This is a genomic window from Copranaerobaculum intestinale, assembly GCF_009831105.1.
GTDB lineage: Bacteria > Bacillota_I > Bacilli_A > Erysipelotrichales > Erysipelotrichaceae > Copranaerobaculum > Copranaerobaculum intestinale.
Window position 1 is genome coordinate 1 of record NZ_WUUQ01000002.1, and the last position, 57,671, is coordinate 57,671.

The 57,671-nt window shown below is 41.6% G+C and carries 53 protein-coding genes, 2 tRNA genes, 1 pseudogene and 1 riboswitch (1 of these 57 running past the window's edge); of the genes and pseudogenes, 45 read left to right on the forward strand and 11 right to left on the reverse strand.

Going from position 1 to position 57,671, the window contains the following annotated elements; all coding sequences use genetic code 11:
• The first annotated feature begins 340 nt into the window (after window positions 1-340).
• From GSF08_RS04790 to GSF08_RS04925, 28 genes are all read left to right on the forward strand, one after another.
• Window positions 341-1,093 carry a peptidoglycan bridge formation glycyltransferase FemA/FemB family protein gene (locus tag GSF08_RS04790; protein ID WP_160624715.1) on the forward strand — a complete coding sequence of 251 codons (753 nt, stop codon included), beginning with the start codon at window positions 341-343 and terminating at the stop codon, window positions 1,091-1,093.
• Entirely contained in the window at window positions 1,044-1,571 is a 528-nt protein-coding gene (locus tag GSF08_RS04795; RefSeq protein WP_160624716.1) for a peptidoglycan bridge formation glycyltransferase FemA/FemB family protein, read from the forward strand. Before GSF08_RS04790 ends, GSF08_RS04795 begins: the two co-directional genes overlap by 50 nt.
• Window positions 1,572-1,718: 147 nt before the next feature.
• Window positions 1,719-2,927 carry a peptidoglycan bridge formation glycyltransferase FemA/FemB family protein gene (locus tag GSF08_RS04800; RefSeq protein WP_160624717.1) on the forward strand — a complete coding sequence of 403 codons (1,209 nt, stop codon included), beginning with the start codon at window positions 1,719-1,721 and terminating at the stop codon, window positions 2,925-2,927.
• A 20-nt stretch (window positions 2,928-2,947) separates the two neighbouring features.
• Window positions 2,948-3,400 carry a tRNA (adenosine(37)-N6)-threonylcarbamoyltransferase complex ATPase subunit type 1 TsaE gene (gene tsaE / locus GSF08_RS04805; protein WP_160624718.1) on the forward strand — a complete coding sequence of 151 codons (453 nt, stop codon included), beginning with the start codon at window positions 2,948-2,950 and terminating at the stop codon, window positions 3,398-3,400.
• Window positions 3,397-3,993: a tRNA (adenosine(37)-N6)-threonylcarbamoyltransferase complex dimerization subunit type 1 TsaB gene (tsaB, locus tag GSF08_RS04810; RefSeq protein WP_160624719.1), complete on the forward strand. Its 597-nt coding sequence runs from the start codon at window positions 3,397-3,399 to the stop codon at window positions 3,991-3,993. The genes tsaE and tsaB overlap by 4 nt, the downstream gene beginning before the upstream one ends.
• Window position 3,994: 1 nt before the next feature.
• Window positions 3,995-4,441: a ribosomal protein S18-alanine N-acetyltransferase gene (gene rimI, locus GSF08_RS04815; protein ID WP_160624720.1), complete on the forward strand. Its 447-nt coding sequence runs from the start codon at window positions 3,995-3,997 to the stop codon at window positions 4,439-4,441.
• Window positions 4,441-5,448 carry a tRNA (adenosine(37)-N6)-threonylcarbamoyltransferase complex transferase subunit TsaD gene (gene tsaD / locus GSF08_RS04820; RefSeq protein WP_160624721.1) on the forward strand — a complete coding sequence of 336 codons (1,008 nt, stop codon included), beginning with the start codon at window positions 4,441-4,443 and terminating at the stop codon, window positions 5,446-5,448. The genes rimI and tsaD overlap by 1 nt, the downstream gene beginning before the upstream one ends.
• A gap of 64 nt (window positions 5,449-5,512) precedes the next feature.
• Window positions 5,513-6,136, forward strand: coding sequence for a redox-sensing transcriptional repressor Rex (locus GSF08_RS04825; RefSeq protein ID WP_160624722.1), 624 nt, complete (start codon window positions 5,513-5,515; stop codon window positions 6,134-6,136).
• Window positions 6,137-6,875: 739 nt separating this feature from the next.
• Window positions 6,876-7,646, forward strand: coding sequence for a class I SAM-dependent methyltransferase (locus tag GSF08_RS04830; protein WP_160624723.1), 771 nt, complete (start codon window positions 6,876-6,878; stop codon window positions 7,644-7,646).
• Window position 7,647: 1 nt separating this feature from the next.
• Entirely contained in the window at window positions 7,648-9,030 is a 1,383-nt protein-coding gene (gene asnS / locus GSF08_RS04835) for an asparagine--tRNA ligase (RefSeq protein WP_160624724.1), read from the forward strand.
• Window positions 9,031-9,105: 75 nt separating this feature from the next.
• Window positions 9,106-9,399, forward strand: coding sequence for a hypothetical protein (locus tag GSF08_RS04840; RefSeq protein WP_160624725.1), 294 nt, complete (start codon window positions 9,106-9,108; stop codon window positions 9,397-9,399).
• A gap of 195 nt (window positions 9,400-9,594) precedes the next feature.
• Window positions 9,595-10,419: a LicD family protein gene (locus GSF08_RS04845; RefSeq protein WP_347337983.1), complete on the forward strand. Its 825-nt coding sequence runs from the start codon at window positions 9,595-9,597 to the stop codon at window positions 10,417-10,419.
• Between the two features lie 15 nt (window positions 10,420-10,434).
• Window positions 10,435-11,757: an N-acetylmuramoyl-L-alanine amidase gene (locus tag GSF08_RS04850; protein ID WP_160624727.1), complete on the forward strand. Its 1,323-nt coding sequence runs from the start codon at window positions 10,435-10,437 to the stop codon at window positions 11,755-11,757.
• Between the two features lie 18 nt (window positions 11,758-11,775).
• Window positions 11,776-13,632, forward strand: coding sequence for a ribosomal protection-like ABC-F family protein (abc-f, locus tag GSF08_RS04855; protein WP_160624728.1), 1,857 nt, complete (start codon window positions 11,776-11,778; stop codon window positions 13,630-13,632).
• A gap of 9 nt (window positions 13,633-13,641) precedes the next feature.
• The gene (locus tag GSF08_RS04860) at window positions 13,642-14,643 is read left to right on the forward strand and encodes an oxidoreductase (RefSeq protein ID WP_160624729.1); all 1,002 of its coding nucleotides are present in this window, start codon (window positions 13,642-13,644) and stop codon (window positions 14,641-14,643) included.
• 69 nt (window positions 14,644-14,712) lie between these two features.
• Window positions 14,713-16,149: a spore germination protein gene (locus GSF08_RS04865; protein WP_160624730.1), complete on the forward strand. Its 1,437-nt coding sequence runs from the start codon at window positions 14,713-14,715 to the stop codon at window positions 16,147-16,149.
• A gap of 36 nt (window positions 16,150-16,185) precedes the next feature.
• A complete protein-coding gene (locus GSF08_RS04870) occupies window positions 16,186-16,554 on the forward strand; it encodes a hypothetical protein (protein WP_160624731.1) in 369 nt (122 codons plus the stop codon).
• A gap of 66 nt (window positions 16,555-16,620) precedes the next feature.
• Window positions 16,621-17,823: a diphosphate--fructose-6-phosphate 1-phosphotransferase gene (locus GSF08_RS04875; protein WP_160624732.1), complete on the forward strand. Its 1,203-nt coding sequence runs from the start codon at window positions 16,621-16,623 to the stop codon at window positions 17,821-17,823.
• A gap of 336 nt (window positions 17,824-18,159) precedes the next feature.
• A complete protein-coding gene (locus GSF08_RS04880) occupies window positions 18,160-20,223 on the forward strand; it encodes an ABC transporter substrate-binding protein (RefSeq protein WP_160624733.1) in 2,064 nt (687 codons plus the stop codon).
• An 85-nt stretch (window positions 20,224-20,308) separates the two neighbouring features.
• The gene (locus tag GSF08_RS04885) at window positions 20,309-21,265 is read left to right on the forward strand and encodes an ABC transporter permease (RefSeq protein ID WP_160624734.1); all 957 of its coding nucleotides are present in this window, start codon (window positions 20,309-20,311) and stop codon (window positions 21,263-21,265) included.
• An 11-nt stretch (window positions 21,266-21,276) separates the two neighbouring features.
• A complete protein-coding gene (locus GSF08_RS04890; protein WP_160624735.1) occupies window positions 21,277-23,127 on the forward strand; it encodes an ABC transporter permease subunit in 1,851 nt (616 codons plus the stop codon).
• A gap of 10 nt (window positions 23,128-23,137) precedes the next feature.
• The gene (locus GSF08_RS04895; RefSeq protein WP_160624736.1) at window positions 23,138-24,121 is read left to right on the forward strand and encodes an ABC transporter ATP-binding protein; all 984 of its coding nucleotides are present in this window, start codon (window positions 23,138-23,140) and stop codon (window positions 24,119-24,121) included.
• On the forward strand, window positions 24,121-25,527 hold the full coding sequence (locus GSF08_RS04900) for an ABC transporter ATP-binding protein (protein WP_160624737.1): 1,407 nt from the start codon (window positions 24,121-24,123) through the stop codon (window positions 25,525-25,527). Before GSF08_RS04895 ends, GSF08_RS04900 begins: the two co-directional genes overlap by 1 nt.
• A 3-nt stretch (window positions 25,528-25,530) precedes the next feature.
• The gene (locus GSF08_RS04905) at window positions 25,531-25,728 is read left to right on the forward strand and encodes a hypothetical protein (protein ID WP_160624738.1); all 198 of its coding nucleotides are present in this window, start codon (window positions 25,531-25,533) and stop codon (window positions 25,726-25,728) included.
• 76 nt (window positions 25,729-25,804) lie between these two features.
• Complete coding sequence (locus GSF08_RS04910; protein WP_160624739.1) at window positions 25,805-26,128, forward strand: MG284/MPN403 family protein; 324 nt, start codon at window positions 25,805-25,807, stop codon at window positions 26,126-26,128.
• 135 nt (window positions 26,129-26,263) lie between these two features.
• Entirely contained in the window at window positions 26,264-27,967 is a 1,704-nt protein-coding gene (ptsP, locus tag GSF08_RS04915) for a phosphoenolpyruvate--protein phosphotransferase (RefSeq protein ID WP_160624740.1), read from the forward strand.
• 200 nt (window positions 27,968-28,167) lie between these two features.
• A complete protein-coding gene (locus GSF08_RS04920) occupies window positions 28,168-29,013 on the forward strand; it encodes a MerR family transcriptional regulator (protein WP_160624741.1) in 846 nt (281 codons plus the stop codon).
• Window positions 29,014-29,060: 47 nt separating this feature from the next.
• The gene (locus GSF08_RS04925) at window positions 29,061-30,050 is read left to right on the forward strand and encodes a serine hydrolase domain-containing protein (protein ID WP_160624742.1); all 990 of its coding nucleotides are present in this window, start codon (window positions 29,061-29,063) and stop codon (window positions 30,048-30,050) included.
• Window positions 30,051-30,134: 84 nt separating this feature from the next.
• On the opposite strand, the gene GSF08_RS04930 is transcribed toward GSF08_RS04925, so the two are convergent.
• The 7 genes from GSF08_RS04930 to GSF08_RS04960 all read right to left on the reverse strand — a co-directional run bounded on the left by GSF08_RS04930 (window position 30,135) and on the right by GSF08_RS04960 (window position 40,257).
• Entirely contained in the window at window positions 30,135-31,889 is a 1,755-nt protein-coding gene (locus tag GSF08_RS04930; RefSeq protein WP_160624743.1) for a M3 family oligoendopeptidase, read from the reverse strand.
• 74 nt (window positions 31,890-31,963) lie between these two features.
• Entirely contained in the window at window positions 31,964-32,599 is a 636-nt protein-coding gene (locus tag GSF08_RS04935) for a TMEM165/GDT1 family protein (RefSeq protein ID WP_249805922.1), read from the reverse strand.
• A 177-nt stretch (window positions 32,600-32,776) separates the two neighbouring features.
• On the reverse strand, window positions 32,777-33,808 hold the full coding sequence (locus GSF08_RS04940; RefSeq protein ID WP_160624745.1) for a M42 family metallopeptidase: 1,032 nt from the start codon (window positions 33,806-33,808) through the stop codon (window positions 32,777-32,779).
• An 11-nt stretch (window positions 33,809-33,819) separates the two neighbouring features.
• The gene (gene pyrR / locus GSF08_RS04945) at window positions 33,820-34,335 is read right to left on the reverse strand and encodes a bifunctional pyr operon transcriptional regulator/uracil phosphoribosyltransferase PyrR (protein ID WP_160624746.1); all 516 of its coding nucleotides are present in this window, start codon (window positions 34,333-34,335) and stop codon (window positions 33,820-33,822) included.
• Between the two features lie 60 nt (window positions 34,336-34,395).
• Entirely contained in the window at window positions 34,396-35,901 is a 1,506-nt protein-coding gene (locus GSF08_RS04950; protein ID WP_160624747.1) for a hypothetical protein, read from the reverse strand.
• Window positions 35,898-36,971, reverse strand: a complete 1,074-nt coding sequence (locus tag GSF08_RS04955) for a pyridoxal-phosphate-dependent aminotransferase family protein (protein WP_160624748.1) — start codon at window positions 36,969-36,971, stop codon at window positions 35,898-35,900. Before GSF08_RS04955 ends, GSF08_RS04950 begins: the two co-directional genes overlap by 4 nt.
• Before the next feature lie 82 nt (window positions 36,972-37,053).
• Window positions 37,054-40,257, reverse strand: a complete 3,204-nt coding sequence (locus GSF08_RS04960; protein WP_160624749.1) for an SNF2-related protein — start codon at window positions 40,255-40,257, stop codon at window positions 37,054-37,056.
• A 173-nt stretch (window positions 40,258-40,430) separates the two neighbouring features.
• Here GSF08_RS04960 and pflA point away from each other — a divergent pair, with 173 nt between their 5' ends.
• The 4 genes and pseudogenes from pflA (at window position 40,431) to GSF08_RS04985 (ending at window position 45,065) form a co-directional block, all read left to right on the forward strand.
• Window positions 40,431-41,168: a pyruvate formate-lyase-activating protein gene (gene pflA, locus GSF08_RS04965; RefSeq protein WP_160624750.1), complete on the forward strand. Its 738-nt coding sequence runs from the start codon at window positions 40,431-40,433 to the stop codon at window positions 41,166-41,168.
• Window positions 41,158-41,436 (forward strand): thioredoxin family protein, encoded by a 279-nt coding sequence (locus GSF08_RS04970; protein WP_160624751.1) that lies wholly within the window; start codon window positions 41,158-41,160, stop codon window positions 41,434-41,436. The genes pflA and GSF08_RS04970 overlap by 11 nt, the downstream gene beginning before the upstream one ends.
• A gap of 63 nt (window positions 41,437-41,499) precedes the next feature.
• Window positions 41,500-41,578, forward strand: a riboswitch (ZMP/ZTP riboswitch).
• Between the two features lie 48 nt (window positions 41,579-41,626).
• Window positions 41,627-43,870: pseudogene (pflB, locus tag GSF08_RS04975) on the forward strand (formate C-acetyltransferase).
• Window positions 43,871-43,928: 58 nt separating this feature from the next.
• On the forward strand, window positions 43,929-45,065 hold the full coding sequence (locus GSF08_RS04985) for a hypothetical protein (RefSeq protein WP_160624754.1): 1,137 nt from the start codon (window positions 43,929-43,931) through the stop codon (window positions 45,063-45,065).
• 142 nt (window positions 45,066-45,207) lie between these two features.
• Here GSF08_RS04985 and GSF08_RS04990 read toward each other — a convergent pair.
• Window positions 45,208-45,281 (reverse strand) — tRNA-Trp (locus GSF08_RS04990).
• Window positions 45,282-45,401: 120 nt separating this feature from the next.
• Here GSF08_RS04990 and GSF08_RS04995 point away from each other — a divergent pair.
• Window positions 45,402-45,767: a hypothetical protein gene (locus tag GSF08_RS04995; protein WP_160624755.1), complete on the forward strand. Its 366-nt coding sequence runs from the start codon at window positions 45,402-45,404 to the stop codon at window positions 45,765-45,767.
• 19 nt (window positions 45,768-45,786) lie between these two features.
• Here the strand turns inward: GSF08_RS04995 and GSF08_RS05000 are convergent, their stop codons facing one another.
• Window positions 45,787-45,996, reverse strand: coding sequence for a zinc ribbon domain-containing protein (locus GSF08_RS05000; protein WP_160624756.1), 210 nt, complete (start codon window positions 45,994-45,996; stop codon window positions 45,787-45,789).
• Window positions 45,997-46,101: 105 nt separating this feature from the next.
• On the opposite strand from GSF08_RS05000, the gene GSF08_RS05005 reads away from it, so the two are divergent.
• From GSF08_RS05005 to GSF08_RS05040, 9 genes are all read left to right on the forward strand, one after another.
• Window positions 46,102-46,635 (forward strand): DJ-1/PfpI family protein, encoded by a 534-nt coding sequence (locus GSF08_RS05005; RefSeq protein ID WP_160624757.1) that lies wholly within the window; start codon window positions 46,102-46,104, stop codon window positions 46,633-46,635.
• A gap of 10 nt (window positions 46,636-46,645) precedes the next feature.
• Window positions 46,646-47,095 carry a nucleoside 2-deoxyribosyltransferase gene (locus tag GSF08_RS05010; protein ID WP_249805923.1) on the forward strand — a complete coding sequence of 150 codons (450 nt, stop codon included), beginning with the start codon at window positions 46,646-46,648 and terminating at the stop codon, window positions 47,093-47,095.
• Between the two features lie 77 nt (window positions 47,096-47,172).
• Window positions 47,173-48,162, forward strand: a complete 990-nt coding sequence (locus GSF08_RS05015) for a protein NO VEIN domain-containing protein (RefSeq protein ID WP_160624758.1) — start codon at window positions 47,173-47,175, stop codon at window positions 48,160-48,162.
• 54 nt (window positions 48,163-48,216) lie between these two features.
• Window positions 48,217-48,291 (forward strand) — tRNA-Glu (locus GSF08_RS05020).
• 96 nt (window positions 48,292-48,387) lie between these two features.
• Complete coding sequence (locus GSF08_RS05025; protein ID WP_160624759.1) at window positions 48,388-49,203, forward strand: polysaccharide deacetylase family protein; 816 nt, start codon at window positions 48,388-48,390, stop codon at window positions 49,201-49,203.
• Window positions 49,204-49,322: 119 nt separating this feature from the next.
• Entirely contained in the window at window positions 49,323-49,886 is a 564-nt protein-coding gene (locus GSF08_RS05030; protein WP_160624760.1) for a chromate transporter, read from the forward strand.
• Window positions 49,883-50,449, forward strand: coding sequence for a chromate transporter (locus tag GSF08_RS05035; RefSeq protein WP_160624761.1), 567 nt, complete (start codon window positions 49,883-49,885; stop codon window positions 50,447-50,449). Before GSF08_RS05030 ends, GSF08_RS05035 begins: the two co-directional genes overlap by 4 nt.
• 187 nt (window positions 50,450-50,636) lie before the next feature.
• Entirely contained in the window at window positions 50,637-51,203 is a 567-nt protein-coding gene (locus tag GSF08_RS11520) for a hypothetical protein (protein ID WP_249805924.1), read from the forward strand.
• Between the two features lie 746 nt (window positions 51,204-51,949).
• Window positions 51,950-53,131: a MalY/PatB family protein gene (locus GSF08_RS05040; RefSeq protein ID WP_160624762.1), complete on the forward strand. Its 1,182-nt coding sequence runs from the start codon at window positions 51,950-51,952 to the stop codon at window positions 53,129-53,131.
• Window positions 53,132-53,194: 63 nt separating this feature from the next.
• Here GSF08_RS05040 and GSF08_RS05045 read toward each other — a convergent pair whose 3' ends face one another.
• Both GSF08_RS05045 and GSF08_RS05050 read right to left on the reverse strand, forming a co-directional pair.
• Entirely contained in the window at window positions 53,195-54,352 is a 1,158-nt protein-coding gene (locus GSF08_RS05045) for a MalY/PatB family protein (RefSeq protein ID WP_160624763.1), read from the reverse strand.
• Between the two features lie 38 nt (window positions 54,353-54,390).
• Window positions 54,391-55,101, reverse strand: a complete 711-nt coding sequence (locus tag GSF08_RS05050; RefSeq protein ID WP_160624764.1) for an N-acetylmannosamine-6-phosphate 2-epimerase — start codon at window positions 55,099-55,101, stop codon at window positions 54,391-54,393.
• A gap of 220 nt (window positions 55,102-55,321) precedes the next feature.
• Between GSF08_RS05050 and GSF08_RS05055 the strand changes: the two genes are divergently transcribed.
• From GSF08_RS05055 to GSF08_RS05065, 3 genes are all read left to right on the forward strand, one after another.
• Window positions 55,322-56,044: a GntR family transcriptional regulator gene (locus GSF08_RS05055; RefSeq protein ID WP_160624765.1), complete on the forward strand. Its 723-nt coding sequence runs from the start codon at window positions 55,322-55,324 to the stop codon at window positions 56,042-56,044.
• A gap of 259 nt (window positions 56,045-56,303) precedes the next feature.
• A complete protein-coding gene (locus tag GSF08_RS05060) occupies window positions 56,304-57,068 on the forward strand; it encodes a PTS mannose/fructose/sorbose/N-acetylgalactosamine transporter subunit IIC (RefSeq protein ID WP_160624766.1) in 765 nt (254 codons plus the stop codon).
• Window positions 57,069-57,082: 14 nt separating this feature from the next.
• Window positions 57,083-57,671, forward strand: the 5' portion of a protein-coding gene (locus GSF08_RS05065) for a PTS system mannose/fructose/sorbose family transporter subunit IID (RefSeq protein WP_160624767.1). It continues 293 nt past the right edge of the window; only the first 589 of its 882 coding nucleotides appear in the window; the start codon lies at window positions 57,083-57,085; the stop codon falls past the right edge of the window.

The following is a 57,671-nucleotide window of genomic DNA, read 5'->3' on the forward strand; positions in this document are numbered from 1 at the left end:
AGTTAAGCACTCCAGCGGCGACAATAACCGGGCCTGCCCCGTGTGAAGATAGCTCATTGCCAGGTGATCGACTCTCTTCTCTTTGTTGAGAGTCTTTTTTTATTCCTTTCCTGCTTCGGTTCTTGTAATATTGTAAGATTACATTTGACAATTATTTGCAAGAGGTTTATCTTATAAGAGGATTTAATGAACAGATAGTCTATAAATGTACACGTTTATAGATAATTGCTTATGTACAAGATATTTTGTATTTTCACAACAAAATATCTTTTTTTCATTCATTTCATTTTGAATATTCTTAACTATATAACTGTACTTTTACGGATAGGGAGGAATATTTATGACAAAATATCAATTTCAAGTTAACATATCAGAACAAGAGCATGATGCCTTTGTGACGGTGCATCCGCTGTGCAATCTCTTACAGTCTTCCAATTGGGCAAAGATAAAGAGCTCCTGGAATCATAAGCTGGTTGGAGTAAGAAACGAACAAGGTAATCTGGTTGCTTCCTCACTCGTTTTGATTAAGCCGCTTCCATTATCATTTACTATGTTTTACCTGCCAAGGGGACCAATTCTGGACTTTTTGGATAAGGAGCTTGTTTCGTTCTTTTTTACAGAACTAAAAAAACTGGCTGAATCTGAACATTGTGTCTTTATTAAATTTGACGCGGGAATTTTAAAGAACAGTTACCGATTAGAGAATCGAACTGATGTAACTTTATCATCATCGCTTACGATATTAAATAATTTGAAAGCGAGCGGTTGTATTCACCAAGGATTCTCAAAAGAAATGAGCGATACCATCCAGCCGCGCTTTCAGGCTCCGGTATTTTATGATCGGCTGTTTGAAGATCATTTACCGCGGCACACGAAGCGTCATATACGTACTGCACGGAAAAAACATGTTACCGTACAGACATACGGAGCTGAAATGCTGTCAGCCTTCACCCGATTGATGAAGCTGACGGAACAGCGAAAACATATTGCACTGCGGGATCAGAATTATTTTCAGAGCTTATTAGAAACATACGGATCACAGGATGCGAAGATTTATCTGGCTCAGGATCAATTTACCTGCTTTGCTTGCTGATTGTAATGACCGTTTAACAAAGCTTGGGCAGGAACTGAAACGGATTCAAAGGGATGAAGATAAACAAGAATCTTTACAGTACTCGATCATGACCGTAAGGAAGGAGCTTACGGATATCCAACGTTGTATCAGGGAAGATGGCGAAAATCCTTATATAGCAGGAGCCTTGATCGTTTATTATGGAGATACGGCGGAAATGCTGTATATGGGAATGGATGGGAAATACCGTAAGTATATGGCTCCCTATCTGACTCATTTGACTCCGATACTGGATGCTTTTCATCGCGAATGTCGCTTATGCAATATGGGGGGACTTGAGGGGACGCTGGACGGCGGTCTTACTAAATTTAAGACAAATTTTAATCCGTTGATTCAGGAGTATCTCGGAGAATTTGATTTACCAGTTCATAAGCTCCTATATACGGTCGCTCATCATGCATATATGATGCGAAAGCGTAAACGTAAGCGTCATGGATAGTAGTCTTTTTATACGATAAGCTTTACATTCCATGATTTCAAAATTCATCTTGGAACCTTTTAACGGCCTTGAAGATAAGCAGGGCCTTTTTTCGGTTATCCCGTTTAATCTGTGGTATAATAACGTATGGTTGTAAGGAGGAATTTTATGCCATATCAATTTACAACGCAGGTGGATGCGGACATATATGATGAATTTGTAAAGAATCATCCGCAATGCTCCCTCCTGCAGTCAGCGCGTTGGGCTTCGATTAAGCATAATTGGAAATCAATGCGTGTCGGTGTTATGGAGAATCAACAACTGGTGGGGGCTGCATTGCTTTTAATGAAGCCGCTGCCATTAGGATATACGATGATTTATATACCGCGCGGTCCATTACTGGATTATCAAAATCAATCGTTGGTTACATATTTCATCAAGCAGCTAAAAGCACTTGGAAAGCAGCACAAGGCACTCTTTATCAAAATGGATCCCAATATTCATTTAAACGATTATCATTCGCATGAACGAAATGATGATGTACATAAGGAAGCATTGACAGCTAAAAAGAATATTGAAGCTGCCGGTGGAATTCATCAAGGATTCTCGATGGATATGCATGCTACGATTCAGCCGCGGTTTCAGTCAAATGTTTACTATGTCGATAATTTTATGGAAAATCTGCCCAGACATACAAAGAAGCTTTTGAAAGTCGCGATGAAACGGCATGTGTTAATTGAAAGACACGGTATTGAAATGGTGGATGTTTTTGCCGAATTAACGAAAAAAACCGAAGCGCGTCAGGGCGTGAGCTTACGCAATCGCGATTATTTTCGGCTGTTGATGGAAACATATGGCAAGGATGCTTATATCATTTTGGCAAAGCTGCCAATCAAGCAGGCGCTGGAAGATGCGGCTGCAGCATTGTCAAAAGTCCAAAAGGAGATTGCTGAATGTCCGGAAAATGCGGTCAAGAAGCTTCGTACTTTAAAAGAGCTGGAAGATTCACGAAGCAAGGAAGTTCAGGATTTGACCGCCTTTCAGCAACGCGATGGTGATGTGGCATATATTGCGGGTACCCTATCGGTGATCTGCGGGCCTACCTGTGAAATATTGTATGCCGGTACTGATGAGTGGTATAAGAAATGCATGGCACAATACTATGTCTGGCCAAAGACCATGGAATGGGCCTTTGAGAATGGTTGTCATAGTGTTAATATGGGGGGAGTTGCCAATACGCTTGATGACGGCTTGACCAAATTCAAGGATAATTTTAATCCTCTGATCAATGAATTCCTTGGGGAATTTGATATCCCGGTTAATCGGATCTTATATAGACCGGCAGTTTGGGCGCTGCATCAGCGTCAGAAACATTAAAAAGCAAGGGAGGTTTTAAAATGGAAAAACAAATCAAGGTGCATTCACTGAAAGAAACCGATGATTTGGCAAAACAATTATCGGCTTTGATTACTCCGCACACCCTGATTACGTTAAGCGGTGATCTGGGAGCAGGGAAAACAACCTTTACAAAATCATTGGGAACGTATCTGGGAGTAAAACGCAATATTAATTCTCCAACCTTTACGATCCTGAAAATATACCAAGGGGATATGCCGTTTTATCATATTGATGCCTATCGTCTGGAGGGCATCGAGCAGGAACTTGGTTTTGAGGAAGTGTTTGAAGATGACGGTATCTGTATGGTGGAATGGCCCCATTATATTGAAAAACAGCTTCCGTCAGAGCGCTTGGAAGTTTCTATCAGCCGCTGCGAAGGGGAAGAAGAACGAATGTTTACATTCGTTTCGCATGGCCGTAAGTACGATGACATGCTGGAGGAACTTGTATGAAAACATTATGTATGGATACTGCACATCGCTATCTGGTAATTGGTTTATATGAGAATGACTGTTTGATCAATGCGGTTTCACGTCCTTCCTGGAAGCGGCAGTCGGAAACTATTTTTCCCGAGCTGATTCGTTTAATGGATGAAGCGGGTTGGGTGAGTGAAGATATTGATGAAATCGTGATTACCGATGGTCCGGGCAGCTATACCGGGGTGCGGATCGCGATGAGTATTGCTAAGGTCTTTTGTACGACCAAAGAGGTACCGCTCTACACGATCAGCACGTTACAGCTGTATGCAGGCCTTAAGCATGCTTATGTGATGCTCGATGCCCGCAGCAGCCGCGCGTATTTTGGAGAACTGAAAGACGGTACTTTTCTAGATGGTCCATGTATCATGACATTGGATGAGATTCAAGCGATGAATTCTGATCCTGCACTGTTGATAGGTGATACCTCACTGATTGATGTGGAATCAAAAGAACCGGATTTTGTATCGAACTTTATTGCGCTTCGTCCGGTATGGAATAGTGTTGAAAATGTGCATATTCTTGTTCCGGAATATTTGAAGGAACAGAGTGCATATAAGGTTGGATAATATGATCAGGGAAATGCAGGATCGAGATCTGGAAGCTGTACTGGCAATCGAAGCGCAGGCGTTTTCCAGTCATTGGACGCATCAGCAGATGGTTTATGAACTGCATGAAAATACCTTTGCATATCTTTACGTATATGAAGAGGATGGGATCGTACTCGGCTATATCGACTATTGGATTACCTTTGATACCTGTCAGCTCGCATCAATTGCGGTAAGCAAAGAGGCGCGAAGAAGGGGGATTGCGAAGGTATTGATGGATGAAATGATCAAAGCAGCCGAAGCAAAATACTGTAGCGTGATCTCATTGGAGGTTCGGATGTCCAATGAACCGGCAAAGTCATTGTATCAGCGTTACGGCTTTGTCGAAGCAAGTATCCGTAAAAACTATTATAGTGACAATCATGAGGATGCGATCCTCATGGTAAAGGGTCTGGGAGGTGAATGGTAATGGAGCAGACATGTATACTGGCCATTGAATCAAGCTGTGATGAAACAGCGGTGGCGATCGTTGAAAATACCAATCAGGTGCTGGCGAATGTAGTTGCTACCCAGATTGATGTGCATAAAGAATTCGGCGGCGTGATACCCGAAGTGGCGAGCCGCATTCACGTTGAGAATATTTCCATGGTAATTGCTGAGGCATTGAAAAAGGCGAATAAGCAAGTTTCTGATATGGATGCGATTGCAGTTACCAAGGGGCCGGGATTAATCGGTTCTTTGCATGTGGGAGTACAGGCTGCGAAAACACTGGCCTGGTCTTTTCATAAGCCATTGGTTCCGGTGCATCACATCTGCGGTCACATTTATGCGAATGCGCTGGTAAAAAATTTGAAATATCCGATGTTGGCGCTGGTGGTTTCAGGTGGTCATACCGAACTTGTCTATCTGAAAGCAGAATATGAATTCGAAATATTAGGTACTACACAGGATGATGCGGTAGGTGAGGCATATGATAAAGTTGCCCGCGTGATGGGACTTCCATATCCGGGCGGCCCGCAGATCGATCGTCTGGCGAAAGAAGGGAAACCGGTTTATAAGCTTCCGCATCCAAAAACGGCCGGGGAAATGGATTATTCTTTCAGTGGTCTGAAATCGGGAGTTCTCCAGTTTATCGATCGCTGTAAGCGAAAAGGCGAAACGTATGTGGCAGCCGATTTGGCGGCTTCATTTCAGGAAACGGCTTTGGATGAGCTGCTGGATAAACTGAAAATCGCCATTGATCAAAAGCATCCGGCGCAGGTAGTATTGGCTGGTGGGGTCGCCGCAAATTCGCGGCTGCGGGAGCGTTTGACCAAGCTGATGGAGGAAGCGTATCCGGATATCGATTATATCATTCCGCCGTTATCCTGCTGTACTGATAATGCGGCAATGATCGGTGTAGCCGGTACGATTGCCTATCAGCACGGAGTGCGCGGTGATTTTGATTTAACGGCAGACTGCAGTATGGAAATGTAAGTTCAAGTTTCCAAAATATTCACAAAGTCCTACTTTTATGCTATACTTTGACGAGGTGATGAAAATGGCTAATAAAAATGTACCGAAGGCGACCCTGCAGCGATATCCGGTCTATCTGAAAGCATTACGTAAATTACAGAACAGCGGAATCGATCGGGTGATGTCAAAAGAGCTCGCTAGTGTTGTGAATATTGAACCGACAACAATCCGCCGTGATTTCTCATTTTTGGGCAATCTAGGCAAACAGGGCTATGGGTATGATGTTGAGAGATTAATTGAAATTTTCAATCAGGAACTCGGCATGGGCTTTGATGAAAAGATTATTCTGGTCGGAGCAGGCAACCTAGGACGTGCGTTGATGAAATATAATAAATGGGATTATGTAGTTGGTGAAATAGCTTGTGCGTTTGATATCAATCCAGATCGACAAGGGGTTCGTTTCGGGATTCCGGTCTATGATCTGGCCGACTTGGAAAAGCGCATACCGGAAGGTTGCCGCATTGCGATTTTAGCGATTTCCAATGATATTCAGCAAACCGTTGACCGCTTGGTTGATTGTGGAATCATCGGTCTGGTTGACTTTACGCATGAACATATTCAGGTTCCCAAGAGCGTAATTCTCAAAGCTGTTGATGTGGTATCGTCCATTCAGGAATTGGTGTTTGAAACCAATGCATTAAATCAATAAGAGTGTGGAAACACACTTTTTTATGATTGTAAGCAAATTGATAAAATCTGAAAATAAATTATCAATTAGAGCTTCGTCAAATATGAGATCAAGAAAGAAAAGAAAAACTATGTGCCGAGTATAGCAGCACTCCAAATGCGATTTTTATCCATGTCAAAAATAAGCAATTTGGTTTTTCTTTTTCAACTGTTAAAATCATTTTAATTGTCTGGAATAAAGCACCAACGAAAATTGATATTGCGGAAAAGAACGACGATGGACCTATGTGTGTATATGATGTTAAAAGTCATATATGGTTAAGTAACAGCAGTGTATCGGAAAAGGAGTTATTTTATTTAGACTGCTATAATGCATTTTTGAAATTTCAGATAAAGAATGAGATCTGCTTATATTAAAGGGATCAGTTCCTTTTTTTAAGCGGTGTAATCGATGATAGAAATATTTCAATCTGCTCTTGCTTTTCCTCTTAATAATGTAGTATTATCAATATAACTCAATATTACGATGATATGAGAGCCTTTATCGAATGATCCCAAGCGAGTGAAGATGGTGTGAGTTCATGATCAAAACATAAAGCAGCAACACTCATGGAGTAAAACCGGAGAAATCAAGTAGACGGTTTCGGATTTGCACGTTAAGCAAAAATCAAGATGGCTGTTGGCAAAACGGCAATCAGGATGGCACCGCGTTTATCAAACGTTCCTGTACAGGAGCGTTTTTTTATGGGGAGGCGCAGGCGATGGATCTTACACAATTTTATCAGCAAATCAATGAAGATGAACGTTTTCAAACTCCGGCTACTCAGGTGGAATTTCAAACGACGCTTCATTTTATCAATCAGTATGTGAAAGCGGACGATCGTATTTTGGATATTGGGTGTGGCTATGGGGCTTACAGTCTGGAATATGCAAAACGCGGTTATGCGGTTGAGGCGGTAGATTTAATGACGCATCATATTGATGGATTAAAGCAGAAAGCGAAACCGGGTATGCGTATACGAGCAAGGGAAGCTGATGCCAGGGATTTATCGATGTATGAGGATGAATCCTTTGATATTGTGCTGTGTCTTGGGCCCTTGTATCATCTTCACGAAATGCATGATAAGGCTGCCTGTATTGAAGAAGCGAAGCGGGTATGCAAGGCTGACGGGGTGATGATCTTCGCGTTTTTATCGAATGATATGTGTATGATCACTGAGCAGTTTGCGAATAATCCGCACCACTTCTCTAACGGTGAATATGATCGTACCACGTTTCATTTAACTGACAATGTTTTCAGCTTTATGACGATTGATGAGGCGCATGTACTCATGAAGCAGTGCGGGTTAAAGAAAATAACCGAGGCAGGAGCTGATGGACTTAGTGAATTGCTGCGGGATAAAGTGAATAACCTAAGTGAATCGGATTATCAAACCTGGCTGAATTTCCACCTTCACATATGTGAAAAGCCGGAAATGCTGGGAATCAGCAATCATGTCTTATTTATAGCGAAAAAAGCAGGAGGAAGATAGTATGTTTGAATTTATGACAGTAAGGGAATTGTACGAAATGGTGATGAGCGGCTCCCATGTGGAGCTGGATACAATGGAGTATGTACAGCTTCAGGGGTGGATTCGCACCAACCGCTCCAGCGGTAAACTGGGGTTCATTGAATTGAATGACGGTACATATTTCCGCAATGTGCAGCTGGTTTATGTACATGAATTGAAAAACTTCGGCGAGGTGGAAAAATATCCGACCGGAGCGGCGGTAACGGTAACCGGCCGTTTCAAGCTCACTCCGGAAGGGAAACAACCATTTGAAATCGCGGTGACAGAAATGGTTTTGGAAGGGGATTGTGACCGAGATTATCCCCTGCAGAAGAAGCGTCACAGCTTTGAGTACCTGCGTGAGATCGCGCATCTGCGTCCGCGTGCAAATACCTTTTATGCGATATTCCGTCTGCGTTCTGTTTTGTCGATGGCGATACACGAGTTCTTTCAGGATCAGGGCTTCGTCTACGTGCATACCCCGATTATCACTGGCAATGACGGTGAGGGAGCGGGTGAAATGTTTAAAGCAACGATTCGTGACGATGCGAATTACGAGGAGGATTTCTTCGGCAAAGAAGCATTTCTGACGGTAACCGGACAACTTCATGTAGAAGCCTTCGCAATGGCTTTCCGCGATGTTTATACCTTTGGTCCGGCATTCCGCGCTGAAAATTCCAATACATCTCGGCATGCATCAGAGTTTTGGATGATTGAGCCGGAAATTGCTTTTGCGGATCTGGACGATAATATGAATCTGATTGAGGATATGGTGAAATACTGTATTACCTATGTATTAGAGAATGCTCCGGAAGAGATGAAATTTTTCAATTCCATGATTGATAAGGGCTGTATCGAACGCATCACAAAGGTACGGGACAGTGAATTTAAACGTATGACCTATACTGAGGCGGTTGAGCTTCTGGAAAAGGCTGATGTGAAATTTGAAAACAAGGTGTTCTGGGGCATGGATTTAAACTCCGAGCATGAACGTTATATCTGCGAACAGGTCGTGAATGGTCCAGTTTTCCTGATTGATTATCCAAAAGAAATCAAGGCTTTCTATATGCGTGTGAATGATGATAACAAGACGGTGGCGGCCTGCGATCTGTTGGTGCCCGGCGTCGGTGAACTGGTTGGCGGTTCCCAGCGTGAGGAGCGCTATGATGTTTTGGATCAGCGCATGAGTGAGTTGAACATGGGGAAGGAAAACCTACAATGGTACATGGATCTTCGCCGATACGGCGGCTGTAAGCACGCTGGTTTTGGCTTAGGTTTTGATCGCCTGCTGATGTATATGACCGGCATGCAAAATATCCGTGATGTAGAACCATTTCCACGCACACCAAGAAATTTAGAATTTTGATCAAATACCGCGTCTTATATAGATGCTTTACATGGGTATCTTTCTGGGTTATGATGAATTAAAGAAGGTGATCTTATGAAAAAGGAAACAAAGAGATTGCTTGTTATTATCTATATTGCTTTTGTGGCAGGTTTAACCTTGTTGGACTTATTCCGTATTATGAAGATACAAATGTATTTTGGTATTGCCATAGCGATTCTGACATTGGCAGCGAGTGCGGCTTATATTCCTTCAATTTTCGGCAGAGTGCCTTGGTATGATCAAAAACAAGCTGAGGAACAATTCAAGCGTCCATTTTTGAACTACAAAACGTTTCTTGTTTTATCATTGCCATTGATCGTTGGCTTCATTATTTTAATCTATAAATAAACAGAGCATTAGGAAGCGTTATCGTCAATGAAATAGAAGTAACATGATATGTTTAAATAATCATTTAATATCATCTAAAAATGACCTGGTTATGTACCTGGTCGTTTTTATGATAAAGAGCTTTATCATCGTGTTTTCGACATTTTTTACGATAGGGATAGCACTTGTGGTTAATTTCTTCTATAATAACATTAGGTGATTATTTTGGAAGAATATATATTAAAGACAAACAGTGACGGTAGTACGATTACTGTACGCGATGTACAGCAGGTGCTGCTGCAGATGCTGAAAGATATTGATGCGGTTTGCCGTAAACATGACATACCCTATTATTTAAGCGGCGGATCATGTCTTGGTGCGGTACGCCATCAGGGCTTTATTCCTTGGGATGATGATGCGGATATCTGTATGATGTATGATGACTATAAGCGCTTTTTAAAAGCGGTGAATGATCTGCCGGATTGCTATTACGTGCAGTGCTTTGATACTCATAAGGAATATAATGTGCTGATTCCGGCGATGAAAATTCGTCTGAAGGGCACTTATGTGGAAGAATATAATTTTCTTTTGAAAAATCGATGCAAAGATGGAGATGGTTTATTCATTGATGTATTCATTGCTGATTATGTCAGCGAAAAACGCTGGAAGGATGTTCTTTGGCGAATCGTACAGCTGGTGCTTCTGCCGTTTATCGTGCTGTTCGAGAATTTACATCTGAATCCGCTGCCGCTGAAAAAGCTCTTTGTTTGGAATGCCCGTCATTATGGACGAATAAATAAGAAAAAAGGCAGTAAACTGATAGGGTATGACCTTTGCTGGTGTTTTGATTTGATCAAGGATCCGGTCGTGTATCCGTATGAGGATGTTTATCCAATAACTTATGTACCGTTTGAGGATACTGAACTGCCAATTCCCAATACTCCCAAATCGCTGCTGGATGCAGAGGTATCGGTTCATCATATGTCCTATCCGCCAAAGGATGACCAAAAGCCAAAACATATTAAAGATATCAGATTGTAAAGGAGGCGTTCGTTTATGGCGTATGTTCCGAAACATCGAAAATTAAAAATTCGCTGGAAAGTGGCTGCACCGCTGCTGGTGCTGCTGCTTTTGTGTATCTATATTCTTGTGAGCGTGCTGCACAACGCAGTATCACCGGAACCAAAACGCTATACCATCTGTGATTTCTCTCAGGAAAAAACTGCTGAGCGGCTGAGTAAGCAATATAAAAGTACATATGCAATCAGCGATTATTTCTATTATGGAGAAACCCTGAATCTGATGCAGAACGCCTATCATCCAGAAGGAAACGATCCGCTGGCCGGAAAGACCGTACAGCTAAACAATCTTTGTACCGGTGAGAAATTTCCGTTTGTGTTTGAAAGTGCAGCAGACCGTCAGATCGCACTGGATGAATTGACGCCCGGCATGTACGAAATTTTTGTAATCGATGATTTACAGCCAAAGCGAGCAGTTTATACATCCGTGTTTCATGATAATAGCTTTACTACGGTCAAGCGGAAAGGAAGCATAAACAAGATTAATCTGTTTGCGGACAGGAATTTTTTAAAGAAAGATTACCAAAAAACCTTGGATCAGGACTACCTGTTCTTGGAAGTGAAAGCGGCGAAACCATCAGATAAGCAATATGATGTGATCCTTGATCCGGCAGGCTATAATAAGGATTTTACCTATGAACTTGATAAAGGGGTCGAAGCAAACGGATTGGTAGAATATCAGGAAAACTATCAGGCGGCAGTAGCTTTGAAGAAAGATTTGGAAGCCTACGGATTACGGGTCTTGATTACCCGCGATAAAATGGATAAAGCAGTTGATACGTACGGAGAAAAAGGAAGACTGGGAGCAGCTTATCGAAGCAAAGCCCGCTATATGATTCATATCGGACAGAATGAGAGTACGTATGATTCGGTGAAAGGAATGGAAATTTATCACTCCAATTACAGCTCCGCAACTTTTGCCAATGCATTACTATATGATTTAAAGAAACATACCCAGCTAACGGGTAATACGATTTATGCCACCGATCTGGATAATGCCGGAGTGATGAGTGCGGATTTGGTGGAAGGTGTCGATGGAAGAAAGATTTATGATGGGGATATGTATATCCGTGAAAGCGGCGGCCGCGCTACTGCAGCCGGTATGTATTCAGAAGCAGCGGCGACGCAGAATGGAGCTTTTGCGAAAGATAATAGAGAAGGGATCCAAACGATTTCTATTTATTACAGTTATTTTACAAATAAGCAGGATGCTGCTTACTGGAAAGATAATCGTGCCAAGATCATGAAGGTTACAGCCGATTCCATCGCCCGAACGTTACATGTAGAAAAGAACAAATAACGACAGGAAGGTGATAACATGAAGTTTCAGATCCATCGTGGTACGAAACATTATGGTGCAGATACAGTATTCGAGAATATTCAGTTTGAAATTCGCAATACTGAAAAAGTAGCGATCGTCGGACGCAACGGGTGCGGTAAAACCACCCTGCTAAAGATTATCGCAAAAGAAGAAGAATTAGATGCTGGAGAGATTCATCAGGAAAATGGAGTGCGTATCGGTTATCTGGCGCAGACGACCTTTCAGGATGAAACTCACAGTGTTGAAGAAGAATTGAAAACCGCATTTACATCGATTCATGAGCTGGAGACGAAGCTTGCACAGCTGACTGCTCAAATGGCAGACGATCACAGTGAAGAGCTTTTAAATAAATATGCGGATGTACAAAGCCGCTTTGAAGAAATGGGCGGTTATACCTGGGAGTCTGAAATGCGAAGCGTATTTACGAAATTTGGATTTCAGGAAGAAATGCTGAAGCGTACCCTGGATACCTTTTCCGGAGGACAGAAAACCAGGATTGCCTTTGTTAAGCTATTGTTATCCAAATCGGATATTTTGTTGTTGGATGAGCCGACCAATCATCTGGATCTGGAGACGATTGAATGGCTGGAGGGTTATGTAAAACGCTATCCGAAAGCGGTTGTGTTAGTATCGCATGACCGCATGTTTTTGGATGATGTGTGCGATGTTGTTTATGAACTGGAATACGGCGTGATGCGTCGTTACCCGGGAAATTACTCGAACTATGTAGAAACCAAGAAAAGTGATATTGAACGTCAGAAAAGTGCTTATGCCCGTCAGCAGAAGGAAATTCAGCGGATGGAGGATCTCATTGAAAAATTTCGCTACAAGAAAAATAAAGCGGCATTTGCCCAGTCTAAGATCAAATATCTGGATCGGATGGAGCGTATCGATGATCCGAAATCAGATGATCAAACCTTTCACGCTCGGTTTACTCCCCGCATCAAAGGCGGTAAGCGGGTGTTGGAGGTCAAGGATCTGACAATCGGCTACGATAAGCCGCTTTGTACGGTGAATCTGGAAATTCTGCAGGGACAGAAAATCGCGGTACTGGGGCCGAATGGCAAGGGTAAGTCAACGTTTGTCAAAACGATTATGAATCAGATACCGGCTCTTTCCGGCTCCTTCTTATACGGACATCAAATTGAACCGGGTTATTTTGATCAGGAACTGGCACAGTTTCATTCCACCAACACGGTGCTGGAGGAAATTTGGCAGGAATACAGTGATCTGACCCGCACTGAGGTACGTACGGCGCTGGGATGTTTTTTGTTCAGCGGTGATGATGTGTTCAAAACGGTGGATGTTTTAAGCGGTGGTGAAAAAGTGCGGCTGAGCTTTGTTCGGCTCATGCTGAATCAGCCGAATTTTCTGGTACTGGATGAACCGACCAATCATTTAGATCTAGCAGGCAAGGAAGCGCTTGAGGAATCGCTGCGCAATTATGAGGGTACTATGCTGTTTGTATCACATGATCGATATTTCATATCACAGCTAGCTACTGCTATTTTAGTCATCGACGAGGATGGTGCTGCGTATTATCCGTTAACGTATCGGGAATATATGGATCGCAATCAACCCGCGGCTGATAAAAACAGCCATAAAGTAAAAATAGAAGAGAAGCATAGTGAACCGAAGAAAACGGTAAATATCGGTCGGGAAGTGAAAAAGCTGGAAACTCAGATTGCACAATTGGAAGAGGAGATCACCGCTTTGCGAGAGCTTCGATTTGATCCGGAGTATTATCATGACTATCAAAAAATGCAGGAACTCGATGATAAGATCGATGATGTAAACAATGAAATAGAAAATCGGATGGCACTATGGGAAACATACAGTGAACAACTGGGATAGGGGTAAAGCATGAAGGTATTTGAAAAAGTAAAAATTGGGAATCTGACGTTTGACAACCGCATCGGAGTGCCGCCGATGTGCACCTATTTATGTGAGACCCACGACGGTGTTGCGAATGACTTTCATACCGCGCATTATACGACCCTCGCGATGGGACAGCCTGGATTCATTACGCAGGAAGCGACTGCGGTGAATGAGCATGGGCACATATCCGAAAATTGTCTGGGAATTTATAACCCCCGTCAGCGGGAGATGCTGAAGCGGATCGTTGATAACGTTCATCACTGCGGCACCAAAATCGGCATTCAGCTTAATCATGCCGGCTTTAAAAATCTATTCGGTAATGATCGCTTTGGACCGATGGACGATGAGGGAGTGATCGGTCTGAATGTAAATCAAATTCAGGCGATCGTTCATGATTTCGAGTATGCGGCAATGTGGGCTCGTGAATTGAATTATGATTTTATTGAGATTCACGGCGCACACGGCTATCTGATCAATCAGTTTTTGTCACCGCTCAGTAATCAGCGGGATGATTTATATGGAGAAAACCGCTGTCTGCTGCTGGAACAGATTACGGAAGTCTGTGTCAAAATGTTTGAAGGATGTGTCAGCGTCCGCCTGAGTGCGGAGGAATATGAACCAAACGGCTTGCATATGCAGGACTTTCCGCCGATCATCAACCGTCTGAAAGCACTCGGCGTCAGTATGATCAGCGTATCCAGCGGCGGTTTGAATAAAAGTCCTATATACAGTTATCCGCTGTATCAGATGCCATATGCTAAATATTTAAAAGAACACACCGATTTACCGATCATGGGAGTCGGATTGATTACTACGGAGAACGAAATTGAACGCATCTTGGAGAAGCGTGATTGCGATCTGATTTTATTGGGAAGGAAATTGCTTCGTGATCCGTTCTTTCTGCTGAGATGGCGTGATCATATCGGCATGTTAAGCAAGGATGATGTGCCGGAGTATTTGTATCGGGGCATCCACACGCATTCCTAAAAGCACGCTTGCGTGCTTTTTTGTATGAAAGAAACGAGAATTGCTCATCCTAAGGATGAGGTGAAAAATATGATACAGCTTACTTCTGACTACCAGGAAAATGTTCGGCTGCTGGACACGATGCTGGAGGTTGATCAGAATTTTGATATTGTTAAGCGTCCATTGTATTTTCAGGGACATGAAATTGTGTTTTATTTTATTGATGGCTTTGTGAAGGATGACATCATGGAGCGGATTATGGAATTCCTGCTGGCATATTCCAAAGAACATTCCTTTGCCAGCATTCATGATTTTTCATTATCTTTGATTCCCTATGTGGAGGTAGATGAGCAGGGGAGCTGCAGTGATTTGGTAACAGCTGTGTTATCCGGCTCCGTTGTCATGCTTGCCGGAGCATATTGTGAAGCGCTGATCATTGATGCCCGAACATATCCGACCCGCGGTATGAGTGAGCCTGAGGATGACAAGGTGCTGCGCGGTTCGCGCGACGGTTTTGTAGAAACACTGGTTTTCAATACTGCCTTGATTCGGCGAAGAATACGCGATACGCATTTGCGTATGGAGTATCACAGCGTCGGTACCAAAAGCAAAACCGATGTTGTGCTCTGTTATTTAAGTACCAAAGCAGATGCTCATGTTCTGGAACTGGTAAGAACGCGGATGAATGAAATCAATGCGGATGCTTTAACGATGGCACAGGAGAGCTTAGCGGAAGCACTGGTGCATACCAAATGGTATAATCCGTTTCCTAAAGTACGCTACACTGAACGTCCGGATGCGGCGGCCAGTAATATTCTGGAGGGGAAGCTGGTGCTGATCATTGATAATTCACCGTCTGTGCTGATTCTGCCAACTTCCTTTTTCGACTTTGTTCAGGAGGCACAGGATTATTATCTGCCTCCGCTTACCGGTACCTATCTAAGAATTGTCCGAATCATGGTCTTTCTGCTGACCCTGTTAATTACTCCGCTTTGGTATCTGCTGAATTCCAATCCTGAATTGGTTCCGTCATTTCTAAAATTCATCATTATTAAGGATACCGGTGCGGTTTCGATCATCTGGCAGTTTTTGATTCTGGAGTTTGGCATTGATGCGCTGAAAATGGCATCCTTGAATACGCCAAGCTCGCTGAACAGCTCCTTCAGTATTATCGGTGCGCTGATTCTTGGAGATTTCGCTGTGGGAGCAGGCTGGTTTGCCCCGGAGGTTATTCTCTACATGGCGTTTGTTGCACTGGCAAATTTCACGCAGCCAAGCTATGAGCTCGGTTATGCGATCAAGTTCATGCGGGTGATGCTGCTGGTGTTTACAGCGGTTGGGGGAATCGTCGGGTTTGTGATCGGACTTGCTATGATGGGGATCATTATCGCCGCTAATAAGACGATAACCGAAACCAGCTATCTCTATCCGCTCATCCCTTTCCAGGCTCATGATTTTAAGATGATCTTTTTGCGCCGTAAGCTGCAGGATCACGATGCCGGGATTAAGGATGGCACGCGAAACTAAAGCATGATATAATTACCCTCGAACGAAGGTGGTAATATGAAAGGTACAAAATGGATCAATCAGATTGAATGGCTGTTCATGATTTATCTGGTATCACTTGTTTTCTTTCAGCGATTCTATACGCAGGATTCCGTGTTTTTTTGGATGCTGCTTGCCTATATTGATTTTCTGTATCTGCTGGTGATGCGGCCGATGACCCTGTTTATGAATCTTTTGAAACCGCAGGGCAAGGATAAGGACGCATACAAGCGCATTCGCATCTATATGGGCGGGGTTTTTGCGGGTATTCTTGTTTTGGCTTTTACCGATCTATGGCTGGCGATTTTGCTGATGGTGAACGATTTGGTGATTTCAGTCGTGGCACAGATGTTGGACCAGCGGCGGTATAAACAGAAATCCAAGTGAGAACTTTTCAGGACGCACAGAATGTGATAAAATATACAAGTACTTTGATATAGGAGGAAATGAAGAATGGCTAATTGTTTAGTTGCACAATCAGGCGGACCTACTACTGTTATTAACGCTAGCTTAGCAGGAGTTGTGAAAGCCAATCAGTTAAATCCGATTTATGACACAGTATATGGCGGTTTGAACGGTATTGAAGGAATTTTGGAAGAGCGTTTATACGATCTTACCAATATGAGTGATTTTGAAAATCGGGTTCTTCGTCAGACACCGTCTTCTTGTTTGGGAAGCTGCCGTTATAAATTAAAACGGGATGATGAAACAGATTACCGTAAACTGGTAGCGGTAATGGATAAATATGATATTGAAATCATGTTCTACATCGGCGGAAATGATTCTATGGATACCGTAGATGCACTGAGCCAGTGGGCTAAGAAAAATAATATCGCAAAACGCTTTGTCGGCATTCCGAAGACTGTAGACAATGATCTGATGGTTACAGATCACTGCCCGGGATTTGCAAGTGCAGCAAAATTTGTGAATGCAGTTGTTACATCTACCTGGCAGGATTATAACGTGTATACCCGTTCTGAAGTATTTATTTTGGAAACGATGGGGCGCGACGCCGGTTGGCTGGCAGGAAGCTCTGTCATCAGTAATAAAGTAGACCTGCTGGTACTGCCGGAAGAAGATTTTGATCAGGAAGTATTCTTGGCAGAAGTAAAAAAATGCATGGAAACGAAAAACAAATGCTATATCGTAGTGAGTGAAGGCGCTCATTTCGCTGACGGTTCTTACTTGGCTGCCGGCAAAGCAGTCAATGATGGCTTTGGCCATGCGGTATTAGGCGGTGCCGGAAACGCAGTTAAAAATATGATTTTGGAAGCAGGAATCGCTCCTCGTGCGAAAGTACAGGATTTGAGCACTGCTCAGCGCTGTGCAAACTATCTGCAGTCAGAAGTAGACGTTACTGAAGCATTCCAGTTGGGTATGTCCGCGCATATGCGTTCGATGAATCCAGCATTTACCGGTCAGGTAGTCGGTGTGGTTCGCAAGGGCGGAGCTGAATATGATGTAAATTATATTGCCGGACCGGCAGATGAATTTGCAAACCATGTAAAGAACATTCCAAGCGAATGGATTCTTCCGAACTATGCAGGTTTGAGCAAAGAAGCTTATGAATATTTCACACCGTTGATTCAGGGTGAACCGGCATTGATCATGGAAAATGGGGTTCCTGCTTACGTAAAGCCATACCACATGAGATAGTCCAAAAACTTCCGAAAGGAAGTTTTTTTATGTGCAAAATTGGAAATTTTTTGGTAAGAAAGGGTTTAACTCCTTTTGAAAATATTTTCAGCATTTTTTCAGAATGGTGAAACATATATATTTAAAGTAGTGTAGAAAACCTGCAAATATCGCTTAATATCTGGGAATTTATGGTTATTTCATGTCAAAAGTAACGATTTTTCAAGTAAAATTATGTAAAACATGAAAAAATTTTCATGAAAATATGGGATAATGGAAATCAAAACCTATTGAAATAACCTGGATATTACGATATAATGACTACATTATCAATGGAAAATTGATAGGAGGGAAAATATGAAAAAGTTGTTAACTTTGTTCGTAGCCGGACTGATGGGCGTTTCATTGGTAGGCTGCGGCAGCGGCGACAGCAAGAAGGACACACTTGTTGTAGCAGCGACTGAGATGAATGGTGATTTCATCGACGGTTTTGGCAACAGTTCTTATGATTTGGAAATCAAGAATGTGTTGCACAATTACTACATTACCTATGACAATGATGCTGAAGGTAATTTCGTAACAAACAAAACCATTCTGGATGGTGAACCGGTAGCTACAAAAAATGCTGATGGTTCCAAGACCTACACTTTCAAAATTAAGAAAGGCTTAAAATGGTCAAACGGTTCTGATCTGACTGCAAAGGACTTTGTCTTCAACATCCTGCTGAGCGCTTCCGATGAATGGGTTGCTGCCTTAGCTGCAGATACGATGGGTGAAGGTCTGACCGGTTATGCGAAATATCATGCTGGTCTGTCATCTCAGGAAGAAGGCGGTGTTGCTGATATCGTCTACAAACGTGAGACCGATAAAAAAATCCAGAAAGCCAATGCTGCTGATAATGAAGTGAAAGTCAGCGATATGTATGATAAAGACGGATATGAATTGGATTCAGAAGGCAAGCGCATTCCGCTGTTAGGTTTCCAGACGGACGAAAACGGTGATCCTCTTTATGATGCTAATGGTGAATTAGTACCGGAATACCGTGAGAAAAAAGGTGACAACGGTACCTTTGAGGGCGTTAAGCTGAATGGCGATTATGAATTCTCTGCAACGATCGCAGCAGATAAACTGCCATACTTCTTCGAGAAGAGCTATGTTGCATTTTATCCGAAACCGATGACTTATCTGGCAGGTAAGGATGCAAAAATCGAATCATCAGAAAAAGGCGCAACTTTGGTAGGCGTAGATTTGAATGATGTTGCTCAGAAAACAAAATCTGAATATCGTACCAATCCAAAAGTTACCAGCGGCCCGTACAAGCTGATTAGTTTCAAAAACAAACAGGTAAAACTGACTAAGAACAAATATTTCAAGGGTGATTATGAAGGACATAAACCTTCCATTCCTAATATTTTAGTTAAGACAGTCAACCAGAAAACTGATATGGATCAGCTGCTGGCTGGTGAAGTAGATGTATTGACTGGCGTAGTAGAAGGTAAGAAGATTGAAAAAGCGAAGAAGAACTCCAGCGTTAAAGCAAGCTCTTATGCTCGTAACGGTTATGGTAACGTTCCTATTCACAATGACTTCGGTGCTACAAAAGATCCTGCTGTTCGCCGTGCTCTGAACTACATTCTGGATAAAGACAATATCATTCAGACAGTTTTAGGCGGTTACGGTTCTACTGTTTACGGTGACTATGGAACTGCACAGTGGATGTACCAGGAAAACAAAGAAGCTGTTGAAAGTGAATTGAATCACTACACTTACAATATCGAAAATGCAAATAAAGAACTTGATTCTACGGAATGGAAGTTTGAAGCAGACGGTGTAACTCCTTGGGATGTTACCAAAGCTGAGAAAACAAAAGATTACTATCGTTACAATGCACAGAAACAGCCGTTGACGATCAACCACTTAGGTACTGAAGACAACACTGTTACCGATGCATTGGAAACTGAATTCTTAAAGAATTCACCAAAGGTTGGTATTAAATTCTCTATCGAGAGAACTGACTTTGCAGGTTTGATGGATAACTATTACAACGCTGCTCAGAAACCGGAAGCTCAGAGAAAATACAATACCTTTAATATGGCTACTGGATTTACACCAGTTTACGATCCATGGAGTCAGGGATCCTTCGCTTCTATCTACGCAGGTACTTCTCTGAATCCTACCAACACAAAAGATGCTGAATTGGATAAGCTGATGCAGGAAATGCGTAACCTTGAACCAGATCAGCATGAGGAATTCTCAAAAGCATGGCTGGCATTCCAGAAACGTTTCAATGAAATTGTTCCGGAAATTCCAGTATACGCTAATGAATACTTTGATTTCTACAACGCAGATCTGAAAGGTTTCAAAACGGGACCTATGTCTTCTTGGTCTGAGATCATCTGTAACGTTAGTTGGGCAGAATAGTATTATTATTTAATCTATTCATAGCACGAAAAGAGAGGATAGTTAAATATTAACTATCCCCTTTCTTCATGAGAGGAGTATATACATGATTAAGTATTCAATAAAACGCATCTTTTCGCTGATACCGGTTATCTTCGCGATCTCGATCATTTTATTCGGATTGAATAAGATTATGCCGGGGGATCCAGTGAATATGATGATCCCAACGAGTGCGAAACCTGAACAAAAGGAACAGCTGCGTAAAGAAATCACCGAACAGCTCGGTTTGGACAAATCGCTGCCTGAGCAGTATATCGCATGGGTAAGCAATGTTGCCAAAGGCGATCTGGGTTATTCGACATGGAAAAATGATGATGTGAAAAACGTCATCGCCGATCCGTTAAAAAATACCGTAATTTTGAATTTCTTCGTTTTGCTGTTGGCATTAAGTATTTCGATTTTAGCTGGAATTCGTTCCGCAATTAAGAAAAACTCAATTATCGACCAGTTTTGGCAGGTGTTTTCACTTGTCTGCATGAGCGTGCCGACCTTCTTTATCGGCCTGTGCTTGGTTTATATATTTGCCTTGACATTAAAATGGCTGCCGTCTAACGGCATGCCGGCTGATTTAAACAATATCGGTCAATGGGTGAGATATATGATTCTGCCAGTGCTGACGCTGACAATTACATCGCTGGCTGGTACGATCCGTTACGTTCGTAATGCAATGCTGGATGCTTTGTCGCAGGACTACATCCGTACTGCCCGTTCCAAGGGGTTAAGTGAGAAAGTGGTTGTCTATTCACATGCTTTCCGCAACGCATTGATTCCAATCGTAACTGTTGTTATTGCACAAATTTCAACCCTATTCAGCGGATCCATGATTACGGAAGCGGTATTTGTATGGAACGGCTTGGGGCAGGTATTATTGACGGCGCTGAACCGCCGTGACGGCTTCTTGGTAATCGCCATGAATATGTTCTATGCGATTGTCTATTTGGCAAGCAACTTTATCGCGGATATCACATATGCATTGGTTGATCCGCGTATTAAATTAGATTAAGGAGAGGTCTTATGAACGACAAGAAAAAAGAAAATGCATTTCAGAAGTTCGGACACTCTCTGAAATCATTGTTCAGCGGCGGTTTCTTTGGCCGTAAACAGTTGAATGTACTGGAAGAAGAGGAAATTCAGAGCCCGTCTAAGGTCATTATGAAGAACTTTCTTCATAATCGGCTTGCCCAGATCGGAATTGTCGGATTCTTATTCATCTTTTCATTCACCTTTATCGGATCGATGTTCTATCCGATGGATCCGTTATATACAGAACCGCTGCTGCAGGATATCAAACCGGGCCGCGGCTATCTGAGCTATGACGAGGATTTGAATAAAGCCGGTGTAAAAGATATCCAATCGGGAGCGACCTTTACGATCGCGTTGGATAACGACGGCAAGGTGTATAGCTGGGGGCAGAATTTGGAAGGCGCCTTTGATATACCAAGTGAAGTAACCGACGAAACAATTGCGAAGATCGCGGTCGGTGATCGTCATGCGCTGGCCTTGACAAAGAACGGTGAAGTGATCGGTTGGGGTTATAACAACTTTAATCAGGATCAGCTTCCGTTTGAAGTCAAGAATCGTCTATTTGATCAGAAAGTGGTAGATATCTTCGCCGGTGACAAATATTCGGCAGTATTGACTGATCAGAAAAAGCTGTATGTTTGGGGAAGCACGATGACCAATCATCTTGATATTGTACCGGATGAGTATCAGGGACATATCAAGGAGGTTCGCACCTCTACCTACAATATGCTGCTGTTGCTGGATGATGGCAGACTGGTTCCGCTCGGTGTTAGCGGCAGTCCGTTAACGGATAATATCCCGAAGAAGATCGCCAGCGGCGAATTGAAAGTTAAGGATTATGCGATGTCCTTCCGTAACGCGGTAGTGCTGGACGATCAGGGAAAGATCCATGTTTGGGGCTCGACGGATAATGGACTGCTGAATGTACCGAAGATCAAAGAAAAGGTCATATCTGTTGCCGGTGCCAAGAATGCATTGTACGCGGTTGGTGAAAGCGGTAAGGTTTATGCATGGGGTTCTGATGCACTGAAGGAAACAAATGTTCCTGCGGATGCAAAGGGCACTAAAAAAGTATATGCGAGCTATTTCCAAATGTATGCGGTCAACGATGATAATAAAGTGATCGCATCTTGGGGAAACAATGGTTATCTGCTGGGTACGGACGGTACCGGACGTGATGTCTTTATCCGTTTGATGCACGGCGGTAAAGTAACGCTTCTGGTCGGCGTAATTGCTGTATTGATTTCTGCATTTATCGGTGTGCTCATCGGTATGGTTTCGGGATTCAAGGGCGGCTGGCTGGATAATCTGCTGATGCGTCTGACCGAGATCATCACTTCGATTCCGTTTATGCCATTGGTGATTACCTTATCTTCATTCATCGGAACGCAGATGTCTTCCGATAACAAAATGTATCTGATCATGGTTATTCTGGGACTGTTAAGCTGGCCGCCGCTGGCGCGTTTAGTTCGTTCGCAGATTTTGATCGAGCGTGAAAAGGATTTCGTTCTCGCGGCGCGGGCTATGGGAATCAAGGAACACAGTATCGTGCTTCGCCACATCCTGCCTAACGTTATCAGTATGGCAATCGTGGATATGACACTGAATTATGCAATCATGATGCTTCAGGAAGCTGCACTGTCATTCTTGGGCTTCGGTGTTCAGCCGCCAATGCCGTCATGGGGCAATATGCTGAATGCGGCACAGGACTCAACGGTTATACAGTATTACTGGTGGCAGTGGATCCTGCCGGCGGTATGCGTACTGATTGCCGCCCTGAGCGTTAACCTGATTGGTAATGCTCTGGGTGATGCGATTGATCCAAAGGCAAATGAGAAGTAAGGAGGCCATTATGAAATTACTTGAAATTAATAATCTCCATACTTATTTTGAAACCAAGCGTGGTTTGATCAAAGCCGTGAATGGTGTAACCCTGTCTTTGGAAGAAGGACGCACCCTTGGTATTGTAGGAGAATCCGGCAGCGGTAAAAGCCAGACTGCCATGAGTATTTTAAAATTGTTTGAAAAGAATCAAAAAATCTATGAAGGCGAAATCAAATTCATGGGTAAAAATATTTCAGATTCAACCGCGAAAGAAATGTCTCATATTCGCGGAAATGACATCTCGATGATCTTCCAGGAACCGATGACATCGCTGAACCCGATTTTTACGGTTAACCGTCAGATATCAGAGGTTTTGCGCCTGCATCAAGGCATGTCCAAGAAAGAGGCGGAGGAACAGAGTATCAAAATGCTGGAAAGCGTTAAGATAGCCAACCCCCAGCGGGTAAACAAGAGTTATCCGTTTGAACTCTCAGGCGGAATGCGTCAGCGTGTTATGATTGCCATGGCTTTGGCTTGCAAGCCAAAACTGCTGATTGCCGATGAACCGACAACTGCTTTGGATGTTACGATTCAAGCGCAGATTCTGCGTTTGATGAATGACCTGAAAGCAGAAACCGGAACATCAATTATCTTTATCACTCACGATCTAGGGGTTATAAATCAGATGGCGGATGATGTAGCGGTTATGTACTGCGGTCAAGTAGTTGAAACGGCTCCAGTAGATAAGATCTTCCAAAAGAGTGAATACATTCACCCATATACGGAGGGGCTGTTAACATCCATTCCACGTTTGGATTCGGATCCGAAAAAACGCCTGGATGCCATACCGGGAGCGGTGCCTCATCCGTTGAATTTACCAAAGGGCTGTAAGTTTGCTCCTCGCTGTAAATATGCGACCGACAAGTGCCGTAATGAAGAACCAGAGCTGAAAGCTGTATCTCCGGATCACAATATCCGCTGTTTCTTTCCGGTAAAGAGAGGTGACAAATAATGGAAAACAATAAAGACATGTTAATCAGTATCAATAATCTGAAAAAATATTTCCCATTAAAAAAGTCAAGCTTTTTACAGAAAGAAAAATTGTATGTAAAGGCAAATGATGGTATTACGATCAATATTCACCGCGGTGAAACATTCGGTTTGGTTGGTGAATCGGGATGCGGTAAATCCACCATGGGACGTGTCCTGCTTCAGCTGTATCCGCAAACGCAGGGTAATACGGTGTATTACGGCCGTACGATCTATGAATATAAGCCTGCTTATGTTGCGAAATTTCTGAAAAATCTGCCATCTCATGTATCGAAGCTAAAAAGCCTGCAGGAGAAGGCATCGAAAATTACGGAAACAGAAGATGTTCATAATTTTGCGGCAGATGATGCCGATCGCGTTTATCACCAACTGGCACATTTAGCCGGTGGTCTGATTTACAGTAAGGATCTGTCCAAAGCAGGACAACTGCTGTATGAGGAGTACCAGGCTGGCTGCAAAGTAGTGGAAGCCGCAGCCAATATGGAAACTGACAGTGCGGCAAAAGCTGCTTATGAACAAGCTGTTGAAAAGCAGGAGGAGCTGCGCCGCCAGCTTGATAAGCTGCGTTCTGACTGTGAACAGAATGAAGCTTTCCTGAAAGCTGAAAAGCTATGGGATCATGGAATTGATCTAGGGCTATTGAGTAAAGAAGAACTGCGTATCCTTCGCCAAGATATTCAGATTATCTTCCAGGATCCGTATTCTTCTTTGAATCCTCGTCTTACGGTTGGCCAGTTGATTTCCGAACCGCTGGTTGGCCACAAAAAATTTAAAAAAGGTTCTCAGGAGCTGGAGGATTATGTGATTGAAATTATGGAGAAGTGCGGTCTTGACCGATACTTTATTCATCGTTATCCTCACCAGTTCTCAGGCGGACAGCGTCAGCGTATCGGAATTGCCCGCGCGTTGGCTCTGAATCCGAAATTCATCGTTTGTGATGAAGCAGTATCTGCCCTGGACGTGTCCATCCAGTCGCAGATTCTGAATCTGCTTCAGGATCTGAAACAAAAAGAGAATCTTACGTACCTGTTTATCTCACATGACTTGAGTGTGGTAAAATATATCTCTGATCGAATAGGGGTCATGTATCTTGGAAATATGGTGGAATCTGCACCATCAGAAAGAATTTTTGAAAATCCACTGCATCCATATACTGAGGCATTATTAAATGCTATCCCTACCACCGATGTTCATAATAAAGAACTGCAGATTTTGGAAGGAGATATTCCAAGCCCTGTCAACCCTCCAAAGGGCTGTAAATTCCACACGAGATGTAAATTTGCATTTGATAAGTGTAAGGAGTGCACACCGGATTGGGTTGAAGTAGAACCGAATCATTTCGTTGCCTGTCATTTGAGGACCAAATAGGCTATGCGCAAAAGTTTAAAAGAGAAAATAGATGCACGGATGAAAACAGATGAAGAGCTTCAAAAAAAATTTGACGATGTCGAGTTTGAAAAGCACGATGGTCTGGCAATGTTCATTGCAGCGATGATTACCTTCGTTCCAATCATTTTGGCGATTTTGCTGGTAATCTGGCTGCTGTTGTGGTTTGTTTTCTTACGTTAGAGAGTGATAATTCACTCTCTTTTTTTAGGTTTTATAATGAAGCTTGCGTATATGTAAGCAAAACGGGGGGAGAAGCATGCTTACACGGAACTTAAATGAAAAAGACCGCCATCAGCTCATGCTTTATCTGGGACGGATGTATCGGAGCAGTGCCTTAAAAAATAAGCGTCACAGCATGTACGAGATTCATGAGGATACGGCACAGTATATCAATCTGGAAGTCGCCTATGAATTCGATCAGATATTGAGTGGCATGGAACCATTTGAACAGGAGATTTTAAGGAATGACTATCTGCTTCCTAAAGCCGCCGGATGGTGGAAAAACAAGTATGCAAAAGCAGCGTATCTACAGCATAAAAGGTCCGCAATTACTACATTTCTGGATTGCTTATACACCTGAAAAATGATATGATAACATATAGTGATAAGGGCATTTCTATCAGAGGTACAGAAGGTCACAAATAGCTTTCCCGTACGATACCTGTGATAGACAACTCTTATCGTCTACGTAAGAAGGATACGAGGAGGACTTATTATGTTGAAAGGTATTGCGGCTTCATCCGGCGTAGCGATTGCCAAGGTCTATAAACTGGAACAGCCTGAAATCGTGATTGAAAAGAAAAGTGCTTCTGCAGATGCAGAAATTGAGAAACTGCAAGCAGCTCTGGAGCAGACAAAAAAAGACATTGAAGGAATCAAGGAGCGTGCAGCCGGTAAATTGGCTGAAGAAGAACTGGCAGTGTTCGACGCGCATTTGATGATGGCATCCGATCCGGAGCTGTATTCACAAATGGAAGCGATGATCAAAAATGATCAGGTAAACGCAGAATACGCGGCAAATGAAGTTGCGAATATGATGATCGGTATGTTTGAATCGATGGATAATGATTATATGCGTGAAAGAGCGGCTGATGTAAAGGATGTTACAGCTCGTTTGATCGCACATCTCTTAGGATTACATATTCCTGATTTAACGGCAATTGATGAAAGTGTTATTGTTGTTGCCCACGACCTGACGCCTTCTGATACAGCTCAGTTAAACAAAGCTTATACAAAGGGATTTGCTACTGCAATAGGTGGTAGAACCTCTCATTCGGCGATTATGGCCCGTTCTTTGGAAATTCCTGCGGTTGTAGGATGTGCTGAAGTAATGGAAACTGCCAAACACGGCGATATGATGATTCTGGATGCAGTAGAGGGTGAAGTCATTCTGAATCCGGATCCGGAAACGATCAAGAAATATGAAAAGAAAATGGAAGAAGTAGCCGCAGAAAAAGAAGCGTTGAAAGTTCTGAAGGATGCTAAATCTATTTCTAAAGACGGACATCAGGTAGAGCTAGCCGGTAATATCGGAACACCGAACGATGTAGAGGGTGTCCTGAATAATGGCGGTGAGGGTGTTGGCCTGTACCGTACCGAATTCCTGTACATGAATTCCGATCATTTCCCAACAGAGGATGAACAGTTTGAAGCATATAAAACCGTTTTGGAAAATATGAATGGCCGTAAGGTGGTAGTACGTACGCTTGATATCGGCGGCGATAAAACTCTGCCTTATTTCACATTCCCTGAAGAAATGAATCCGTTCCTAGGCTATCGTGCGATTCGACTGTGCTTGGATCGTACAGATATCTTCCGTACCCAGCTGCGCGCTCTGATTCGTGCTAGTGTTTACGGACATCTCTGCATCATGTTCCCTATGATTGCCACTGTGAAAGAGTTCCGTGATGCCAAAGCAATCTATAATGAAGAAAAAGCAAACCTGATCAAAGAAGGAGTATCCGTAGCGGATAATATTGAAGTTGGTATGATGGTTGAAATTCCAGCTGCTGCTGTCAATGCGGATAACTTTGCGAAAGAAGCAGATTTCTTCAGTATCGGTACCAATGATTTGATTCAGTATACAATGGCCGCTGACCGCATGAGCGAGCATGTATCTTATCTGTATCAGCCATATAACCCCTCTGTACTTCGTTTAATCAAAATGACGATTGACGGTGCTCATAAGGAAGGCAAATGGGCTGGTATGTGCGGTGAAATGGCTGGTGAACCATATGCAGCCGCAATTCTGCTGGGACTGGGCTTGGATGAATTCTCTATGTCAGCGACTTCCATTCTAAAAGCCCGCCGTATGATTAATTCATTAAACAAGAAAGAAATGGAAGCTGTTGCAGAGAAAGCCTTAAGCTTTGCGACCGCGGAGGAAGTTCTGGATTATATTAAGAAAATTGTTGATTAAAAATTCAAAAACGGCTGAATACGGCCGTTTTTTTGTATCAATCTGTGCTTGATTAAACATGAATAAGCAAAGCATCGTTAACTTGAAATAGGTTGCAAACTACCGGGAGTAAATAAAAGACCGAAAGCTCGTTGACATTTCCCTTAGGGCAAGGTGTAAGATAGATACAGCTGCAGTCAAGCATGGAGAGGAGTATGGACATGCTTTCCATAGGAGAATTTTCAAATATCTGTAAAGTTTCCACGAAAACATTACGCTATTATGCCGAGATTGGCTTGATTCTTCCCAAAGAGATCAATCCGGATAACGGATACCGCTATTATTCAAGCCGACAGTTGGAAACCATGTTGATGATTAATCGCTTGAAATCATATAACTTCTCACTGGAAGAAATTAAAGCAATTTTAAACAATGAGGATATGCAGGAAGAAATGCTATATCGCGCTCTTTGTGACAAGGAAAAAAAGCTTGAACAAAAAATTCAGTCTGATTTGATGATCAGAAAGCAGATACTCGAGGATATAGATGTCTTAAAACATGGTAAACCGATTATGTCCTATCTGGACGATATCAATGTCAAGCTGACAGAAGTAATGCCGATGAATATCTTATCAATTCGTCGAATGGTCCATGCGTCTGAATATTCCGATGCGTATTCTGAATGCTTTGGCAGATTATTTCATTGTATTCAAGTTCAGCATCTGACGATGTGCAATTCACCAATGGTGTTATTTCATAATGAAGAATTCAGTAACCAGGGAATGGATACAGAATTTGCCATACCGATTCAAAAACAAGCTTGTGGCACTCGGATATTTCGTCCTGGACTTTGTTTGAAGACAGTTCTGCACGGCCCTTACTCAGAGCTTGCTTCGATTTATACCAAACAGCGTGAATATGCGGAACAGGAAGGGTACAGCAACCATGGTCCCCTATTTGAAGTATATTTGAATGATCCTAGTCAGGTGGAGGATGAGCAGGACTATATAACCGAGGTCTATTATCCGGTTTCAAAGAAAAAAAGAGACAGAGCACACAGCATATAATCCCTCGTCATAAGGGAATATATCTGAATAAGGAGGGAGCATGAATTATGGAGGATCAAGCATTAATCAATCTGGAAACAATGATTTCTCAAGAATACAGTAACATCGCCGGTATTGTCGTGCGTAAAAATGATCAGCTGATATATGAGAGATATTGGAACGGTTGTACAAAAACAAGTACACTTCATATATATTCAGTAACCAAGAGCATCTTGTCAATGTTGATCGGAATTGCTTTTGATAAAGGATATCTGATGGATATTAATCAGCCGGTACTGGATTTCTTTCCAGAGTATACAGTAAAGAAAAAGGAAAAAACAATTCAGCACGTCACCTTGAGCAATATGTTAACGATGACTGCTCCCTATACATACAAAATTGGACCCTACCTCAAATATTTCACCAGTGAGGATTGGGTGACGTTCTCCCTGAACTTACTGGGCGGGAAAAAGGCGATTGGTGAATTCTTTTATGCGCCGCTGATTGGATTGGATATATTATCGGGAATTCTGATGAAGGTCACTCATACCAGTGTACGGGAATTTGCGCAGGAGCACTTATTTTCTCCACTCGCCATCACCGTAAAAAATTCAATATATTTTCAAAGTAAGCAGGAGCAGCTTGCATTCAATAAGGCAAGGGATATCAGTGGCTGGGCAGTTGATCCTAAGGGGGTGAATGCTGCTGGCTGGGGGCTGACGCTTTCGGCTCGGGATATGGCAAAGCTGGGACAGCTGTATCTCAACGGCGGAATTTGGAACGGGAAACAGATCATTTCAAAAGCATGGATTGAGGAAAGTACCAAGGAGCATTCCCGATGGGATAAAATGAAGCTTCGATACGGTTATTTATGGTGGCTGGATGTTGGGGAAAAGAATAGCTTTGCGGCAATGGGGGACGGCGGTAATGTCATTTATGTTCAGCCTGATAAAAAAATCGTGATATCGATAATGGGGTTCTTTAAGCCAAATGCTAAGGACAGCATCGATCTGATTGCAACACATATCAGACCGTTGTTTGATGCAATAGAAATATGAAGTTTATAGCCTTATATGAAAGACAATAGAAAAAGTAGAACGTAATCGTTTGCAGACACGTTCTACTTTTTGGTTATGAAACGTTTATTTTGTAAGCTCCAAAAATTCCTGAATACGTGCTTCCGCAGTCTTTAATGCGGATACCCAGAAGGCTTTATCGGTAACATCGATATCTGCCATTTTCGCAACATCTTCAACACTGGATACGGTGGTCGCATGAAGCAGAGCCCGATATTTCGGTACAAAGCTTTCACCCTCCTGCTGATATTTCACAATCAATCCACGGGCAAACAGTCCGCCGAATGCATATGGAAAGTTGTAGAAGCTTAAATCACTTCCATAATAATGACTCTTGCACACCCACATGTACGGATGCAAATACTCTTGATCAAGGCCATCACCATATGCTTTGCGCTGACATTCAAGCATTAGTTCCTTTAAATCCTTGGCAAATAGGAAACGATCCTTACTTGCTTCAAATACTGCTGTTTCAAACAGGTAACGGGAATAAATATCACACATGATCTGGGTGAGATCCTGCAGTTGATTCTCAATCAGGGCAATTTTTTCTTCACCTTCTGCCGCATCGATCGCCGCATTCATAATGATATTTTCGTTAAAGGTTGACGCTGTTTCTGCCACCGGCATACTGTAATCCCAATTCAACGGCAAATGGTCTTCAATCTGCTTGCCATGGTAGGCATGACCGAGCTCATGAGCCAGGGTTACCACATCGCCGATCGCGCCGTCAAAATTGGTCAGAACCCGACTGGCTTTGAGGTAAGGTAAATTACTGCAGAAAGCGCCTCCGACTTTTCCTTTACGCGGGAAGAAGTCAATCCAATCCTCATCAAATGCGGTTTCGATCATATCGGCTAAATCCGGGGCAAATCCTTTAAAATGATCAATCAGATAGGCCTTGGCGTCTTCAATCGTAAAGGATTGATGGGATGAACCAAGCGGTGCGAACAATTCGAACCAAGGAAGCCCGTTTTTATATCCCAACAGTTCTCCCTTACGTTTTAAATACGCATGGAAAACCGGCATATATTCATCCATAGCCGCAAACATCGCATCAAGCGTTTGCCGCTGCATCCGACTTTGATGAAGTGTCATATCAAGTGGAGAATCGTAGCCGCGCAGACTACTGATTGTGTTTACTTGGGATTTGATCTCATTTAAAGAAAAACTGATTGCATCATCAATTTTTTCATATGCTTTCAATTCAGCCTCATACGCTTTTTTACGAGTATCTTTATCTTCACTGTATGCCATGTTTCGAATTTCGGATAGCGTGACTTCTTTTCCTTCGTACTCGGCAGTGACAATACTTGTCAGGTAAGACTGCATGTCTCCCCAGGCAGTACCTCCGGACAAATCCATTTTCGTGATTACTTCCTCAACCTCATCACTCAGCAGATATTTGGCATCCGCTTTGGTTTGGATAAGCATGTATTGATAAGGCTGCAGTGCCTCATCCTGAGCGATCATGGCTTCCAAATCATCAATATTCGCAATAAAGCGATTTATCATCGCAATGGCTTTTGATGATTCACTCAGCTTATGCTGAAAGCGATTCATCTGTGCCGTTGTTTCACTGTCCTGGGTATTTGTACTCTGACTAAGAGAAATAAAAGAGCCCAGTTTTGATGACAGAGTTACCATTTCTTCAAGAACCTCAATAATATTTGTCAATGTTGCGTGCTTGTCATTCTCATTCTTCCAGTCCGGAAAAGCATTGATTTTATCTGTGCATTGATCCAGCTTCTGAAAATCCTGTTCATAAGCTGGGTCATCATATCCCTTATACAGACTGTCTAAAGACCAGCGTTCATTCATAGTATCCCTTCTTTCTTATTCACATGCTATTATTATACCATAATTCAAAGATTTCATGAGTACGAAAGAAGTGCTTAGCGCAAGGATCGGCGGGAGCGGGAGTATACGATATAGGCGGTTGTCATCAAAACGATACTGTAGCCGACAATGATCGGAAAGCTGAATGGAATTGTCTCAAATAAATTGATCGATCCGAACAGAAAAAAGAAACCGGCCGAAGCAACTTTTACAGTATTTTCACGCAGATGCGAAAAAATGATCTTTCCGGCGAAGATACCGAGGATATTAGCAAGGATAAGTCCTGCCGCGGCGCCAAGAAATATGGCAAAATGCTCCTGATGATGGGCGGCTATCGCTACGGTAGCCAGTTGAGTCTTATCACCGAGCTCAGCTAATAGAAATGCTCCGGCTATTGATATCAGCGGGAAACGATAATTGACTCCTTGAGAACCGCCTGATTCATCTTCCGCTCTTAGAGAACTAAGTCCAAAGAATAAAAACAGCAGAGCTGCTACCGTTTGTACAATCTGCATGGGAATAAAGTCACCGATGATGTCACCGGCCAATACTGATAGACCGGAAATTGTCAGAACTCCCAAGATCATGCCGAACGCGACTGTGCGTGCCCGATAGCGATTGGTAAGCGCCATTACCATCAATTGTGTTTTATCAGCCATTTCCGCGATAAAAACCAGTAAAAAAGTATGCATGAACATGTTGGTCACCTCAGTCGAGTATATGAAGCGAAAAAGAAAAACATGTTTGATCATAACATAATCCTAAATTATGATTTTATGCTGATGATCGTAAACATGCCAGTAGGATATTAATCCTTCCAACAAATAAAAAGTACACACTTGCTGATGCTGAGCAAATGTGCACTTTTTTTATTGACAAATATAAGCAAATACCAACTTCATGGTGTTTTCAATTCCCTGATAGTGCGTCCGTTCCATGCCATGACTTGCGTGAACACCAGGACCGATCAAGGCACCGCGAATATTATTTCCGCCTGCCATCGCGGCGCTGACATCACTGCCGTACATGGGATAAATATCCACAGCATACTGCAGCTTTTGTTCCTTGGCCAGCTTGATAAGCTTGTTTGTCATATCATAATCATACGGACCACGGCTGTCCTTGGCACAAATGCTGACATCATATTCCGTACAGCTTAAGTCTGAACCGATACAGCCCATATCCACAGCCAGTAGTTCATTGATCTGCTTTGGAAGATTGGATGCACCGTGACCGACCTCTTCATAGGTAGACATAATAAAGATTGTATCCTGCATCGGTTTGATCGAATCGTCACGCAGCTGTTTTAAAACCCCAAACAACAGAGAAGCACTGATCTTGTCATCCAGAAAGCGTGATTTAACAAATCCGCTTTTGGTTATTTGTACCTTTGGATCATATGCGATGAAATCCCCATTATTGATGCCCAGCTTTTGTACATCTTCTTTTGATTCCACAATTTCATCAATGCGCACTTCCAGATGATCCAGATCGCGTGCAAGCGTGGATGCATCCGGATACACATGTGCTGCCGGAGAAGTGGAGAGAATCGTACCGGAATAGGTTTTGCCTTCACGGGTGTGGATGATGCAATACTCACCGTCAAGCGTGGGGAGAATCGGTCCGCCGACATCGGTAACCGCGAGTTTTCCGTCTGCTTTGATCGAGCGTACCATCAATCCTAAGGTGTCGGTATGAGCGGATACGCCGATGGTTCGATCGTGATGCAAGCCTTCCACATGAATGAATAAATTGCCTTTTTCATTTCGTGATGTTGGATAGCCTAATTTCTCTGCTTCTTCCTGCAGGAAGGAAATCGCATGCTGGGTATAGCCGCTTGGACTATCAATGCTCAGCAGTTTGGACGCAATGTCCAATACATATGTTTTATCAAAGTTCATATCCAGCATCTCTACTTTTCAATCGTGATGTTATCAATACCATCACATTCAACAACCTTAACCCGAATGACCTCCTCCAGGCTGGAAGGAATATTTTTACCAATATAATCAGCGCGGATCGGCAGCTCGCGATGACCACGGTCGACCAGTACCGCCAGCTGTATTTCCTGCGCTCTGCCATAATGCATGATCGCATCCATGGCGGCCCGCACGGTACGCCCTCTAAACAGTACATCATCGACTAGAATGACTTTTTTATCTTTAACGTGCAGATTACCGTCAGGGATTGGATGTTCGACATCCAAATCATCACGCCAGTGATTGATATCCAGACTTTCACATTCCAGGCGAACCTGTTCGACCTGTTCGATCATATCGGCGATTCGCTGTGCCAGAAAAATTCCCCGGGTTTTGATACCGACCAGAATTAAATTATCCACTCCTTTGTTACGCTCAATGATCTCGTGCGTAATGCGGGTAAGTGAACGGCGCATTCCTTGCGCGTCGAGTATTTCTTTTGTTTCCATAAGTTCCTCCTGCATTTTTTCAACTATCTTTAGTATAGCGAAAACTGCTTCGAATAGCAATTACAAACCGGTTTTAAAAAGGGCAGGAGAATCGCTTTGAAAAAAGTTTTCTTCCTCTAAAAACTGGAACAGAGCTTCTATGCTTTGCATGCAGGAATTGTGTTGATTGGCAGAATCTGTTTGGGTATATATTTCACCCATCGCAATATTATTGATATACATCATATCTAGGAAATGATGAAGCAGCGGCAGGGTTTCGTCTTTTTGTTGGTCGACACCGGCGGTATTGCCAAGCACCGCATGACATGGTTTGCCCTGCAGCTGGTAACAGCCTTCTGAGCAGACACGCTTTGCTTCCTCTAAACTGGCGAAGCAGCGAATACCGGTTTTCTCTTCATAATTGTTGACGTAGAAAAAAGCATGCACTTTATGAAAAGCGGCAGTTTGATCAAAGGATACAGCATGGTGGATCAGCATTGCTTCACCATTGGGATTCAGCCATATTCCCTGGTGCAGGTGAGCGAGCAGATATGCTTTATCCAAGCGCTTTAATGGGATCAGTGCACCGGTCTGTGCACCGGTCGCAAAGATATCATTATCGAGAAAGTGCAGCGTGCCGCTCTGCTGAAATATCGATTCTATATGATACTGCGGATGTTGATCACAATACTGTTTCAAGGCATAGCTAAGTTCATGGATACCGCATGCCTCACAGCCGTTGCATACCACGCTGATCGTTTTTTTATGTTTGGTGAGATTGAACATAAAGCCATTGATCGGAAGATCGTGTTTATCTATGCAGATAGCATTATAAATCGTCTGAACCATTGTGACCATCAGCGGAAATGTTTCCATATCCGTATCACCGCCGATATATCCGATATATTGTGCATTGGTCGCATCATAATAATACGCGGCCTGATTTTCTCGGGAAGCAATACCGCAGATGATCATAAAATCCTGATGGGTCTGCGGACTTGCGCACTGATATAGCTGACTGAGTGCGATGGCAGATCCAAGCTGACTGCGCGGGATGAATACAATACCGCATTTATCTACGATGCGGATACTGACAGCGATGAAATTCTGGGCGTGCAGACTGAGATCGCGGTATAGAAAATCCTGACTGTGATGAATGATCATCGCTTTGGCATCCGGAGTCTTAAACAGCAGCGGTTTATGAAGATGAGTCATTTCCAGAAATAGTATTTTTGTCAAAGGCAGATGAGCGTATGGATTATGGAAGGAATGACGGCTGATCTGAATCGTTGCATCGTACATAAACTGATGCATATGCAGGATGGATTCATGAAGCTGTAAAAGACTGCTCATACGTTCAGCGAGATCATGCAGATTATAGGTATCCTTGGTTTTATGATGAATGAGGTGATACTTAGGAATTTCTGTGAAATATTTTAAAAAGGCAATCAGTGCGGGATGCGGATACGTAGTTTTATTCAGCAGCGAATATACAGTATCATCATCGATCGTAAAGGGATATGCTTCAATTAAGGCTTTCAGATACGCTTTGGGGGAAACATCATCCTGTAATAGGATTTGATTCATAGATGTATCTCCAATTCTTTCAGGGCATCTAACAGCTTGTTGATGTCTGCTTCCGTGATATAGTTCATACAGCCGATACGAAGAATCTTATCAGAGCTATCCTGCAGTCCCAGCTCGATACGGATGTCGTAATGCTCCTCAAGCAGCTTTTGAAGCAGAGAGGCTTTTTGTTGATGCTTAGTGCGGATCAATACTAAAGAGTTGGTGGCATTTTGCTGATTGCAGACTGGATACTCAAGCTTGCTCAGTCCGGCTTCAAGCTGTTCGTGCAAAGCGGCGTAATAGCGATTCCACACCGAGATAGGATGTTGATTCAGGATGCAAAGAGCTTCATGAAGTGCCATATAAAGTGAAATAGCAGGAGTGGTATTGATTTTCGCATCGTCATGAAACTTACGGATCATATTTTCAAAGCTGAAAGCGTAGGAGGCTGTCTTGTGATCGGTAACGGCTTTTACGGCTCGTACAGATAATGCGATCATGCTTAAACCCGGCGGCATCATAAATCCTTTTTGCGAAGCCATGATCAGACAGTCGATATGGTCGTTATCAAAATGAAGCGGATTCATGATGATGCCTCCGATAGAATCTACAACCAGCAATGCACCATGCTTTTTACATAATTCACCAAGCGGTTTTAGGGTATTTAAAATTCCGTTGCTGGTCTCTGAATGAGTAACCAGAACTCCTTTAATATGCTCATGCTCCTCGAACATAGTTTCAATATCTTCGATATGATAAGGCTCATTGATATAGGTACATTCCAGTACCTCAAGCTTTTGCAGGCGGGCCATTGAAGCAAACCGTTCTCCAAAATATCCGGTATTAATAGCTATCACCTTATCATGAGACTGAAATAAATTCATCAGCGATGTTTCCATACCGGTAGAACCGCTGCCATTTTGAAGAATGATTTCACACTTTTTACTCTGTACGATCATTTTCATCTGTGCGACGATCGAGTTGTAAACCGCTTTGAATTCTTCACTGCGGTGATGAATGATCGGCATTGCCTCGCGGCGTTGAACAAAGGGATGACATACCCCGGGCCCGGGACTTAACAATAACATGACGACTTCACTCCTTTCATGGTATTGTATGAGACAGCAAAGAAGACGGCACAAAAAAAGACCCGCATATGCAGGCCTTTATCTAAAATAAATCCAGAAGCTCATTGGTAGACATACGAGTAATAACGCCGCTGTTCTCCTGAATAATGGAGTCGGATAGCTGCTGCTTCTGAACTTGCAGCTGCATGATTTTTTCCTCGATCGTATTGCGTGCGATCAGTTGAAATACCTGAACGTTGTTATGCTGACCGATGCGATAGGCACGGTCGGTTGCCTGATTTTGGGCGGAGAGATTCCACCATGGATCGAAGTGAATAACAACCTCAGCGCTAGTTAGATTTAAACCGGTACCTCCCGCCTTTAAAGAGATCAAAAAGACCGGGATCTGATTGGTGTTAAAAGCATTTACCATCTGCTGCCGCTGCATTTTCGGTGTGCTTCCTTTCAATAAATAATAGTCGATCTGCTGTTTTGTCAGCCGTTCTTCCAGGAGTGCCAGCAGTGATGTGAATTGTGAAAATACCAATACTTTTTTCTGTGATTGCATACAATTTTCAATAAGCTCAACGCATGCCTCCAGCTTGGCACTCTCATGCGGATAATCATGGTAGACGAGTCGTGGATCACAGCACAGCTGACGCAGCCGCGTAAGCATGGATAAAATCATGATCTTATTCTTGCTTTGAGATCCGGACTCGCGCAGCTCCTGACGTGCTTGAGCCGCGTTTGCCTGATATAGCTTGCGGGCTTCTTCGTGCAGATCAATCAAAATGGTTGTTTCTACTTTATTAGGCAATTCTTTTAAAACATCCTTTTTGACTCGCCGTAATATGAACGGCTCAACCAGCTTTTGAAGATTTCTGCGGATACCCTGATCCTGGTTCTTCACAATTGGCTGTTCATACATTTTTTTAAAATACGGATACTCATAAAGATAACCGGGCATTAAAAAATCAAAGATCGACCAAAGCTCAGCCAATGAATTTTCGATCGGAGTGCCGGTCAAAGCGAATTTATGAATGCTGTTGATCTGCTTTACCGACTGCGCATTCTTTGTGTTATGGTTTTTAATGAACTGCGCTTCATCAATAATTTGATAGGTGAAGGTTATCCCCTCATAAAAGGGGAGATCGCGCTTAATATAATCATAAGAGGTAACGAGTACATCATACTTGCTCGCTAATGCAATTTTTCGCTGCCGTTGACTTGCATTGCCGTGAATGACGCAGCAGGTCAAGGTATCCGAAAATTTTGATATTTCACTTTGCCAATTTAAGATCAGCGAAGACGGGCAGATGACCAATGACTGTGCCTGCGGATTATTTATTTTTTCATCCTCCAGCAAGGTAATGATCTGAAGGGTTTTCCCGATTCCCATATCATCTGCGAGAATACCACCGAAACCATAATTTGACATCGTTTTCAGCCAGCGGTATCCGGCTTTCTGATAATTTCGTAAAATTGGCTTCAAATGCGCCGGTACTTCGAAATCATTATCCTGACTGCTGCGGATACCCTTGATGATATTTTTGAAGGTATGATCGCGTTCCATTTTCAGCTGACTATTTTCTTTTACAATATTGTCTACATATAGAGAACGGTAAGCCGGCACCTGAATAACTCCTGACTGCAGCGCCTTTTCACTCACGCGCATGCCGTCCAGCAATTGCGACAGCTCGTGCAGCGCATTATCTTCGATATTCACAAAGGAGCCATTTTTCATACGATAATATTTTTTATGAAGATGGTAAGCCTTTAAGACATTTTGAAGCTCCTCGATCGGGAAATCATATGTATTCAGATCAATTTCCAAAAGATCGCTGTGCATATGAACTCCCATGGTGATGGACACACTGTTTTTTATTTGCACATTTCTGATTTTATCTGTCGCGTAGATATCACATACTTCAGAAAGCAGCGGGAATCCATTTTGGAAAAACTCATACAGCGCATCTTGACTATTTTCAATATAGGCGGTCTCCTGTTTGGGATCGATGCGGGTCATAAACCGTGTCAAAAGCATGCGAATCTGGATTTCCTCATGGTAATTGCGGGCGGCGTTTCCGCTGAATGGGGCAAAGGCCGGATACTCTATGTCACCGTAATTGTAAATGAGTTTTGCGCTGAGGGTCTGTGCTTTTGGCATATCTAAATATAAACGAGCGGTTAACGGCTGCGGCGCATAGACAGAAATATCTGCACCGCTCAGCGGTATATAATCTTTGATTTGGGTAATGATGTGATGATAAAAGGCAGTCATATCCGATTCACTTACCAGCAGTGCGGAATGCTTGCGCTGGAGATGGATCAAAAACGATCCGCAGGCTTTGGAATATTCATGATCACAGCGATGAAGTCGGCGGTCAACCAGAAGATAAAGATATTGAGAACCCTCTGCAAACTGATAGTCATAACGATTTAAGTGGAAAAGATACTGCTTCTGCTGTTCCTCGACCAGCAGCGTGAATTCGGGATTGCGGTCACAGAAGGGAAGATTGGTGAGATGCTTGTCCGCATAGCGATACAGCACCTCCTGATCCAGATACATGGTGAAAAATTCATCTAATGCATCCTTGGTAAGCGGAAGACAGCGTGATTCATACGGAATGCGGAACGGTCTTTCATTTTGAAAGTAATAACGATCACGACTGTGGCGCTGCACATATTCATAAAGGATACGGGAGGGTCCATCCAGGATCGATTCATGGTGGAAGAAAGCAAGATCACGGCCATAGCTTTTTTGCACATGCTCCTGCATATCCCGTACGAACTGCGGGATATCTTTGATGATATACATTTTATCAATACCGATTTTTAAGGTAAGAATCGCAATATCGTGATGAAATTCCAGCACCGGTTCCAGCTTCACCTGCTTTTGAATATTGAAGGCCAGGGATTGATATAATTCATTTCGTTCATAGGAGCTGATGAGCTGCTTTGTCCATTCATCACTTGGTTGTCCCTCGGCTAAATGATTTTTATCCTGATGCAGGGTATTCCGCTCTAATACTTTAAACAGCACGGCGATAACATGATAGCAGGTTAATTGATGATCGCAAGAGCATAGGTGTGTCTGAATCTGAAAGTCATCTTTATCAATGGAAAGGTTGATATCATAATATTGCTTGTGATCGATAACGGTGCCATGTACCATGATGAAATCGGGCTGTGAGTGCTCATCGATTTCCAAGGCCACGACGCCGCCCGCTTCATAACAGTTTTTTCCCTGCTCATAGATCGTTTCATCGAGGGCATAATCACGTATCTGTGCTTCACTAAGTTCCATTGTACTGCCTCCTGTTTCGATATATCAGTGTTTTAAGCTTCTTATTATTATATCATGGTTTATAGGATCGCTCACAGTTTTGGAAATGGAAATTATCAGGATATTATGTACATCGAAAGGTGTAAGAAAAAAATTGTGCTATAATAAAAAAATAGGAAGCGGGGTAATCATACATGCTGGGAAGAATACATTCATTTGAGAGCTTTGGCACGGTTGACGGACCCGGCGTTCGGTTTGTCATATTTGTACAAGGCTGTGTGATGCGCTGTCGCTATTGCCACAATCCGGATACCTGGGATCAAAGCGGAGGCAGCGAATATGAGAGTGAAGCCGTCCTTCAGGAAATTTTGAAATATCGGTGTTATATTGAAAAAGGCGGTGTAACGATCACCGGGGGTGAACCGATGATGCAGTTGGATTTTGTATTGGAACTCTTTGAAAAATGTCATAAACAGGGTTTGCATACTTGTATGGATACATCCGGAATTGCTTTTGATAAGAGTGATCCGGTGTTTATGGCTAAAATTGATCGATTGATGCAGGTGTGTGATCTGTTTTTATTGGATATCAAACATATTGACAGAAAAAAACATCAGGAGCTAACCGGGCAAAGCAATGAACGGCCATTACAATTCGCGAAGTATCTGAATCATTTTCATAAACCGATGTGGATACGGCATGTGCTGGTTCCCGGTTATACAACGGATGAAGATGATTTAAAACGGCTGCGCAAATTCCTGGATACACTCGATTCAATCGAACGGATTGAGGTGCTCCCTTATCATCGAATGGGAGAAGTAAAGTATGAAAAATTGGGTATACCCTATGTGCTGAAAGGAGTAGAGCCGCCAACCTCTGAACAGATACGGCAGGCAGAAGCTATTTTAGGATGTGATCGATATGGGAAATAAACCTTATCAGCTCTTGGAAATTACGTCAGAGGGATGTGCGAGCTGTGTGACAATGAATGCGGTAATTCAGCAAATTGCCAAACAGCGAGATGATATGTCCGCAGAATCAAAAAATGTGAAACAATTTACCCAAGCCCAGCTGCAAAAGCTTGGGGTTGAAAAAGTTCCGGTACTTTTATTGATGTGTGATCAAGCGGTATTGGGCAGTGTCTACGGATATCAGCCGTATGAAATATTGGAATTATGGTTGGAGAGTAAAATCGGGTAATCTTTTTTAAGTAAATAAGATGTTTTGAATTGACAAAAAAGAGACAGCTGAGTATACTTTAAACATAAGTCATATGACTGACGGAAGTGGAGTTACCACGTGGAGTATGACCAATAGCAAGCCGACCGTCTGGGCAATCTGAAAAGCCTGGAATGTCGGCTTTTCTCTTACTTTGGAAGGAGCAGAAAACATGCGCGATGAATGGTATGGATTTGAAGCCGGTACATGGACGAATGAGATAGATGTACGCGACTTTATTCAACACAACTACACTCCCTATGAGGGCGATGACAAATTTTTAGCGGGTCCTACCGCAGCCACAAAACAGCTTTGGGATCAGGTTATGGAACTCAATAAACAGGAAAAGGATGCCGGGGGCGTGTTGGATGCGGATACTTCGGTTGTTTCTACGCTGACTTCTCATCCAGCCGGATATTTGAATAAAGAGCTGGAAAAGATTGTTGGATTTCAGACCGATAAGCCGTTCAAGCGAGCGTTACAGCCGGTTGGCGGAATTAAAATGAGTGAAAATGCATTAAAGGAATATGGATATGAAATCGATTCTAAGGTGAAGGAAATCTTCACAAAGTATCGGAAGACACATAACCAGGGTGTATTTGATGTATATACGCCGGAGATGCGCAAGGCACGTCATTGCGGTATTATTACCGGGCTGCCGGATGCTTACGGCCGGGGAAGAATCATCGGTGATTATCGTCGTATTGCATTATACGGCATTGATCGTTTGATCGAAGAAAAAGAGGAAGTAAGAGCAATTCTTTGCGGGTCAATGAGTGAAGAAAAGATTCGTGACCGAGAAGAATTGATGGAACAGATCAGAGCTTTGAAAGCGATGATCGAAATGGGCAATATTTATGGCTGTGATTTATCGCGTCCTGCCAAAACGGCTCAAGAAGCCATTCAGGCAACCTACTTCGGTTATCTGGCAGCGGTAAAAGATCAAAACGGCGCGGCGATGTCGATCGGACGTATTTCCACATTTTTGGATATTTATATCGAACGGGATTTAAAAAACGGCGTCATAACCGAAGCAGATGCACAGGAATTGATGGATCACTTCGTAATGAAGCTGCGTTTGATCAAGTTCATGCGTACTTCCGAATATAATGATTTGTTCAGCGGTGATCCAAACTGGGTAACCGAGTCGATTGGCGGTATGGGAGTAGACGGTCGTACATTAGTAACTAAGAACTCTTTCCGTATTCTGCATACACTGTATAATCTGGGACCGGCGCCGGAACCGAATCTGACAGTTTTATGGTCACCGCGTCTGCCGAAGGAATTTAAACGTTTCTGTGCAAAAGTTTCCATTGAAACAAGCTCGATCCAGTATGAAAACGATGACCTGATGCGTCCGGATATGGGTGATGATTATGGAATAGCCTGCTGTGTTAGCTGCATGCGCATCGGTAAGGATATGCAGTTTTTCGGAGCTCGTGCCAATCTTGCGAAAGCGTTATTATATGCGATCAACGGTGGAATGGATGAGAAGAAAAAGGAACAGGTATCGCCTCGGTTTGAACCGATCACCGGTGATTACTTGGAATTTGATGAAGTGATGATGAAATATGATCAGATGCTGGATTGGCTGGCAGGTTTATATGTCAATACTTTGAATATCATTCACTATATGCATGATAAATACTGCTATGAAGCAGCAGAAATGGCCCTGCATGACTATGATGTGCGCCGTTTCTTTGCGACTGGCATTGCCGGTTTATCGGTTGTCGCCGATTCTCTTTCGGCAATCAAATATGCGAAGGTGAAAGTTATCCGGGATGAAGACGGTCTTGCGGTTGATTTTGAAACGGAAGGCGACTTCCCGAAATATGGAAATAATGACGATCGGGTTGATCTGTTAGCGGCAGATTTGGTGAAACGTTTCATGAACAAAATCAAACAGCATAAAACCTATCGTAATGGAGTACATTCAATGAGTATCTTGACGATTACAAGCAATGTAGTATATGGTAAAAAGACGGGTTCTACACCGGATGGCCGAAAGGGCGGCATGCCGTTTGCGCCGGGTGCGAATCCAATGCATGGACGGGATACAAACGGCGCACTGGCTTCTTTGGAATCGGTCGCAAAATTGCCGTATGAATATTCCCGTGACGGAATCAGCAATACATTCTCCATAGTGCCGGATGCACTTGGGAAAAAATAGGAGGGTAAGCATATGTCTGATAGAATTGATAATTTGGTTACACTGATCGATGGATATGCGCAAAATGGCGGACATCATTTAAATGTAAATGTATTCAATCGGGAAACGCTGTTGGATGCACAGGAGCACCCGGAGAAATATCCACAGCTTACGATTCGTGTTTCTGGTTATGCGGTTAACTTCAACAAGCTGACAAAAGCGCAGCAGGATGAGGTTATATCCAGAACGATGCACGAAAGATTTTAAGAGGCGAAAGCCTCTTTTTTGTATTATATAGGTAACTATTTTATAAATAAAAAGTAATTTGAAACTGCTTATCAAAACAAATGAAAATACATATATAGTCAAAATGAAATTAGAGTTATCTACTCTCCAAGATGAAATTATTATTAATGATTTCTATTATTCTTGGAGTAAGACAAAAATTTCATTTGATAAGAAAAAAGAATTGCAGTATCATGGAAAATTCAGTTTTTCAAAAATTCTTAAACGAAATTATGAAGTTTCGATTTTAAATGATGATTTGTTTAAAGAAAGTTCTTTTGATACCCGTAAATGGCTATTGCATAAAGGAAGTTTTGGAACAGGTAAGACAACACTTGATATTTTAAGTCTTAATAATTTAGGATATATACCAATCATAATTTCTCCATGGGAAGATAATTATGATGATGATTTTTTATATCTCATATTTGATAAAATGAAAAAGAAAAGTAAGAAGATTTTCTTTTTACCAGAAAGGCATACGTTTATTATTTTTATAGTTTCTGTTTTTGCTGTTTTTACTGCTTTATATACAATGTTGAATAGTATTGATAATTTTTCAAAAGTCAATCATTTAGTGTTTTTTAATCTAACCAGTTATACATACTTATGTATATATCTATTAATCTTATTCATTTCATTCATGTCTATTTTATATTTGTTACCATATTTAATTATTTTTAAAAAGAATTCTTCTAGAATTTATCAGGATTTTTATCTGAATAATATCAAATATATGTTGAATAGAAATAGTAAATTAATACTTTTGGTAGAAGATATTGATCGATTAGATCCTAAATATATATGCGATATTTTAAGAATTCTCAGTAAACTGAATAATTCTCAATGGAATTCAGATCGTAAACTAGGTATCATATCGTGTAATCATAAAGTAATTGAAAATCATGATATGACTTTTAATAAAATTGCATGTGGGGAGTTATTTGCAGATGTTAAATCGCGTAAATATATGTGGAAATTTCTAAGAAAGAGTTTGGAAGCATTGGAAAGAATTAAAAAAATGAGTTTTCATATTGAATATTCAAGAATTTCTGAAGAGAATTTTATATCCGACATATCATTCAGACTAATAAAGGATACTTTGGAAAAATTGATTAATGCTGAAGATAATGAAGAAGCAATATCCTATTTAAATGAGATTTTAATAATTGATTAAGACTAGTAAACTATATATGTTTTTTATCACGATCGCTTTATACAAACATAAGAAGAAGTTGTAAATGATTCCTAATTAGCAAATGTTAAATAGAAAATGAAAAATATAAAAAAACCTTTATAAAAAGGCTTACATAACAATCTGGCAGGGGTGACAGGAATTGAACCCGTATCAGCGGTTTTGGAGACCGTTATACTACCATTGTACTACACCCCTAATTCAATTGCTTAAATATAGTATCATATTCATCAGGAATTGACAATAATAAAGATGAAATAAAACGTTTTTATCCGCCAGAAAAAGAGATATAATAATAAAATACAAGGCAGGTATGTGATGACACTTATTTTATCAGTATTACTATTATTTCATGTGAATGGATTTCTTTTATCAATCGTGATTTTAGGGTTCTGTTGGTTAAGCAAAATAATTTTGCACAAGAAAACCTGGACGGAGTTGTTTGATTATTTAGGCTTAATTGGTCTGATGATCATCATTCTAATCAGTTTGGTTTTCTTTACCACGGTTGCTTATTTTATAAATCATGCTGTCTTTCTGTATTTACATTCAAAATATGCGGTATTGCTTTCTTGGATTTTGCCAGTTATTATCGATGGCGCTATGATGACCCAGGTGAAACGAGGGAAAGAATGGCTGGTTCATGGGGATACAAAAAACGAACAGGAAACTATCTACAAATAAAAAAGCGCAGCCCGCGCTTTTAGTTTGTCAGGAAGTCCAGAATATTCCATCCGGCATCGGTTTCAGAACGGTATAGCTCAGTAAATCCGCAGTTTGTACAACTGACAGTTATAAACTTTTTATTTTGCACATCGAAAATTTTAGCGAAGTTTCCTCCCGTAGCCTGGAATTGATCACTGACATAGGAATTACATCCGCATTTCGGACAAACAAACTGTTTCTTTTCCATGATGTTCTCCTCTCTAACATAGCATATGCGTGTACACATTATACCATAATCATCGTCTGGTTAACTTTCATTTGTGTTATAATTCATGTGGAAAGAGGTGTTTTTATGAAAGTAATGTGTATTCTAACAGATGGTTTTGAAGAGCTCGAGGCAGTTGGTACAATTGCTTTATTAAGAAGAGCTGGAATGGTAATTGATGTATATGCGGTGGAAAGCACAGCTGCTACCGGAAGATTTCAGGTAACATTTGATCGTTTGCTGAACACGGATGATTTGTGTGTTGATGAATATGATGCATTGTTTATTCCGGGAGGACCTCATTATGCGAAGCTAGAAGCGAATGCGTGTGTGAAGGCTGTCATCAAGCATTTCTTTGATCATCATAAGGTTGTATCTGCAATTTGTGCTGCACCGACTATCCTGGGGCATCTCGGCTATCTGAAAGGGAAAAAATATACATGTTTTACCAGTATGAATGAAGATTTTGGCGGTGTCTATATGGATCAGTATGTGGCGATTGATGAGAACTTAATTACTGGAAGATCTGCGGCAGCTTCGATTGATTTTGCTTTTGCACTTATGGAAAAGCTAGCCGGTAAAGCAAAAGCAGATGAAATTAAGAAGTCTATTTATTATTAAGAGGCCGATTATGAAAATCTATTTGGCGGGCAGTTTATTTAATGAAGCAGAGATCAAACAGCGAAAATGGGAAGGGCAGCGGATGCGGGAAGCTTTTCCGGAAGCAGATGTATGCAACCCTATTGATCAGCCGTTTAATGAAAATAAGGAATCTCTGCCGGCTCCGCAAACGATTTACAACAGTGATATAAAATCGATACGTTCATGTGATGTATTTGTGGCAGATTTGACGAATGAAGATCCCGGGGTGATGCTTGCCCTTGGAATTGCGATTGAAGCAAAGGTTCCGCATGTTATAGGGGTCAACTCTGATTCTCGTATGACTTGTGCCAATCAATATGACATACCGAGCTACGGCATGAATCATTTTGTGTTGGGGGCAGTCTTAGAAAATGGAATTTTAGTTTCTTCTTTTGAGAAAGCGGTAATAAAAATAAAAGAAATTATGAATAAGAAATAATCTGGTCAAATCCAGATTTTTTTGATTACACAAAGCACATTACTTAAATTTAAGTTATAATAAATACAGGTGATATTATGTTAGAAATAGAAGCGGGAACCATTTTTGAAAATTTCAAAGCTATTAAAGAAGCAACTGGTTGCGTTCCATATAGCGGGATTGCGATAAATAAAAAGAATAAACATATTTTACTTGTCTCAAAAGTGGAAGATAATATTTATCATGATCATCAAGAGGGACCTATTTTATTTTATCGAGGAGCTGGTCAAGTCGGAGATCAAACAGTTACTCGAGGTAGTAATAAAACATTATATAATGCTCTGAAGAAGATAAATAAGTATCATGTGTATTTGGCAATAAAGGATAAAAACTATATTTTTAAAGGCGAAGTTATACTATCCAAAAATTATTCAGATGTATTATATGAGAGAAAACCTGATAAAAATGGAGATGAACGGCAGGTTGTAATATTTCCATTAGAGATAAAGGATAATAATTATGAAATGGAATTTAAGCTATTTAATGAAACACTTCATAATTTAAATATTGATAATGTGTTTTTGGAGGAAGATAAAGTACATACTAATTTACCAGCTAGTGGTTCATATTCAAGCAGCAACAAGGTAATCAATCGTATTGCTTTTGAAAAGCAAAGAGAGCAAGCAAAGAGAATAGGAGATCTATCTGAACAATTAGTTGAAAAACACGAAAAAGCTTTCTTGGAAAGTATTGGCAGAATTGATTTGGCTGAGCAGGTTAAAATTATAGAAAATGATGGTGAAGGTTTTGATGTTCTTTCTTTTATGAGTAATGGTGATAAGAAATTTATTGAAGTAAAAGGCACTACACTTGGAAAATTTACACCATTTTTCATTAGTGAAAATGAATTGCAGAAAGCAGAAGTCTTGGAAAATTATCGTCTATATCGTGTTTATCATTTAAGTAGTAAACCGAAATTCACTTCTTATACTTTGCGCGAATTTTATGAAATTTTTAATATGGAACCAGCTTCTTACATATGCAAAGTACGAACAAAGGAAGATTATGAAAATCATCAAGATTCTTAGTTGACAAATTGCTCTATTTCTTTTAATATATAAAGGTCTCTTTAATCTTTATATGGCGCGTTCGGCAAGTGGTTAAGCCATAGCCCTCTCAAGGCTACATCACGGGTTCGAGTCCCGTACGCGCTACCAAGTGATGATATACAGCCTCTGTAATAGAGGCTTTTTCTTTGGGAATTGTGCCTAAATGAGGAAAAATGTATAATTATTATACTAGGAGGATAAAGCATGAAAAAACATAAAATCTTAAGAATAGCCTTTCTGATGTTTATTATAGTATGTTTTTCAGTGGTATGTATTATGTTTTTCATGTCCCGGGAGACATCCTATCGGCCAAATACCGATCATATCCCTATCATCGGATACCATAATCTTGCAAAGGATGAGGATAAAAACAAATATTGGCGTTTTGACCCCTGGACAGCCTCCCTTTCATCATTTGAAAAACAAATGAAATACCTGCATGATCATGGATATCAGACCATTAGTTTGGATGAACTGTATGCGTGGAAGCATAAAAAAAAGCAGTTTTCCAACAAAACCGTTGTAATTACATTTGATGACAGCTATTATTCCACTTCGCTGTTGGCAGAGCCCATCTTAAAGAAATATGGGTTCCAAGCGGCTACCTTTGTCATCGGATACAGTATTCCCAAACAAATTCAAACTTATGATGCGGCTAAAAAGCAGCATATACCGATTACATTGCTGAAAGACACCAAAACGATGAAATACTATTCCCATTTTTACCATCTTCACCGCAAAATTGACAATGAATATGCAATCAATACTTACACTGTAAAAGAGCTGCAAAAAGACATACAATCAGCAGGAGAAGCTGTCAGCACAGATTATGTTGCTTATCCATTTGGAAAGTATAACGATAATGTTCAAAAGGCCTTGTATCAGGAATCGGTGAAAATGGCATTCAGCTATAATCAATTCCGAAGTATGAAGCGAAGCGACCCAATCTATGAGCTGCCGCGGTATTCGGTAAATGCATATACACCGATGTTTGTATTTCAATATATGATCAATCATTAAGAGAATTCTGAAAGGTTTTCTCTTTTTCTTTGTTAAGATACTGTAAATGAATTTTAATTGCCTTTATCTTGCAGTATAATATGAGAAGATATTTTCATGCTAAAAGAAGGGTGATATTTATGGATCAGCAGCCATTTACTTATCGAAAGCTTTTCACTTCCACCTTTTTTTTGAGTGCCTTTACGTTCGGCGGCGGGTATGTGATCGTTCCGTTGATGCGGAAGAAGTTTGTGGAGCAGCTGCAATGGATTGATGAAGAAGAAATGATGGATATGGTGGCGATTTCGCAGTCAGCACCAGGGGCGATGGCAGTGAATACATCGATTATGACCGGATATCGGCTGGCGGGAATAAAGGGCGTTTTGGTGAGCGTGACTGGAACCGTGCTGCCGCCGCTTTTGATACTTTCATTGATTTCTTATTTTTATATCGCATTTCGCGAGAATGCGGTCATAGGTGCTGTGATGAAAGGAATGCAGGCTGGAGTAGCTGCAGTGATCGTTGATGTGGTTATCAATATGGGGCAGAATGTTGTAAAAGAAAAGGATATTCTATCAGATTTATTGATGATTGCAGTATTCCTTATAACATATTTACTGGAAGTAAATGTAGCAGTCATGATTGCTTTTGCTGCGATAATCGGGGTTGTTCGATTTTATTACGAAAAGAGGAAAGCGGCATGAGCGGATTTTTAGCACTCTTGTGGAGCTTTTTCCAGGTCGGCTTATTCAGCTTTGGCGGTGGTTACGCAGCCTTGATGCTTATTAAGGAACAGGTTGTTACAATTCATCATTGGCTTTCAATGACACAATTTACAGATATTATAACGATTTCACAGATGACTCCCGGTCCAATAGCTATTAACTCCGCAACCTTTGTAGGAATTCAGGTAAAAGGATTACCAGGTGCGCTGATAGCAACGCTGGGTTGTATTCTGCCAAGCTGTATCATCGTTATCCTGCTTGCGTATCTATATGATAAATATAAAGAGCTTCCGATTTTAAAAGCAATACTGTCCGGATTACGACCAGCAGTTGTAGCTTTGATCGCAACGGCTGGAATGGCAATGCTGATGACAGCGTTTTATGGTTCTGAAGCTATTGTTCCAAAATCTTGGCTGTCAATCGATTGGATCGCGGTGTTCTTATTCGGAGGTAGTATTCTTGCTTTAAGAAAGTGGAGGCTTGATCCGATCATAGTTATGATTGCCAGTGGTATCATCGGTGCTGTACTTTATCTTCTTTAGCATATCCTGAACGGATATGTTTTTTTGTTAAAGAGATATCTCATGATATTTGCCTACTTATATATAAAAAAATAAAGATAAAAGCTGATAAATTATGAAAACCCTGTTGCTTCGCCCAGGGGCAAATTGCTCACTTGCATAGGATGAACTGAGATAGGGATTATCTCTATGAAAAGGAGGAATATATATGATTGAATCTTCTCGTTGTGGATGCAATCGCTATGTATCTGAACGTTACAATGAACGCCGTAGCAACAATGAGCGCTTTGGTGAGTGCCGTGAAAGCAGACGCGGAAATTCCTGCGGATGTGACGGAACTTCCAATGGTCACTGCTGTGGCTGGCGTCCGGCTCCGGTTCGTCCATGCCGTCCTTGCGGCTGCCGTCTCAATACCTGTGGCTGTTCCAATGACAATAGCTGTCATGATGGAATAGGTTCTGGATGTGGATGCCGTCCGCGTCCATGCCCGCCAAAGCCATGTCCGCCACGCCCATGCCCGCCAAGACCATGTCCGCCGCGTCCATGCCCGCCAAGACCGTGCCCGCCGCGTCCATGTCCGCCAAGACCGTGCTGTTCCTGTGGCAATATGCGTCCGGAGCCATACTATGATCGTATGAATGAATATGATTTTTATGGTTATGATGGTATGGATTATATGCCTGAAGGATATTGGAATGAAGAGTTTGAAGACGGATATGAAAAAGCTGCTGAAACTGTTGAGAAAGCAGTAGTTGAAGAAGAAACAAAAGAATAGCTTGTAAAACTAAAGTAAACAGAAATCCTACGGATCGAGTTACCGGTTTCATGGCTGTGAACATCACATATGAATATTGATTTTCATAGGAAAAACTGATGCTTGCTGTGTGCTGAACGATTCCTGCTATGATAAAAGAGATGGAAAGAATGGCCGCTCTTTATCTCATTCGAAAATCGATCCGCTCGTATGCTTGTATTGTAACCTTCGATAAATCACAAATAGATAAGGGATGATGCTGAAATGCATAATCCCTTTTCGTTTTTTTAATTATTTTTTAATGGCTGAATAACAATACGGTTCCTAGTTAATTAACAAGCTTTTTTCATCCTATTCAAGTAAATCAATGTTGCAATTGTTTATATAGGTAATTGAATAAGGAATTGGTTGATAATCGGTATTCCCTCAGAGATCATACATTGACTCATACTGTTAGACTTTGCTTTTCCTTTGAAAGCCTGCTGTATTAATACTTTTGGCGGATGCAGAGTATCCTAAAAAGATAACTTGGTGATTTCTTAAATGATAGCGATACGGATATTATCTTCTATGTATTGCTGCGAATGTTTTTTTGTTGTGTTGTTAATTTTGGATGTAATACTTTGTTAAAAATTTTTGATTGAAAGGGTAAATCAAAGTGGATGGTTTCACTCAGAAAATATACTTTTTTATCAGAATGCGAATTTTGGTTCGTATTGATCGGCACGAATGGTACAATAGATAGAAAGAAACCAGGAGGAATGATTATGACATATGATTTTGATACAGCAAATGATCGACGCGGTACTGCTTCTACAAAATGGGATCGATATGAATCTCGGTACCATTTGACAGATGTAATCCCGCTGTGGGTAGCAGATATGGATTTCAACTGTCTGCCGGAAGTTTCCCAGGCGATCATAAAGCGCGCTGAACATGGCATCTTTGGTTATACGGATGTTGTGGATGAGGTGTATCAAACAATTATTGATTGGGAATTAAAACATCATCAAAACAATATTGAAAAAGCAGAAATCGTTATGACAACCGGAGTTGTCTATGCGATCTATTCACTGGTTGAGCTATTGGTGAAACCTCAGGAAAAAGTCATTGTGCAGACGCCGGTCTATCCTCCGTTTTTCAATACACCCAAAAGCTTGGAGCGCACGGTCGTATATAATCCATTGTTGTATGATGGAAGCACTTGGACAATGAATTTTGAGGATTTGGATGAACAGCTTAGTAAGGATCCGTCCATTCGCATGATGATCTTATGCAATCCCCATAATCCGGTTGGCCGCTGCTGGAAATATGAGGAATTGGAAAAGCTCTGTGAGATCTGCCGTAAGTATCATGTTTGGTTGGTATCTGATGAGATACATGGAGATTTGATTTTGAAACCCCATCAGCTTCATTCAATCTATACGATGCCAAAACGATATCACGATAATCTGATTCTGTTAGGCTCTCCGACCAAGACATTCAATTTGGCCGGACTGAAAATTTCCTATGCTGTAATAAAGAATCCTAAGCTTAAGGAAGCTCTGGCAGTTCAAGCAAAAGCATCCGGCTTGTCCAGTATCAATATATTCGGTTTAGAAGCATTAAATGCCGCATATCGTTACGGTGATAAATGGCTTGAAGAATGTCTGGATTATATAGATCATAATTTTGATTATACGATTACCTATCTGCAGAAGCATCTTCCTAAGGCTGTATGCAATAAACCGGAAGCTACGTATATGGCATGGGTAGACTTGCGTGCGATGATGCTGCCGGCTGATATTTGTGAACAATTAAAACAAAAGGGTCATGTTGAATTGCAGGGTGGAGCCGGTTTTGGGGCTGGATTTGAAGAGTGGCAGCGAATCAATTTAGCCTGTCCGCGTGCGACCCTCGAAAAGGGATTAAAGCGTATGTGTGATACCTTAAATGAAATCAAACAATAATAAATACCTGTAATGAAGAGTATGTCTCTTTCTCCTGCATTTCGCTTTTATGGTATATTTTTATCAAGAATTTTCTTTTTGAATAACCTGTGCAAGACGATTGCAGAAGTCTTCGATAACCTTGCGGGAAACCCCAATATTTAAACGTATAAAGGGGTGTTTGCAGTCAAAATGGGTAAAGGTGTTCCCATATATATGACATTTATTTTCAAATAAATCGATCATTTCTGCTTCGGATTGCACATATTCACTGCAGTCCAGCCAAGCCAGAAATGTGGCTTCTAAAGGTGAAAAGGACAGCTTCAGATGATGTTGTTGGAAGTAATTGATCATATACATATAATTACCGTAAACATATTCCTTGGCTTGATTCAGCCATTCATCACCATGCTGATAAGCAGCCTTGAAACCAGCTTCGCTGAAGCATTGATTGTTCATATAGCTGATTGCTGCTACAGTATGCTGATAGTCTGCAAGCATCTTCTTGTCGGGCAGAAAGATAAAGGATGTTTCGAGTCCCTGCAAATTAAAGGTCTTTGAGCCAGATACGATCGTAATGACGGAATCTTGAAACGTTGCTGCTGGCAGAAATGGCTTTTGAAAACACCAGTCGCAGTGTATTTCATCGCTGATGATGAGAACATGGTACTGATTGCAGAGATGAAGCATTTTTTTCAGTTCATCTCTTGACCATACCCGGCTGATTGGATTATGCGGGGAACACAGGATAAACATTGAGGCTTCTTTGCATGCTTCCTCAAATGTTTGAAAATCAATTTCATATTGACCGTTTCGATAGTTCAGTTCATTTATCAGACACCGGCGATTATTTAGGATTATATTTTTGCGAAATGGTGAGTAAGAGGGATTCTGTATCAAAATACCATCACCTGGTTTGGTAAAGGTTTGTATACACCAAGCGATTGCGGTATTTACACTTGGTGTAATTACGCAGGAATCTGGTGTAATAGGTGTATCATACCGTTCTTGATACCAGGAACAGACGAGCTTCGGCAGTTCTTCTTTCAGTTCACCATAGCCGTAAACTGGATGATCACAGCGCTGATGCATGGCATCCTTTACTTCCTTCATCACCGGTAGATCCATATCCGCCAGGGTCATGATAATACTGTCATCCGGGCGGTTCTTCATTAGCTGCTCTTTGTATTTGACACATGCGGTGTGTCGGCGTTCAATAATTGTATCAAAATCGTAGTTCATAAATATATCCTTTCTATAAAAAGCAGGCTTGCACCTGCTTATTTATGCGCATTAAGATGTTTAACAAAACGCTGCGTGATACATTGCGGATCAGTCACGGCGCTTCCTACCACAATGGAGTCAGCTCCGCAGTCCATGGCAGCTTGGGCATCTTCGCGTGTCCAAATTCTACCTTCTGCAATGATAAATATATCTGGATACATACTGCGAATGTCCTTGATCAGTTGAAAATCACAGGTATCCGTTTTATCAGCTGTATTCTCAGTATACCCGCTCATTGTTGTAGCGATGATATCGGCTCCAGCTTCATAGGAATACTTGGCATCTTCAATCGTACCGATATCAGCCATGATAGCAATATTTGGATATTTAGCTTTTACTTTCGGAATAATTTCCCAGGCATATTCACCATCAGCATTTTTACGGTGCGTGCCATCTAGGGCAATGATTTCACAGCCAATTTCAGCTATGCGGTCTACTTCACGCATCGATGGTGTGATATATACATCATTTCCAAAGGTATACTGTTTCCAGATACCGATCATCGGTACATCGGGATAGACGCGCTTAATCAGTGAGATAATTTCAGGCGTATTGGCTCGAAAACCGATACATCCGCCACGGTATGCAGCCTTTGCCATTAGCAGCAGGCGCTCGGGAGTATAGAACGGATTTCCCTTTGCACAGGTTCCTTGACAAGATACAAACATGTTTCCGCGTATATAATCAAAAAGTTCTTTTTTACTCATAGAAAATGCTTATCCTCCTTATTTCCTATTCTGAAACAGAAATTTCATATGTTTTAACATCACTCCTTTTACAAAAATGTATATACAATAAATATAAATAAACTATACATAAATGGAGTGATTATGTCAACAATAATTACAGTTTTTATTTTCAATCCTTGTAATTGTCTAATGCTGTTTGTATAATGAAGCTATAAAAATAAGTAAAGGAGTCATATACATGAGTGCAGATCAGCCTATTTATTTGAAAATTGAAGAGGATATTAAGAAGCGGATCAAAGATGGAACCTACAAGGCGAATCAAAAGCTGCCAACAGAACGTGAATTTATTGAAATGTATCACGTCAGTCGAATGACTGCCCGTCAAGCTATCAATAATCTAGTCGGTCAAGGATATATATATCGGATTAAAGGCAGAGGTGCGTTTGTCCACAAAAGTAATATTGTCCAAAAAAACCGTTCCTTTCTGAGTTTTAGGGAATCTATGAAAGAATACGGCATTGAAATCACCAGTGAAATTTTGAATTTTAAAGAGGTTCTGCCGCCTGATTTGATCCGTTTGAATCTAAAACTCGATGTTGGACAGAAAACCTATTGTTTAAGCCGTATTCGCTATGCCGATGGGGAACCTATCGTTGTTGAAGATATTTATCTGCCGGCTGATCGTTATCCTGGCTTAATGAATTACGATTTCAGTAAAGACTCACTATATGGTGTAATGGAGAGGGATTATGATATTTTTATGTATTGCGTGGAAGAGACAGTAACTGCAGTCAATCTGAAAGAAGATATGAGTCTGTTGCTGTATGGCAAAAGTAAAGGAATCGCCCTGCGTTTGCTTGATGTTGTGAGTGATCAAAACGGTATTCCACTGAAATGCGGTGATTGCTTCTTCAATAACGAAAAATACAGCTATTATAAAATCAATATACAGACCGAATAAGGTCTGTTTTTTTACAAATACTGGATTCACCGAAATAAGCTGGCAGAAATCTGGCTTTTTTTATATGATTAGATAGTAAACTTTTTGTGATGAAAAAAGATCATAGATTCCATAAATATTCTATTGACAAGTTATAAGCGGTATTATATAGTTTAAATATAAAAAATGTATATACAAAAATATTGTTTCGTAAGTACGAAAAAGCTTTGTTTCAAGTTTTATTCGTTTTCAAATTAGAAAAAGAAAAGGAGAAACTTTTATGAACAATCTAGGTTTAGCACTCTTAGTCGGTGTCGTAGCTGGATTGCTGGAATGGGATATTTATGGGGGAATCCATTTAAAAGCAGCTCGACCGATCATCACCGGAACCGTTATGGGACTCGCGCTTGGAGATTTGGAAACAGGACTGTATGTTGGCGGTACACTGGAACTTGTCTATTTAGGAAATATCACGGTAGGTGCGGCAATTCCGCCTGATGCGACATGCGGCACCGCGATTGCAACAGCCCTTTGTATCATATCCGGACTGGATCGTGAAGCGGCAGTCGCCCTGGCATTACCGGTAGCAGTGTGTGCGCAGATGCTGCAGATGTTTATGTGGACGCTGAATGGCGGCTTCATGCATAAGGCAGATGCCTATGCGGCAGAAGGTGACATTGATAAGCTTTGCCGGCTGCAGATCGGCGGATGTATTATGTTCTTCTTCCAAGGATTCATTCCTGCATTTCTTGCTATTTTTCTGGGCGCGGATGCAGTCAGCACACTCGTGAATAACATGCCTGATTGGATCAATACCTGGCTGAAAGTCGCAGGCGGCATGATGCCGGCACTTGGATTCGCTATGTTGTTCGTCATGATGTACAAAAAGAAACTTCTTCCGTATTTCATCGCTGGATTTGTAATTGCAGCTGCATTCGGCGGAACGCTGATCAGCATTGGTGTGCTTGGTATGGCCGCAGCTCTGCTATATGTGAATTCTATGGATGAAAAAACCGAAAGACGCCGCGGTCGTGCGGGTAATTAAAGGAGGGTAGGAATATGGAAGAAATCAAGATGGAAATGGGAAATGCCGCATCTGAAGCGTTAAAAGGACGTTCTGAAGTGAAGGTAACAAATAAGGATATTCGAAAAGTCTTCTTCCGTTCACTATTTGAAATGTGTACGATCAACTATGAACGTTTTCAGTCACTGGGCTATTTGTATTCGATCGCTCCGCTTCTGCGTAAATTTTATCCTGATAAAGAACGCAGAATAGCAGCGTGTAAGCGCCATATGGAAATGTTCAATACTCATAACTCCCTTATAAATCCAATCATGGGTACTTCGATTGCCATTGAAGAAAAAATTGCAAACATGCCCGAAGGTACCGATACAAAAGATTTGGAAGCTTCTGTTAACAATATCAAGGTTGGTTTAATGGGACCTTTTGCCGGACTCGGTGATTCAATCATCGGTGCAACGATTATTCCAATTTTGGGTGCGATTGGAGCGGGCATGGCATTAGACGGCAGTATTGCCGGTCCATTGTTTTTCTTAATCGTATATAATGTGATTGATAAAGGCTTCCGTTATTATTCAACCTTCTATGGTTACCGCAAGGGTGTAAGTATTTTAAAAGATATCAAGA

Coding starts and splice junctions, on each gene's coding strand:
- GSF08_RS04790 (WP_160624715.1), top strand. CDS start 341: ATGACAAAATATCAATTTCAAGTTAACATATCAGAACAAGAGCATGAT.
- GSF08_RS04795 (WP_160624716.1), top strand. CDS start 1,044: ATGCGAAGATTTATCTGGCTCAGGATCAATTTACCTGCTTTGCTTGCT.
- GSF08_RS04800 (WP_160624717.1), top strand. CDS start 1,719: ATGCCATATCAATTTACAACGCAGGTGGATGCGGACATATATGATGAA.
- tsaE (WP_160624718.1), top strand. CDS start 2,948: ATGGAAAAACAAATCAAGGTGCATTCACTGAAAGAAACCGATGATTTG.
- tsaB (WP_160624719.1), top strand. CDS start 3,397: ATGAAAACATTATGTATGGATACTGCACATCGCTATCTGGTAATTGGT.
- rimI (WP_160624720.1), top strand. CDS start 3,995: ATGATCAGGGAAATGCAGGATCGAGATCTGGAAGCTGTACTGGCAATC.
- tsaD (WP_160624721.1), top strand. CDS start 4,441: ATGGAGCAGACATGTATACTGGCCATTGAATCAAGCTGTGATGAAACA.
- GSF08_RS04825 (WP_160624722.1), top strand. CDS start 5,513: ATGGCTAATAAAAATGTACCGAAGGCGACCCTGCAGCGATATCCGGTC.
- GSF08_RS04830 (WP_160624723.1), top strand. CDS start 6,876: ATGGATCTTACACAATTTTATCAGCAAATCAATGAAGATGAACGTTTT.
- asnS (WP_160624724.1), top strand. CDS start 7,648: ATGTTTGAATTTATGACAGTAAGGGAATTGTACGAAATGGTGATGAGC.
- GSF08_RS04840 (WP_160624725.1), top strand. CDS start 9,106: ATGAAAAAGGAAACAAAGAGATTGCTTGTTATTATCTATATTGCTTTT.
- GSF08_RS04850 (WP_160624727.1), top strand. CDS start 10,435: ATGGCGTATGTTCCGAAACATCGAAAATTAAAAATTCGCTGGAAAGTG.
- abc-f (WP_160624728.1), top strand. CDS start 11,776: ATGAAGTTTCAGATCCATCGTGGTACGAAACATTATGGTGCAGATACA.
- GSF08_RS04860 (WP_160624729.1), top strand. CDS start 13,642: ATGAAGGTATTTGAAAAAGTAAAAATTGGGAATCTGACGTTTGACAAC.
- GSF08_RS04865 (WP_160624730.1), top strand. CDS start 14,713: ATGATACAGCTTACTTCTGACTACCAGGAAAATGTTCGGCTGCTGGAC.
- GSF08_RS04870 (WP_160624731.1), top strand. CDS start 16,186: ATGAAAGGTACAAAATGGATCAATCAGATTGAATGGCTGTTCATGATT.
- GSF08_RS04875 (WP_160624732.1), top strand. CDS start 16,621: ATGGCTAATTGTTTAGTTGCACAATCAGGCGGACCTACTACTGTTATT.
- GSF08_RS04880 (WP_160624733.1), top strand. CDS start 18,160: ATGAAAAAGTTGTTAACTTTGTTCGTAGCCGGACTGATGGGCGTTTCA.
- GSF08_RS04885 (WP_160624734.1), top strand. CDS start 20,309: ATGATTAAGTATTCAATAAAACGCATCTTTTCGCTGATACCGGTTATC.
- GSF08_RS04890 (WP_160624735.1), top strand. CDS start 21,277: ATGAACGACAAGAAAAAAGAAAATGCATTTCAGAAGTTCGGACACTCT.
- GSF08_RS04895 (WP_160624736.1), top strand. CDS start 23,138: ATGAAATTACTTGAAATTAATAATCTCCATACTTATTTTGAAACCAAG.
- GSF08_RS04900 (WP_160624737.1), top strand. CDS start 24,121: ATGGAAAACAATAAAGACATGTTAATCAGTATCAATAATCTGAAAAAA.
- GSF08_RS04905 (WP_160624738.1), top strand. CDS start 25,531: ATGCGCAAAAGTTTAAAAGAGAAAATAGATGCACGGATGAAAACAGAT.
- GSF08_RS04910 (WP_160624739.1), top strand. CDS start 25,805: ATGCTTACACGGAACTTAAATGAAAAAGACCGCCATCAGCTCATGCTT.
- ptsP (WP_160624740.1), top strand. CDS start 26,264: ATGTTGAAAGGTATTGCGGCTTCATCCGGCGTAGCGATTGCCAAGGTC.
- GSF08_RS04920 (WP_160624741.1), top strand. CDS start 28,168: ATGCTTTCCATAGGAGAATTTTCAAATATCTGTAAAGTTTCCACGAAA.
- GSF08_RS04925 (WP_160624742.1), top strand. CDS start 29,061: ATGGAGGATCAAGCATTAATCAATCTGGAAACAATGATTTCTCAAGAA.
- GSF08_RS04930 (WP_160624743.1), bottom strand. CDS start 31,889: ATGAATGAACGCTGGTCTTTAGACAGTCTGTATAAGGGATATGATGAC.
- GSF08_RS04935 (WP_249805922.1), bottom strand. CDS start 32,599: ATGCATACTTTTTTACTGGTTTTTATCGCGGAAATGGCTGATAAAACA.
- GSF08_RS04940 (WP_160624745.1), bottom strand. CDS start 33,808: ATGAACTTTGATAAAACATATGTATTGGACATTGCGTCCAAACTGCTG.
- pyrR (WP_160624746.1), bottom strand. CDS start 34,335: ATGGAAACAAAAGAAATACTCGACGCGCAAGGAATGCGCCGTTCACTT.
- GSF08_RS04950 (WP_160624747.1), bottom strand. CDS start 35,901: ATGAATCAAATCCTATTACAGGATGATGTTTCCCCCAAAGCGTATCTG.
- GSF08_RS04955 (WP_160624748.1), bottom strand. CDS start 36,971: ATGTTATTGTTAAGTCCCGGGCCCGGGGTATGTCATCCCTTTGTTCAA.
- GSF08_RS04960 (WP_160624749.1), bottom strand. CDS start 40,257: ATGGAACTTAGTGAAGCACAGATACGTGATTATGCCCTCGATGAAACG.
- pflA (WP_160624750.1), top strand. CDS start 40,431: ATGCTGGGAAGAATACATTCATTTGAGAGCTTTGGCACGGTTGACGGA.
- GSF08_RS04970 (WP_160624751.1), top strand. CDS start 41,158: ATGGGAAATAAACCTTATCAGCTCTTGGAAATTACGTCAGAGGGATGT.
- GSF08_RS04995 (WP_160624755.1), top strand. CDS start 45,402: ATGACACTTATTTTATCAGTATTACTATTATTTCATGTGAATGGATTT.
- GSF08_RS05000 (WP_160624756.1), bottom strand. CDS start 45,996: ATGGAAAAGAAACAGTTTGTTTGTCCGAAATGCGGATGTAATTCCTAT.
- GSF08_RS05005 (WP_160624757.1), top strand. CDS start 46,102: ATGAAAGTAATGTGTATTCTAACAGATGGTTTTGAAGAGCTCGAGGCA.
- GSF08_RS05010 (WP_249805923.1), top strand. CDS start 46,646: ATGAAAATCTATTTGGCGGGCAGTTTATTTAATGAAGCAGAGATCAAA.
- GSF08_RS05015 (WP_160624758.1), top strand. CDS start 47,173: ATGTTAGAAATAGAAGCGGGAACCATTTTTGAAAATTTCAAAGCTATT.
- GSF08_RS05025 (WP_160624759.1), top strand. CDS start 48,388: ATGAAAAAACATAAAATCTTAAGAATAGCCTTTCTGATGTTTATTATA.
- GSF08_RS05030 (WP_160624760.1), top strand. CDS start 49,323: ATGGATCAGCAGCCATTTACTTATCGAAAGCTTTTCACTTCCACCTTT.
- GSF08_RS05035 (WP_160624761.1), top strand. CDS start 49,883: ATGAGCGGATTTTTAGCACTCTTGTGGAGCTTTTTCCAGGTCGGCTTA.
- GSF08_RS11520 (WP_249805924.1), top strand. CDS start 50,637: ATGATTGAATCTTCTCGTTGTGGATGCAATCGCTATGTATCTGAACGT.
- GSF08_RS05040 (WP_160624762.1), top strand. CDS start 51,950: ATGACATATGATTTTGATACAGCAAATGATCGACGCGGTACTGCTTCT.
- GSF08_RS05045 (WP_160624763.1), bottom strand. CDS start 54,352: ATGAACTACGATTTTGATACAATTATTGAACGCCGACACACCGCATGT.
- GSF08_RS05050 (WP_160624764.1), bottom strand. CDS start 55,101: ATGAGTAAAAAAGAACTTTTTGATTATATACGCGGAAACATGTTTGTA.
- GSF08_RS05055 (WP_160624765.1), top strand. CDS start 55,322: ATGAGTGCAGATCAGCCTATTTATTTGAAAATTGAAGAGGATATTAAG.
- GSF08_RS05060 (WP_160624766.1), top strand. CDS start 56,304: ATGAACAATCTAGGTTTAGCACTCTTAGTCGGTGTCGTAGCTGGATTG.